This is a genomic window from Bacillus sp. JCM 19034, from assembly GCF_001310635.1.
Classification (GTDB): Bacteria; Bacillota; Bacilli; order Bacillales; family Bacillaceae_D; genus Halalkalibacter.
The window spans coordinates 1-57,671 of sequence record NZ_BAXR01000013.1 but is presented as its reverse complement, the minus strand read 5'-3'; the positions used below and the strand labels follow the sequence as shown (position 1 = coordinate 57,671).

The 57,671-nt window shown below is 36.9% G+C and carries 52 protein-coding genes, 12 pseudogenes, 1 riboswitch and 1 other annotated feature; of the genes and pseudogenes, 19 read left to right on the top strand and 45 right to left on the bottom strand.

The annotated features are described in order from the left end of the window. Positions 1–25 precede the first annotated feature (25 nt). The 10 genes and pseudogenes from JCM19034_RS15465 to JCM19034_RS15435 form a co-directional block, all read right to left on the bottom strand. Positions 26–1,201, bottom strand: coding sequence for an ROK family transcriptional regulator (locus JCM19034_RS15465; protein ID WP_062051129.1), 1,176 nt, complete (start codon positions 1,199–1,201; stop codon positions 26–28). Between the two features lie 2 nt (positions 1,202–1,203). After that, positions 1,204–1,929, bottom strand: coding sequence for an FAD-dependent oxidoreductase (locus JCM19034_RS24230; protein WP_197276421.1), 726 nt, complete (start codon positions 1,927–1,929; stop codon positions 1,204–1,206). After that, positions 1,884–2,564: an FAD-dependent oxidoreductase gene (locus tag JCM19034_RS24225; RefSeq protein WP_197276420.1), complete on the bottom strand. Its 681-nt coding sequence runs from the start codon at positions 2,562–2,564 to the stop codon at positions 1,884–1,886. The genes JCM19034_RS24230 and JCM19034_RS24225 overlap by 46 nt, the downstream gene beginning before the upstream one ends. Before the next feature lie 5 nt (positions 2,565–2,569). Next, a complete protein-coding gene (locus JCM19034_RS15455) occupies positions 2,570–3,265 on the bottom strand; it encodes a hypothetical protein (RefSeq protein ID WP_062051127.1) in 696 nt (231 codons plus the stop codon). A gap of 636 nt (positions 3,266–3,901) precedes the next feature. After that, a complete protein-coding gene (locus JCM19034_RS25220; protein ID WP_370622081.1) occupies positions 3,902–4,360 on the bottom strand; it encodes an ABC transporter permease in 459 nt (152 codons plus the stop codon). Positions 4,361–4,425: 65 nt separating this feature from the next. Beyond that, positions 4,426–5,934, bottom strand: coding sequence for an ABC transporter permease (locus JCM19034_RS25215; protein ID WP_370622080.1), 1,509 nt, complete (start codon positions 5,932–5,934; stop codon positions 4,426–4,428). After that, entirely contained in the window at positions 5,904–6,308 is a 405-nt protein-coding gene (locus JCM19034_RS25210; protein WP_370622078.1) for a hypothetical protein, read from the bottom strand. The genes JCM19034_RS25215 and JCM19034_RS25210 overlap by 31 nt, the downstream gene beginning before the upstream one ends. After that, a pseudogene (locus JCM19034_RS15445) lies at positions 6,305–6,987 on the bottom strand (ABC transporter ATP-binding protein). The gene JCM19034_RS25210 and the pseudogene JCM19034_RS15445 overlap by 4 nt, the downstream one beginning before the upstream one ends. Before the next feature lie 99 nt (positions 6,988–7,086). Then, positions 7,087–8,088 carry a sensor histidine kinase KdpD gene (locus JCM19034_RS15440; RefSeq protein WP_062051125.1) on the bottom strand — a complete coding sequence of 334 codons (1,002 nt, stop codon included), beginning with the start codon at positions 8,086–8,088 and terminating at the stop codon, positions 7,087–7,089. Between the two features lie 2 nt (positions 8,089–8,090). Beyond that, positions 8,091–8,772, bottom strand: a pseudogene (locus JCM19034_RS15435) (response regulator transcription factor). 180 nt (positions 8,773–8,952) lie between these two features. Here JCM19034_RS15435 and JCM19034_RS15430 point away from each other — a divergent pair. From JCM19034_RS15430 to JCM19034_RS15415, 4 genes are all read left to right on the top strand, one after another. Beyond that, positions 8,953–9,645, top strand: a complete 693-nt coding sequence (locus tag JCM19034_RS15430; RefSeq protein ID WP_062051123.1) for a response regulator transcription factor — start codon at positions 8,953–8,955, stop codon at positions 9,643–9,645. Positions 9,646–9,732: 87 nt separating this feature from the next. After that, positions 9,733–10,656, top strand: a complete 924-nt coding sequence (locus tag JCM19034_RS15425) for an ATP-binding cassette domain-containing protein (protein WP_062051121.1) — start codon at positions 9,733–9,735, stop codon at positions 10,654–10,656. Then, on the top strand, positions 10,649–11,455 hold the full coding sequence (locus JCM19034_RS15420; protein ID WP_062051119.1) for an ABC transporter permease: 807 nt from the start codon (positions 10,649–10,651) through the stop codon (positions 11,453–11,455). Before JCM19034_RS15425 ends, JCM19034_RS15420 begins: the two co-directional genes overlap by 8 nt. Positions 11,456–11,469: 14 nt before the next feature. Continuing rightward, positions 11,470–12,375, top strand: a complete 906-nt coding sequence (locus JCM19034_RS15415; protein ID WP_062051117.1) for a sensor histidine kinase KdpD — start codon at positions 11,470–11,472, stop codon at positions 12,373–12,375. A 186-nt stretch (positions 12,376–12,561) separates the two neighbouring features. On the opposite strand, the gene JCM19034_RS15410 is transcribed toward JCM19034_RS15415, so the two are convergent. The 6 genes from JCM19034_RS15410 to JCM19034_RS15385 all read right to left on the bottom strand — a co-directional run bounded on the left by JCM19034_RS15410 (position 12,562) and on the right by JCM19034_RS15385 (position 17,428). After that, a complete protein-coding gene (locus tag JCM19034_RS15410; RefSeq protein WP_062051115.1) occupies positions 12,562–13,035 on the bottom strand; it encodes a DinB family protein in 474 nt (157 codons plus the stop codon). A 45-nt stretch (positions 13,036–13,080) separates the two neighbouring features. After that, on the bottom strand, positions 13,081–13,566 hold the full coding sequence (locus JCM19034_RS15405) for an HPP family protein (protein WP_231686986.1): 486 nt from the start codon (positions 13,564–13,566) through the stop codon (positions 13,081–13,083). A 283-nt stretch (positions 13,567–13,849) separates the two neighbouring features. Beyond that, positions 13,850–14,395, bottom strand: coding sequence for a hypothetical protein (locus JCM19034_RS15400; protein ID WP_231686985.1), 546 nt, complete (start codon positions 14,393–14,395; stop codon positions 13,850–13,852). 451 nt (positions 14,396–14,846) lie between these two features. Further along, positions 14,847–15,428, bottom strand: coding sequence for a CGNR zinc finger domain-containing protein (locus JCM19034_RS15395; protein WP_062051113.1), 582 nt, complete (start codon positions 15,426–15,428; stop codon positions 14,847–14,849). A gap of 238 nt (positions 15,429–15,666) precedes the next feature. Continuing rightward, entirely contained in the window at positions 15,667–16,284 is a 618-nt protein-coding gene (locus JCM19034_RS15390; RefSeq protein ID WP_156324010.1) for a nitroreductase family protein, read from the bottom strand. 244 nt (positions 16,285–16,528) lie between these two features. Further along, positions 16,529–17,428: an alpha/beta fold hydrolase gene (locus JCM19034_RS15385; protein WP_062051109.1), complete on the bottom strand. Its 900-nt coding sequence runs from the start codon at positions 17,426–17,428 to the stop codon at positions 16,529–16,531. A gap of 217 nt (positions 17,429–17,645) precedes the next feature. Between JCM19034_RS15385 and JCM19034_RS15380 the strand changes: the two are divergent. Next, positions 17,646–18,094: pseudogene (locus tag JCM19034_RS15380) on the top strand (DUF1569 domain-containing protein). Between the two features lie 337 nt (positions 18,095–18,431). Here the strand turns inward: JCM19034_RS15380 and JCM19034_RS15375 are convergent. The 5 genes from JCM19034_RS15375 to JCM19034_RS15355 all read right to left on the bottom strand — a co-directional run bounded on the left by JCM19034_RS15375 (position 18,432) and on the right by JCM19034_RS15355 (position 22,162). After that, positions 18,432–20,144: a methyl-accepting chemotaxis protein gene (locus JCM19034_RS15375; RefSeq protein WP_062051107.1), complete on the bottom strand. Its 1,713-nt coding sequence runs from the start codon at positions 20,142–20,144 to the stop codon at positions 18,432–18,434. A gap of 509 nt (positions 20,145–20,653) precedes the next feature. After that, complete coding sequence (locus JCM19034_RS15370) at positions 20,654–20,950, bottom strand: hypothetical protein (RefSeq protein ID WP_062051104.1); 297 nt, start codon at positions 20,948–20,950, stop codon at positions 20,654–20,656. Between the two features lie 95 nt (positions 20,951–21,045). Beyond that, positions 21,046–21,447, bottom strand: coding sequence for a hypothetical protein (locus JCM19034_RS15365; RefSeq protein WP_062051102.1), 402 nt, complete (start codon positions 21,445–21,447; stop codon positions 21,046–21,048). Positions 21,448–21,468: 21 nt separating this feature from the next. Further along, positions 21,469–21,675: a helix-turn-helix transcriptional regulator gene (locus tag JCM19034_RS15360; protein ID WP_062051099.1), complete on the bottom strand. Its 207-nt coding sequence runs from the start codon at positions 21,673–21,675 to the stop codon at positions 21,469–21,471. Positions 21,676–21,685: 10 nt separating this feature from the next. Then, positions 21,686–22,162: a DUF2975 domain-containing protein gene (locus JCM19034_RS15355; protein WP_062051097.1), complete on the bottom strand. Its 477-nt coding sequence runs from the start codon at positions 22,160–22,162 to the stop codon at positions 21,686–21,688. Positions 22,163–22,527: 365 nt separating this feature from the next. Here JCM19034_RS15355 and JCM19034_RS15350 point away from each other — a divergent pair, with 365 nt between their 5' ends. Next, positions 22,528–22,947 carry a helix-turn-helix domain-containing protein gene (locus JCM19034_RS15350; protein ID WP_197276419.1) on the top strand — a complete coding sequence of 140 codons (420 nt, stop codon included), beginning with the start codon at positions 22,528–22,530 and terminating at the stop codon, positions 22,945–22,947. Between the two features lie 90 nt (positions 22,948–23,037). After that, a complete protein-coding gene (locus JCM19034_RS15345; protein ID WP_197276418.1) occupies positions 23,038–23,772 on the top strand; it encodes an alpha/beta fold hydrolase in 735 nt (244 codons plus the stop codon). A 409-nt stretch (positions 23,773–24,181) separates the two neighbouring features. Here the strand turns inward: JCM19034_RS15345 and JCM19034_RS15340 are convergent, their stop codons facing one another. Both JCM19034_RS15340 and JCM19034_RS15330 read right to left on the bottom strand, forming a co-directional pair. Continuing rightward, on the bottom strand, positions 24,182–24,772 hold the full coding sequence (locus tag JCM19034_RS15340) for an AAA family ATPase (RefSeq protein ID WP_062051090.1): 591 nt from the start codon (positions 24,770–24,772) through the stop codon (positions 24,182–24,184). A gap of 946 nt (positions 24,773–25,718) precedes the next feature. After that, positions 25,719–26,239: pseudogene (locus JCM19034_RS15330) on the bottom strand (GNAT family N-acetyltransferase). 578 nt (positions 26,240–26,817) lie between these two features. Between JCM19034_RS15330 and JCM19034_RS15325 the strand changes: the two are divergent. The 4 genes and pseudogenes from JCM19034_RS15325 (at position 26,818) to JCM19034_RS15310 (ending at position 29,490) form a co-directional block, all read left to right on the top strand. After that, on the top strand, positions 26,818–27,264 hold the full coding sequence (locus JCM19034_RS15325; RefSeq protein ID WP_062051086.1) for a LytTR family DNA-binding domain-containing protein: 447 nt from the start codon (positions 26,818–26,820) through the stop codon (positions 27,262–27,264). Between the two features lies 1 nt (position 27,265). Then, entirely contained in the window at positions 27,266–27,691 is a 426-nt protein-coding gene (locus JCM19034_RS15320) for a DUF3021 domain-containing protein (protein ID WP_231686984.1), read from the top strand. Continuing rightward, positions 27,691–28,628: pseudogene (locus tag JCM19034_RS15315) on the top strand (ATP-binding cassette domain-containing protein). The gene JCM19034_RS15320 and the pseudogene JCM19034_RS15315 overlap by 1 nt, the downstream one beginning before the upstream one ends. Further along, positions 28,612–29,490, top strand: a complete 879-nt coding sequence (locus JCM19034_RS15310; RefSeq protein WP_062051084.1) for an ABC transporter permease — start codon at positions 28,612–28,614, stop codon at positions 29,488–29,490. The pseudogene JCM19034_RS15315 and the gene JCM19034_RS15310 overlap by 17 nt, the downstream one beginning before the upstream one ends. A 326-nt stretch (positions 29,491–29,816) precedes the next feature. Here the strand turns inward: JCM19034_RS15310 and JCM19034_RS15300 are convergent. The 10 genes and pseudogenes from JCM19034_RS15300 to JCM19034_RS15260 form a co-directional block, all read right to left on the bottom strand. Then, positions 29,817–31,069: pseudogene (locus tag JCM19034_RS15300) on the bottom strand (MFS transporter). Between the two features lie 70 nt (positions 31,070–31,139). Continuing rightward, positions 31,140–31,391: a binding site (T-box leader), on the bottom strand. Positions 31,392–31,527: 136 nt separating this feature from the next. Continuing rightward, positions 31,528–31,716 (bottom strand): DUF4083 domain-containing protein, encoded by a 189-nt coding sequence (locus JCM19034_RS15295; RefSeq protein WP_062051078.1) that lies wholly within the window; start codon positions 31,714–31,716, stop codon positions 31,528–31,530. A 178-nt stretch (positions 31,717–31,894) separates the two neighbouring features. Beyond that, entirely contained in the window at positions 31,895–33,385 is a 1,491-nt protein-coding gene (locus tag JCM19034_RS15290; RefSeq protein ID WP_062051076.1) for a hypothetical protein, read from the bottom strand. A gap of 501 nt (positions 33,386–33,886) precedes the next feature. Further along, positions 33,887–34,348, bottom strand: coding sequence for an ASCH domain-containing protein (locus JCM19034_RS15285; protein WP_062051074.1), 462 nt, complete (start codon positions 34,346–34,348; stop codon positions 33,887–33,889). A 22-nt stretch (positions 34,349–34,370) separates the two neighbouring features. Next, positions 34,371–36,245, bottom strand: a pseudogene (gene abc-f / locus JCM19034_RS15280) (ribosomal protection-like ABC-F family protein). 260 nt (positions 36,246–36,505) lie between these two features. Then, complete coding sequence (locus JCM19034_RS24220; RefSeq protein ID WP_269431714.1) at positions 36,506–36,634, bottom strand: RAxF-45 family protein; 129 nt, start codon at positions 36,632–36,634, stop codon at positions 36,506–36,508. Between the two features lie 58 nt (positions 36,635–36,692). Then, positions 36,693–38,428: pseudogene (gene atzF / locus JCM19034_RS15275) on the bottom strand (allophanate hydrolase). Further along, positions 38,425–42,063 carry an urea carboxylase gene (uca, locus tag JCM19034_RS15270; protein WP_062051072.1) on the bottom strand — a complete coding sequence of 1,213 codons (3,639 nt, stop codon included), beginning with the start codon at positions 42,061–42,063 and terminating at the stop codon, positions 38,425–38,427. Before uca ends, atzF begins: the two are co-directional and overlap by 4 nt. Before the next feature lie 39 nt (positions 42,064–42,102). Continuing rightward, positions 42,103–42,753, bottom strand: a complete 651-nt coding sequence (locus tag JCM19034_RS15265) for an urea amidolyase associated protein UAAP2 (protein WP_062051070.1) — start codon at positions 42,751–42,753, stop codon at positions 42,103–42,105. 14 nt (positions 42,754–42,767) lie between these two features. Further along, a pseudogene (locus tag JCM19034_RS15260) lies at positions 42,768–43,477 on the bottom strand (urea amidolyase associated protein UAAP1). Positions 43,478–43,582: 105 nt separating this feature from the next. Beyond that, positions 43,583–43,684: riboswitch (guanidine-I (ykkC/yxkD leader) on the bottom strand. A gap of 274 nt (positions 43,685–43,958) precedes the next feature. Here JCM19034_RS15260 and JCM19034_RS21900 point away from each other — a divergent pair. Beyond that, on the top strand, positions 43,959–44,210 hold the full coding sequence (locus JCM19034_RS21900; RefSeq protein WP_156324009.1) for an APC family permease: 252 nt from the start codon (positions 43,959–43,961) through the stop codon (positions 44,208–44,210). Continuing rightward, positions 44,207–45,310, top strand: coding sequence for an APC family permease (locus tag JCM19034_RS15255; protein WP_156324008.1), 1,104 nt, complete (start codon positions 44,207–44,209; stop codon positions 45,308–45,310). Before JCM19034_RS21900 ends, JCM19034_RS15255 begins: the two co-directional genes overlap by 4 nt. Positions 45,311–45,593: 283 nt before the next feature. Here the strand turns inward: JCM19034_RS15255 and JCM19034_RS15250 are convergent, their stop codons facing one another. From JCM19034_RS15250 to JCM19034_RS24215, 8 genes are all read right to left on the bottom strand, one after another. Further along, on the bottom strand, positions 45,594–45,776 hold the full coding sequence (locus JCM19034_RS15250; protein WP_062051068.1) for a hypothetical protein: 183 nt from the start codon (positions 45,774–45,776) through the stop codon (positions 45,594–45,596). A 214-nt stretch (positions 45,777–45,990) separates the two neighbouring features. After that, positions 45,991–46,512 carry a GNAT family N-acetyltransferase gene (locus JCM19034_RS15240; protein WP_062051064.1) on the bottom strand — a complete coding sequence of 174 codons (522 nt, stop codon included), beginning with the start codon at positions 46,510–46,512 and terminating at the stop codon, positions 45,991–45,993. Between the two features lie 36 nt (positions 46,513–46,548). Continuing rightward, positions 46,549–47,244 (bottom strand): hypothetical protein, encoded by a 696-nt coding sequence (locus JCM19034_RS15235; protein WP_062051062.1) that lies wholly within the window; start codon positions 47,242–47,244, stop codon positions 46,549–46,551. Between the two features lie 178 nt (positions 47,245–47,422). Further along, positions 47,423–47,740: an HAD family hydrolase gene (locus tag JCM19034_RS15230; RefSeq protein ID WP_197276417.1), complete on the bottom strand. Its 318-nt coding sequence runs from the start codon at positions 47,738–47,740 to the stop codon at positions 47,423–47,425. Further along, complete coding sequence (locus JCM19034_RS21895) at positions 47,737–48,099, bottom strand: hypothetical protein (protein ID WP_062051058.1); 363 nt, start codon at positions 48,097–48,099, stop codon at positions 47,737–47,739. Before JCM19034_RS21895 ends, JCM19034_RS15230 begins: the two co-directional genes overlap by 4 nt. A gap of 140 nt (positions 48,100–48,239) precedes the next feature. Further along, complete coding sequence (locus JCM19034_RS15220; protein ID WP_062051056.1) at positions 48,240–49,349, bottom strand: hypothetical protein; 1,110 nt, start codon at positions 49,347–49,349, stop codon at positions 48,240–48,242. Between the two features lie 237 nt (positions 49,350–49,586). Then, complete coding sequence (locus JCM19034_RS15215; RefSeq protein ID WP_269431713.1) at positions 49,587–50,129, bottom strand: arabinan endo-1,5-alpha-L-arabinosidase; 543 nt, start codon at positions 50,127–50,129, stop codon at positions 49,587–49,589. Continuing rightward, complete coding sequence (locus tag JCM19034_RS24215) at positions 50,126–50,320, bottom strand: family 43 glycosylhydrolase (RefSeq protein ID WP_269431716.1); 195 nt, start codon at positions 50,318–50,320, stop codon at positions 50,126–50,128. Before JCM19034_RS24215 ends, JCM19034_RS15215 begins: the two co-directional genes overlap by 4 nt. Before the next feature lie 451 nt (positions 50,321–50,771). Here JCM19034_RS24215 and JCM19034_RS15210 point away from each other — a divergent pair, with 451 nt between their 5' ends. After that, positions 50,772–52,049 carry a glycoside hydrolase family 27 protein gene (locus JCM19034_RS15210; RefSeq protein ID WP_062051161.1) on the top strand — a complete coding sequence of 426 codons (1,278 nt, stop codon included), beginning with the start codon at positions 50,772–50,774 and terminating at the stop codon, positions 52,047–52,049. Between the two features lie 292 nt (positions 52,050–52,341). Here JCM19034_RS15210 and JCM19034_RS24210 read toward each other — a convergent pair whose 3' ends face one another. Both JCM19034_RS24210 and JCM19034_RS24205 read right to left on the bottom strand, forming a co-directional pair. Next, positions 52,342–52,887, bottom strand: coding sequence for a hypothetical protein (locus JCM19034_RS24210; protein ID WP_269431712.1), 546 nt, complete (start codon positions 52,885–52,887; stop codon positions 52,342–52,344). 20 nt (positions 52,888–52,907) lie between these two features. Continuing rightward, positions 52,908–53,354 carry a hypothetical protein gene (locus tag JCM19034_RS24205; RefSeq protein ID WP_269431711.1) on the bottom strand — a complete coding sequence of 149 codons (447 nt, stop codon included), beginning with the start codon at positions 53,352–53,354 and terminating at the stop codon, positions 52,908–52,910. A 116-nt stretch (positions 53,355–53,470) separates the two neighbouring features. Here JCM19034_RS24205 and JCM19034_RS23410 point away from each other — a divergent pair, with 116 nt between their 5' ends. Together JCM19034_RS23410 and JCM19034_RS15200 are read left to right on the top strand one after the other, a co-directional pair. Continuing rightward, a complete protein-coding gene (locus JCM19034_RS23410) occupies positions 53,471–53,599 on the top strand; it encodes a LysR family transcriptional regulator (protein WP_082394115.1) in 129 nt (42 codons plus the stop codon). Next, positions 53,584–54,321 carry a LysR substrate-binding domain-containing protein gene (locus JCM19034_RS15200; RefSeq protein ID WP_062051054.1) on the top strand — a complete coding sequence of 246 codons (738 nt, stop codon included), beginning with the start codon at positions 53,584–53,586 and terminating at the stop codon, positions 54,319–54,321. The genes JCM19034_RS23410 and JCM19034_RS15200 overlap by 16 nt, the downstream gene beginning before the upstream one ends. A 435-nt stretch (positions 54,322–54,756) precedes the next feature. Here JCM19034_RS15200 and JCM19034_RS15195 read toward each other — a convergent pair. After that, positions 54,757–55,561: pseudogene (locus JCM19034_RS15195) on the bottom strand (phytanoyl-CoA dioxygenase family protein). A gap of 211 nt (positions 55,562–55,772) precedes the next feature. On the opposite strand from JCM19034_RS15195, the gene JCM19034_RS15190 reads away from it, so the two are divergent. The 3 genes and pseudogenes from JCM19034_RS15190 to JCM19034_RS15185 all read left to right on the top strand — a co-directional run bounded on the left by JCM19034_RS15190 (position 55,773) and on the right by JCM19034_RS15185 (position 56,948). Continuing rightward, on the top strand, positions 55,773–56,540 hold the full coding sequence (locus JCM19034_RS15190) for an AraC family ligand binding domain-containing protein (protein ID WP_370622068.1): 768 nt from the start codon (positions 55,773–55,775) through the stop codon (positions 56,538–56,540). Then, a pseudogene (locus JCM19034_RS23405) lies at positions 56,516–56,596 on the top strand (hypothetical protein); the annotation flags it as partial. The gene JCM19034_RS15190 and the pseudogene JCM19034_RS23405, both read left to right, overlap by 25 nt. A 124-nt stretch (positions 56,597–56,720) precedes the next feature. Then, positions 56,721–56,948 carry a hypothetical protein gene (locus JCM19034_RS15185; RefSeq protein WP_062051052.1) on the top strand — a complete coding sequence of 76 codons (228 nt, stop codon included), beginning with the start codon at positions 56,721–56,723 and terminating at the stop codon, positions 56,946–56,948. Positions 56,949–57,278: 330 nt separating this feature from the next. Here JCM19034_RS15185 and JCM19034_RS25205 read toward each other — a convergent pair. After that, positions 57,279–57,450 (bottom strand): annotated as a pseudogene (locus JCM19034_RS25205) (IS200/IS605 family transposase); the annotation flags it as partial. Between the last annotated feature and the right edge of the window lie 221 nt (positions 57,451–57,671).

Here is a 57,671-nt window from a genome sequence, read left to right as displayed (position 1 = left end):
ATCTCCCCCTTTCAATGTTTTTGTCCTAATGAATTAACTTCCCAATTGCTTGTTCCTTAGCTATCGCAAGACAACCATAAAGACACACATGCTCCACTTCTTCAGAAACCTTCAATTCAATTGGAAAAGGATAATTACGATACACTTCATTCTTTATTTTTGGAAATAAATAATTTGATAATGTCATTAACTCACCCCCAATTACGACTAACTGGGGATTAAAGATGGCAGAAACGTTGGAAATTAATACCCCAATATGCCTAGATATGTTGTCCATACAAACGTGAATAGCTGGATCCCCTATTGAGAGTAGTTCTAGAACATACTCCAGAAGCTTTTCATCATCCTCTATTTGAATAGAGGTAGAGCTATTCGTTCTAGCTCCCAAGATTTCTTTTCTTAAGGATTCTAAAGAAAGAATGGTTTCATAGTATTGAAGACTGTGATCTTTCAGTGAAGAAGACATTAGTGCCACTTCTCCTGCTCCACCAAAAGAACCCTTGTATAGTTCTCCACGTATGATCAGTCCTGAACCAAGCCCTCTGCCAATGCTAATAAAAACCATATTATCTGTTTGTTCATATTTCTTTAAACTTTGGTATTCAGCCAATGTAGCCAAGTTAATATCATTTTCTAGTACAACTGGCACTTTTAATCGCTCCTGCAGTACGTGGGAGGGGTCTACATCCTGCCAATTAATTTGGTCTGGTTCTAATCGGATATGTCTATGATTCATTAAGATACCTGGGGATGCAATGGCAATAGCTAGGATTGACGATAGCTCTACTCCCTCTGCTATTAAAACGTTGTGAATATGCTCTTCAATCATTGAAATCAAATCATAGCCTACAACATTTTTTGTCCTTTCCCCTTTTGTAATTCTCTCTGGTTTACCAGATAGATCACTAAGTGCACTTACTATTCTTCCTTTGCTAAGGTCTATCCCTAAAATGTACCCATATTTAAAATTAAATTGGAGCATAATAGGCTTTCTTCCGGAAGAAGATTTCCCGAGCCCTCGTTCATGGAGAATACCTGTACGAAGTAATGGTTCAACATTACTAGAAATACTTGGAGCACTAATGTTTAAACTTTTAGCAAGATCTGCACGTGAAATTTGTTTATTCTTCAAAATTTCTTGTAATATTAAATTCTGATTGTGAATCCTTACAAAGCTTTGATCTCCACCCTTTTTTAACATTGTTAACTCCCCTTAATTTCGTTTTCCGATAAATAGCATCCTTGATTTCTTAAATTATGTTGCAAGTGGTTAATGGAAATATTTCGGGGTAGCGTTTCTTCCTTTGCAGCAATTGCAGCTGCTGTACCTGCCGCCTGGCCTATAAGCATAGCAGTTGGAGTAACCCTTGCCGATGCTAACGCCTCGTGTGTTGCCGATAAACATCTCCCCGCAACTAATAAATTCGGTACTTTTTTATTCAGAATAGAACGATAAGGGATATCATAAATGGTTCCCGGTTTCATTTTAATGACATTAATTTCATTTCCGTCAGGGGCATGTATATCAATTGGATAAGATCCTAAAGCAATCACATCTTCAAATTTTGCTCCTGAGACCACATCTTCCCCTGTTAGGACATATTCCCCAATGATTCTTCTAGACTCTCTAACACCAATTTGTGTACCGCAATTGATTAGAATCGCTTCTTCGAAACCAGGGACATCATTTTGGAGGAATTCCACCACCTCCATCACCTGTTTTCTCGCAATAACTTCCGCTTTACTTAATGCCTGACCATCTGTGGCATCATAACGAATAACTCTTGTCATATTAACGGAAACTTCTCCTTCTGTTGGAAGCTCAAATAGTAATACCCTGTCCCGGTCAACATTAAAGCGACCATCAGCTTTTGCCCTTTTAATTAAGCTAAAAAAGCCGGATACAGCACTATCGGGAACGTCTCCCAATCTTCCGCTAAAACGAATCCTCTGGATCGTTTCATGTAGTCTCTGATTTTATCTATATTCACCTTACCCATGCGAAACATCATGCTCATCGGCTGTGCCAAGCCGTCTTTTAATCTACCTTTTTCAAATGGAACCCCTGACATGGCTACTACATCTCCATCACCTGTACAATCAATATAGGTCTTTGACTTAACTTTAAATTGTCCTGACTTATTATATAATTGAAGCGCTTTCACTCCTTCTTTATCCAAATCAACTCCAGTCACTACGGTGTGCAGTTGCAAATACACTCCGCTTTCTTCTACCATTTCTTGAAAAATGTATTTTAGCTTTTCTACATCTACAGGAGTAATCGTTGGGACAAAGCCGATCATATCTCGCACATGACCTGGTGTTCCCCCTATTTCCTTTAAACGTTGAATCACTTCCTCCCCGATCCCTTTAACAATTTGTTTATTACCGGCATGAAACGTTTGCAGGGGTCCTACTAATGCATTGGTAGCCATCCCTCCAAGGAACCCATATTTTTCTACTAGAAGAGTTTTAGCACCCATTCGTGCCGAAGCAATGGCTGCTGTAATTCCAGAAGGTCCACCTCCTGCAACTACTACGTCAAATTGTTCCTTTAAAGCCACTTAAATCACCTCCTTAATCGTTCTATTTCTTCCTTATAGGCTTTCGTTGCTTCATAAAGTTGATCGGCGGTTTTCCCTGTAACAACAGCACCTATCATAAAACCATGAACACCGATTTTATATAAAGTTGTTAAATCTTGAAGAGTGATTTTCTTTTGTGTTGGGATAACAATTGGACCGTTTACTTTAGATAATAAATATTGGTAATGGAGTATATCCTGGATGCTTAAAGATGTACCATAGTCATCTGGGTTCATTATAGAGGTTTCAACTATTTGTATATTCGCTGCATTGAAAGAGTGAAGTTCGTAGTCTGTATATTTGTTAGATATTGCAATCATTTTATCTAAGGAGTGATCTTCTAGGAGCCAGGCAGGAGCCGTATGTGAATAGATTGAGACGAAATCAAAACCGATCTTTTTTAAGCTTACAATATCCGGTTGCTTTACTTTATCAAGGCTATCTCCAGGAACAACTCCTGTAATTCCTGAAAAATATCCATTCATTTCTTGGAAAAATCCTTCATTATCATCAAAACTGCCAAACGAATTCCCACTAGCTCGATGTTCCACATTCATATGAACCTTTATTACATCTGCACCACCCTCAGCAGCTGCCTTCACGTGATCCATAGAATTAGCTGGAAGACTGACAATTAAGTTCATCTTTTGACTATTTAATAAATTTACTAGATTTCCCAAGTACCTCACCTCTCTTTATGATTTTTTATTCAAACCATTAATTAGTAAACTATCTTAATATTCTGATTAACACTAAGTTAACCACTTAGAACGCATTTGTTCAAGATTATTATAGGAACAAGTAAAATATTTACCAAAAACCAGAGAGAAACTTCTATTTTGCCCCTTCTTGACACATCACTTGTATTACATTTCTATAAACGTGCTTGTCCAATTTAATTAATAAACTTTATTAATTTTATTTAGTTATATATAGATATTATTAACAGTAACTGGTGTGTTAATCGAATTTGATGCTAGAGATCTATAAAAATGGACGATGTAACAAAAGGAGCAAACAGCGTATTATTCTTCTGCAGATCTTTTATCTCATCAATTCCGCGAAATACCATAAAAAAAAGAGCAAGGTATCTTGTACCTTTGCTCTAATGAAAACGCCATCTGCCTAAATATTCTCTTGCTTCAAAGTTTCAATAATATTATCCTTCCTTACTTTCGATATTGAGTACAGCATTGCGGAGCTGACGATAATAAATACAGCAATAATCACATATAGAATGCTCATCCACGGAAGTTCGAAAGGATAATTAAAAGTAGTCGTCATAGATCGATGCATGAGATACATAATTCCTACACTTAACGGCAGGCATACAGCAACGATTTCACGCCATAATAAACACTTTCATAATTAATCATTCTCGTAAATGATTTTGGTGTCATTCCAACCGACTTCAGCATAGCAAACTCTCTTTTTCGTAAAGAAATGCTTGTTGAGATCGTGTTAAAGATGTTGGCAATGGAGATGACGGTAATTAATACGATAAATCCATACACAAACACAGACATGAGCATCACTAATTGTTCGCTTTGTTGGCGAGACTGGTATAGGTTATAAATATACATATTATTTTCATCTAATGCCTCAAGCTCTTCTTGTGTTTTCAAAGGGTCTGAGCTCCCCAAGTAAATATAATTACCTGGTTGTACTCTATCATCTAAACCTAGTAGCTCACTGAATACATTTTCGGAAACAAAAATCGTAAGATCACCTAATATGCTATTTGTTGTCACTCCCATAGGAACATGATCTGTCATTGCTTCAATCGTAATCGCTGTTACATAATCCTTCTTCTCCTGTTCCCAATCATCGTAATATAAATCTACGCTCTCCCTTCTGATGCCTGAATGGATTGCACTTCTACAATTTTCTTTTCTCCTACATCCTCATATTGCACTTTTCCAAGGACGATAGCTGAAAATCGGTCCTGATCAAACAGTACTGAAGCTTGAACCCCTACTTTCTCTGCATAGCGATCTAAGCTCTCATCATCTAAAGCGTGCACATGTACATAATACGGATATCGTCCTTGCTCTAACATATCTGGATAACTTTTCGCTAGTTCCTTTAACGGTTCTGCCATTTTAGATTCGTCAACCATGGCATATAACGAAACTCTCTTTATGATTGAGTGATCTGTAACACTTTCTAGACTCGTAATAGAACTTACGAGCTGCTCATCTAACTCTCGATTTAATGAGAGTTCGATATCATAATTTAGATTTACTTGAGACATATGAATTGATTTTTGTAATGCATCCGTAAAAAAGGAAACCGCTAAAAATAACATAATACTGACAACTAACGAAAATACAGTAATTTGATACTTGCGTTTGTTTCGTTTAACATTTTTTATACCGATTTCTGCTTCTATTCCAAATAGCTTCCTAACAAGCTTAGACGTTTTGACGGCTTTACCAGTTAGCTTAATATCCGTTGTTTGTCTAATCGCATCAATGGCTGATATTTTTGACGCTTTTCTCGCTGGTAAATAGGTCGAGATAAAAATCGTCAACGCTGATACGAAGACCGCAAGTAGAATCGACAATGGTGTGACGACTGTTGTTAGCTCTACAGAGGAATTTAATGCATCATGAAGCAATTGATTTATAAACCAAAAAGTAACATTAATCCCTACTAAACCAGCTATGATACCTATTGGAATACTGATGGCACCAATAATAGCTCCTTCAAAAAAGACTGAATTTCTCTTTTGTCTCTTTGTCGCTCCAACACTTGAAAGCATCCCTAAATGTCTTGCTCTCTCAGATACGGAGATTGCAAAAGCATTGTAAATTAATGCGACAGAGCCTACGATAATTACAGACATAATGATTGCCGCCAGTGAATACATCGTAGCTCGTAAGTTGTCATGATTTGATAATCCATAATAACGAAGTAGCTCATTATTATAACTAATAAATTCATCATCTAATCCAATTCGACTTGCTGTTTGTTCTGAATCGCTGTATAGTGACCGATTCACTTTATCTAAAATCACAGATGCACTTACAGGGTTCGTCCCAGAAATCAATGTCTCATCCGTATACGTAATCGCTGTATATCCAGGTGCCCATGTTGGCTCCCACCTAGGACGTTCAATAATTCCCACCACTTCATACGTTTCTTTTGCAGTTTGTTCGATCGTTTCTTGTATCTCATCTCCTTCAACTCGTAGTGCATACTGTTGTGTGATTGGACCGTCTGCTTCCCCATTAGAAAACACTCTCTGACCAACGGCTAGTGATAAGTGATCACCTATTTCATAATCTACTTTGGCTTTCGTAATGATTTCCTCAGTTATGACGATCTCATTCGGATTATTGGGCAACCTGCCTCTTTTAACGTTATCGGGAAATTCTCAAATCCTCCATCATTATATTCTCTAATAAAAATATAAGGCTTATTTTGATTTTGACTTCCTTCTAAATAGGCATATCCGCGGTCTCCCGAGAGAATAAATTCCTTTGTCCTATCATCATTCTTAATTGCTTCAGCCTGCTCCTTACTTACATAATGATAGCTAACATGCCATTCTCCTTGATCCGCTATCGTTTGACGCTGCATCAGATCAAGAAAGGAAAGAGTGAGGGTTGCAACGGCTGTAATCATCGCAACGGAAATGACTGTACCAATAATAGTTACTAGCGCTCTTTTTTTATTTTCCTTTAGGTGCCTGATTGTGAGCTTTTGAATGATGTTCACGGACGAATCACCTCGTCCTTGGCGATTTTTCCATCTTCAATTGCAATAACTCTGTCGGCTTGAAGGGCAATTTGCTCATCGTGAGTAATCACAATCAATGTCTGGTTAAAGGTTTTGTTAAACATTTTTAACAAGTCCATAATTTCAGTACTATTAGTACTATCAAGGTTCCCTGTCGGCTCATCAGCTAGTATAATAGCTGGGTTACTAATCAGTGCACGCCCAATTGATACTCGTTGCTGCTGCCCTCCTGAGAGCTGATTCGGTAGATGTGTTAACCGTTGTTCCAAATTGAGAACCCTCACAATATCGTTGAATTGTTTTTGATCAACCTTATGCTCATCTAAAAGAAGAGGTAATGTGATGTTTTCCTCTACTGTTAAGATTGGGATCAGATTATAAAATTGATAAATTAAACCGATTTGACGTCTGCGGAAAATGGCAAGCTGTGTTTCATTCAATTCGTAAATATCTGTGTTATCAACAAATACTTTTCCTTTTGATGGTCGATCAACTCCACCTAATAAATGAAGTAATGTCGATTTACCAGAACCCGAGGGCCGATGATTGCGACAAACTCGCCTTTTTTTACACTAAATGAAACATCATCTAGAGCTTTTACAGTGGTGTCACCTTTCCCATAAATTTTAGACAGATTTTCTATTTTTAAGATTTCCATGTGAGAACCTCCAAGTTTTTCTTTGATAGTCTTACTATATCTGCCTAAAATGACTATCCAGTGACTAAAATTATGACAGTTTAGTCATATTCGCTTTTTCTAGACGACCTGCTTATAAAACTTGATTTTAAATTCTGTTCCTTTTCCTACAACGCTTGTGACATCTATAGTACCTTGCTGGCTTGTAATAATTTTCTCTGCTAATGCAAGACCAATACCCACGCTTTCTTCGCCAGCATTTTTCCCCTTATAGAACCGTTTGAAAATATAGGGAAGTTCTTCTTTCGCAATGCCTTTCCCATTGTCAGCAAAAACGATTTCTGTAAATAACGGATTTTCTGAATAGGTAATCGTTAGCTCTCCTCCTTCAGGCGTATGCTCGACGCAGTTTTTTACGATATTAATAAGTGCTTCAGACGTCCAGTTTAAATCGCCAACAAAGCGAACATCTTCCTCTCCCACAATCGTTAGAGACTGTTGCTTAATGTCCATTGGGATCAAAAGCGGCTCTAGAGATTTCTCAATAAGATCTTTGACAACAATCGGATGGCGTTTAAATTGAATCGTTCCTGCATCGATTTTAGAAAGCTTTAATAACGAGGAGACTAACCATTCAATCCGCTCCAATTGCACACTTATATTTCTAGTGAACTCCTTACGCTTCTGTTCCGACAGACCTGAAGTTTGCAACAAGTCAGCCATAACCGTCATTGAGGTGACAGGTGTTTTTAGCTGATGAGAAATATCAGAGATCGCCTCCGTCAACATCAGTTTATCATGGTTGAGACTAGTGCTATGCTCTGATAACATAAGCGTTACTTTGTATATATCATTTTTTAATATACTGAGCTCTCCTTCTTCGTTATCACGAACATCTAGAGTGAAATCACCTCCGCTTATTTTCCGTAAATATCCCGACAGTTTTTGTAGTTCTTTATATCGCCATCTTGTAAAAAGAAGTGTGATCGCAATGAGAACGATCGATAGAATAACAACGACTATGATAGCCAATTGAGGTAGCATCAAGGCGAAACAGATAGAAAGGATGCTAAAGGCTCCCATTGCGATGAGGAGTGCTTTTATTTCACGGTTGCGTAACATTGCTACTCACCTACCTTATACCCTAGCCCACGGACGGTTTTAATAATCGTAGGTTTTTGCGGATTGTCCTCCAACTTCTCACGTAGCCGTTTAATGTAAACGGTTAAGGTATTATCGTTTACGAAGTCCCCTGCCACATCCCAAATTCGTTCCAATAGCTGCGTTCTCGTCAACACTTGGCCGATATGAGCTGCGAAGATTAGAAGAAGTCGATACTCCAACGCCGTAACGAGCACTTCCTTTCCATGTTTATACACTTTTCCTTCTAATGTATTGATTTGAATCTGTTCAATATCAATGGTCGTTTTCGGTTGAGGTTGTTTTTTATAGCGCCGTAACACCGTACGAATTCTTGACAATAGTTCCCTCACCCGAAATGGCTTCGTTATATAATCATCTGCACCCATATCTAGACCCATGACAACATTCACTTCATCATCTATCGCTGTCAAAAAATGACAGGAATATCACTAGTGTCCTTTACTAATTTGCATAACTCATACCCACTACCACCCGGCAGTGATAGATCAAACAAACATAAATCAATCATATGTAACTGATCATGAATGATTTTAGTTGCACAAGTGGCCTCATAACAAAGGATCGTCTCAAATTGATCCTGTTTAATGAATATTCCAGTCCTGAAGCAATTGTTCGGTCATCTTCTACAAGTAGAATTTTCACTGTCTCCTCACCTCATCAAAGTAAATACAAACACTATACAATTTATAAGTTGCTAAGTAAACTGATGTTTTCACTAATTGAACATGGTTTATGTGATTAGAAATTGCTGCTTCTCCTTTGGACTTTTCTACCATTTACATTTACTATTAAGTTAATAATACCCTAAATGAAGGTGAAAATATGAGCGAAGAGGCAAATATTTTAATCGTAGAAGATGATGAAGATATTAATCAACTATTATGTAATATTATTCGTAAGCTTAATTGTTTCGCACAACCAGCTTATTCAGGTACAGAAGCCATGCTATATATCGAAAAACAAAACTGGGATCTAGTACTCTTAGACTTAATGCTCCCAGGAAAATCTGGAGAAGACGTACTCACCGAGATCGTTCAAAAAAGTGCTGTACCGATTATCATTATTTCTGCAAAGGGTGAGCAACAATCCAAAATCGATTGCTTGCAGTTTGGAGCAGACGATTACATTACGAAACCTTTTGATGTCAACGAAGTATCTGCACGTATTCATGTTCAGTTAAGACGAAAGCAACGAACTCAAGGGATCTTACAAAAAAAAGAATTAACGTATAAAGATATCATCATCGATCTTAATAGAAGAACGGTACTTGTCAACGGATCACCGTTGAAATTAACGGCTAGAGAATACGCGATTTTAGTTCTTCTTCTCTCCAGCCCTGAGAAGATTTACTCGAAAGCAAACCTTTATGAGAGTGTTTGGAAAGAAGCTTATTATGGGGATGAAAATATCGTCAATGTTCACATGAGTCATTTAAGATCGAAGCTTGCCCAAGCCAACCCTAACGAAGTATACATAGAAACGGTTTGGGGGATGGGATATCGCCTCAAAAATTAAGGTTTTCTTAAGAATACACTTAAGATTTTATTCACAACTCGCCTTTACGATTAGTACCAGGGACAATTTAAGGAGGCGAATGATGGCATGCATACACCCGTTTTGCAAATGAATCACATTTCAAAAACTTTCAAAAAAAATCTTGCTCTCGATAATGTTACCCTCACCATCGATCAAGGTGATATTTACGGCTTTATCGGACAAAATGGAGCAGGAAAAACAACACTACTTCGTATCATTGCGGGATTAAGTTTTCCATCAAAAGGGACGTTCACGTTATTTGGTTCTGCTGATGAACGCAAAAAAGTTAAGGCTCGTAAACGAATGGGGGCGATCATCGAAACCCCTGCCCTTTACGATCATATGTCTGCTACTGACAACCTAGAGGTGCTGCGTTTACAAAAAGGGATTCCAGGCAAAGCATCTATTGTAAAAATTCTGAAGCTAGTAGGTTTAGAACATACAGGAACTAAAAAAGTTGAGAACTTTTCATTAGGTATGAAACAACGACTAGCAATCGCAGGAGCGATGCTCGGTGATCCTGAATTTCTTATATTAGATGAACCCACCAATGGCTTAGATCCGACAGGCATACAGGATATCCGCAACTTGTTGTTGAAATTGAACAAAGAGTATGGATTGACCATTTTAATTTCCAGTCATATTTTAAGCGAACTTTCCATGCTGGCAACCCGTTTTGGCATTATCCATCAAGGGCAACTGATCGAACAATTAAGCCTTAACGAATTACATGAAAAATGCAAGAAACATATTAGAATAAAAGTCAATAATCCAAAACTAGCATCAACCGTTCTAGAAACAAAATTAAAGACGACAAAATTTGAAGTTCACAGTGAAGGGATACTAAAGCTGTATCAATTTACCGAAGAACCCCAACTCGTCTCCACAGTTTTGGTGAAAGCCGGATTGGTGATTGAGGAGTTCACACCAGCTGGTGATGATTTAGAAACGTACTATACACGGTTAATTGGGGGTGTCAACCGTGTATAATTTAATCAAAGCAGAATTCGTCAAACTAAGAAAAAATCGGACATTTCAAATCCTAATTGGATTATCTATTGTAGTAGCAATCAGTTTAGTAACGCTATTTATCCTCGCTACTCATAACGTGCTGTATGTTGAAATTTATGACGGTTTTTCCATTATGCAAGCAACTCCGGACCAGCATTTTCATATGTCAGGAATGGAATCCTTTTACTCGACATTATGGAATAATCCAGTGCTCTTGCTTGTGATCATAAGCGTGTTAGCTGGTTTCTTCATCTCAAATGACTATCGTTCTGGTGCCTTCAAAAATGCCATTGTATGTGGAAACGAACGATTATATATTTATACAGCTAAATGGATCACCTTTACTAGTGGGATCATTATCATCTTAACCGTTTATTCACTACTAATTACGGTCGGTATGTCTCTTCTCTTCAGCTTTTGGGCTGGTAGTGAAGGAATATTGGATATGATCAGAACGTTTTGGCTCTATCTTGTGCATGTGATAGGCTATTGTTCTATTATTGCCTTGCTTGCCTTCCTAGTTGAGGAAAGCGGAAAAACGATCACGTTATCCATTGTCGTCGTCGGTGGCTTATGGATAGTCCTTGTTTTTTCAGCTAGAAACAATCCGTTTATGGCTGATTTATATCAATTGACGTTCTTTTATCAATTGGTTGCAGTTGCGGAACTACCACAAACTACGTGGGAAATCACAAAAGGGATATTAGGTAGCTTAATAACAATAGTGGCTTCATCAACCGTGGGTGTCACTCTATTTGAAAGAAAAGAATTAAAGTAAAGGAATGAGCGTAGATGTATAGCTGGATCATTATTACTATTTTAATAGCAACAGTCCTATTCACTTTCATACGTCTACGCTCGTTAAAAACACAAATAAAAGCAATGACTGCTCAACTTATTGCTTATAACAACAACGAAACAAATAAGAAACTTAGCATGTCATTGATCGACTCCGAACTAGAGGCATTAGCGGAAGAAACGAACAACGTGATTGATACACTCAAAACGATCAAAGCAAACAAACAACGAACAGAAAACGAACTAAAAACAGCAATTTCCACAATGTCCCATGACTTACGCACTCCATTGACGAGCATCATTGGCTATTTACAGCTGGCACAAGCTGATGAAATCGAGCAAAAGGAACGACAAGCCCATTTATCGGTTGCCTTAAAACGGGCAAAAACATTAGAATCATTGCTTCACAGTTTCTTTGAACTGTCCGTCATCGAATCAGCGGATTATCAATTGAACCAAGAGCGAATCAATGTTAGAAACGTAATGATTGAGACACTTTTTGGTTTTTATGACCGCATCGATCACAAACAGATTGAACCAACCGTTCAAATGCCTGATCATGATGTTTGGATTTGTGCAGATCGACTGGCGATTACTAGAATTTTAGAGAACCTAATCTCTAATGCGATGACGTATGCCGAAGATAACATTACGATTGAGCTAATAGACGAGGATGAGAAGATGTTGTTCATCATTAAAAATGATGCTCCGAATTTGAAGGAACAAGAGGTGGAGCTGCTATTTGATCGGTTTTATATGGCGGACCAGGCACGTTCTACTCATCACGCTGGTTTGGGCTTGTCTATCGTAAAAAGCTTAATGGAAAAAATGAATGGCGAGGTTAAAGCCTATAAAGAAAAGGAAACGCTTGTCATTAGTTGTGAATGGCGAAGGAATTAACTGATCTCTTATTTTATAAAGGTCTTTCGTTGCTTCGTATCATATCAAAGCTCTTTTAGTTCAACCATTAGCTCAGCTCTCTTAGCAATGAATTTTTCATGGTCATGAAGTATGGTTCCATATTCAAAAAGAATAAGAACTGCCGAACGACAATTCCTACTCAATTCAACCAAATTAGAACGAGCTTTATTTATTTTGAATCATTCTATTAATTGATTTAATTGCATCAAAATGCATTCCTTCATGATATAGACAAAAGCTAATTAATTCTTTCACTGTTGATAGCGTGAGACCTGTAGATGTCGTGTAGGGCTGTATTTCATCATCTAACCGACCTTCTAAATACTGCTCAGTTCTGTTTAATTGATTGCTTAGTAATTGAATTAATTCATCGATCGTGGGCAACTCTTGATTTCCCCATTCAGTCGGCATTGTACCAGTACCAAACAATGTCACAAATTCATTGTGTAAATGAGCTTCTCCTCCCGCAAGTTCGAAACAGAACTTTTCGTTTACCACATACACATGTCCTAAATTCCATTTAACATTATTATTAAAACCTTTTGGTATGAATCGTGATTCTGCTTCTTTCATACCTGCAACTTGACTGAGTGTATTTTCACGAACAAATTGCAATTGCTTGAAAAGATAATGTTCCATTACATTCCCTCCTAATTATTCCCAAAATGTTGGATAAAACTGTTACTACAATGCAAAAATCACGATCATAATGGAGCCGAATTGAACAGGAGATAATAAATAATTCCAACTATATGCCCATAGTATAACAACAAGTGGATCTGCCCCAGCCGACGGATGAGTTGTTTTCGTTAACATCATCAGTGCAATCGCTAAACCAACTGCTAATGCAATGGTCCATGGTTCATTTCCAAATAGATGATACATAAATAAACCTATAAATGTTGAAATGAAATGACCACCGATTACATTTCGTGGTTGTGATAATGGTGAGTTCCAAATCCCAAACACTAACACACAGCTTGCACCAAATGGAGCCATTAACCATGAAGAAGAAGTCATATTAGTTAAGTAAAGTAACGCAACAATTGTTAGAAATCCACCAGCTAAGCCTGTTAGAGAGTCCCCTACATTGACTTGTAATAGACTTCTTCCTGTTCCTTTCATTTTCAAAAAGTACCTTTCACGATTGATTGCCGGTTCAGTCCCCATTGTAATCCCCTCCCACTTCATTCTACACAAACAAAACTAACCTGTCAAAGTTAAATTTAACAGTTAGTTAAAACAACAAGAACCAACTATAGATCTAACACGTTTAGTTTTGGAAGGAAAAAAGCGAATTCACAAGTTAAATAACAGTGTATTAAGCATTCCAATTCCAAACGAATTAACACTATAGTGGTATACAAAAACGCACAGATTTTAACATCTGTGCGTTTTTATTGATATTTTCAACCCTTGTTAAGCTAACTCCCTCGTTAGCAAAGTATTATCATTAAGATTTTTTCTTATAATCTAAATAATTCAAAAAGAATAATATGAATAAAATAATAGCCATAGAAAGCGGTATCAGCCATAGTTGATCACCATTTAAAAATATACCTAAAGCTAAAATCACCACAGATATTACTGGTGCCATTATATAATAAGGCTTGGCGTTATAAAACCACCCGTAAGGAAAAAAGTGAGCACCTGTAATAATTGCAAAAAACATAACTGCGTCTGTTGGACTTTTTATCATTCCCCAGATGAGTATTGGAAAATAGATAATCTGAGCTAGGTTCAAAAAAAGTCCAAGTTCACCTAATGGGATGTTCTTAAACGTCCATTCTGCTTTTATTAAAGAAGACATAGCGATTGATAATGGGAACATTAAACCTGTTGAGCAAAGCATAAATATGTTTTTTTGTTGTATTTCTATTGGTTGTAAGAAAATTATTGTGATTATTGACCAAATTACAATAGCCGATAATAAAAACCCCATCCCGTTTTTTCCTTTTACAGACAATTCATTTCTAGTTTTATTCAATTCCAATAGCATATTTCCCTCCATCCTCTAGTAGAATTTTACTACCAAGTTAGTTTTAAAAAAACACAAGCGTCTTTTCTTATAAGCGACGTGTGGAGCCGTTACAATGGTTTTATTTTTTTGAAAGTGGGGTTCACGCGAAGCCGTCGCTCTCCTTTGAATTTGCCCACAGCTTCCTCGATTCTTCCCACACCTGCTCCTGCGAATTTTTATGCATTCTTATCTTTGAACAAAGAACTTAATAATTCTCATTTTAGCATTAAATGCCAAAAAATCTATAAAAAATTTGAAAAAAATAAACAAAGCCTCATTCGCTTGGCTTATCTTTTATAAGATGTCGTTCAGCGAGAATTATCTTTCCGTTGTTGGTGTTGCAATAATGGGCATTTAGCTTCTTTTGTTTTGTCTGAAAAACAAAAAATTGTAATAGTGTGCAAATAGTGATAGTTAATTCTTTCTTTAGTCATCTTTTAATTTTCGATGATGAAACCTTGCCACTTTTTTTGCGATTTCCACATATTTTCATAGAACACCATTTACGTCTCCCACTTACATCTATAAATAAAAGGACACACTCTGGATTTCGGCATCTCTTCAAATAAGTCAGTTTATTTGCTTCAATTAAAGTTAAGACATCAAGAGCAATCAACGATATAAGTACATCCTCAATCTCTCCAATAGGATTAGGAATTAATTTATGATCAATCAATTTATACGTAATCGGTGCTTTTTCAATGTTCTTTTCTAAAAAATGAATAAAGTCTTTTGAAATGAGCTGAGTTTCTACGATAGCTTCAAATTCTGTTCTGATAACCTTCCGCAATTCTAGAATACTTGATGCTACTTCGTTTACACGATTCTGAACAGATTTAAACAAATGCTCATTCCAAAAGGCATGATCCTTCTTCACCACATTTAGCCAATCAAGGACATCTTCGTTATTCGTTAATAAATCATATCGTTGTCCCCATCTTACTACCTCTGTATTTACTAGATCCAATGAAATATTTCCTGATAACAATGGATATTTATTTGTATCTTGCATACTAACATCTCTCATTCCTTATATTTATTAATTACTCGAGACTCCCATCCCTAAATGTGATCTCACTCTTATATGCTTTCTTGTTCCGGTCTGTAAGTACTATCTTATTAATTTTAACTATGACTAGCCCTGTTGTGCTAAGGAGGGCTTGCAGTTATAACTATAATAAATTACTTTGTATGTAATTGTAACCAATTAAGAGGAAGAAAACGATAATAACGTTTCCTTCCTTAACGACTTAATGAAAACGAACGATCGTATCCACTTCATGACGGAAATGTGGATACCCTTTCTCATCTGCATGACCAAAAGGAACCATTCCGGCGAATCGCACATGATCAGGCAATCCTAACAGACTTCTTACTTTATCTTGGTCAAAGCCAAGCATCGGTACACTTGAGTAACCAAGTCCTTCTAAGGTAACAAGGAGAAAACCTAAAGCAATATTCGTTTGAGTTAACCCCCATTGTCCCCGTTCTTCCACTGATTGTTCTTGGAACGTCGACGTTAAATTGTTGATTTCATCCTTGCGACGTTCTTCACTCAGGTCGGGGTGGACAGTATCAGATATATTATCAAGCACGTCTTCCATATCACTTGTAACGAGGATTACCGCAGGGGCAGAAGACACTTGTTGTTGCCCGTAAGCCGCATCCTTAAGCTTTTCTTTTAAATCCTTGTCAATAATAACATGGAATCTCCACGGTTGAAGGTTCCATGCACTAGGTGCTAGACGTACCAGTTTAAAAATACGTTCGATATCTTCCTTTGAAATTGTTTCTTGAACAAACTTACGAATACTGTGACGTGATTTAATTGCATCTTTGACTGAAAGAACATCTGTAGTTGTTGACAACGTTATCTTCCCTCCTTTATTTAGTCTGTTTTAGAATTTCCTTAATTGTTGAAAGCATCCGACATACTTATTACTATTATTTGTCTTTAATCACAAGGTTTAATAACCGTCGTTGTGGGCATGTTAAAATAAATGAAGTTGAGGGAAGATGACAAGATACAATGTATAGCTAGGACGATGTGTTGAATTTATTTACAGCAAAGGTACCGGCAAGTTGAATCTTTCGGAGTTCGTAATGAATTCGTCACTGATTCAATCTCTTCATATAATTTACTATTTTTTCTGAAAAAGCATCTGCTTCTTCCCAACTAGGATTATGACCAGAATTTTCAAATTGGTATAGCTCTCCTTTTGGGACTTTTTCAAGATAGGTATTTATTTGTTTCTCACACGTTACGAGGTCATAAGCTCCCGTTAAAAGTAGTGTTGGGACATTTATATGTGGTAGCTTAGTTAATAAAGATTCATAAATGAGTCCTTCTTGTTTTAACTTATCTAAGTGAATAAATGATTGTTCTTGTAAATCTTGTATTTCTTTTGGAATTACAAGTTGTGGATAAATACTTTCGTATTCTCGAAAATATAAATGATCCTTATTTGAACCCAATTTTTGACTTAACTCCAAAAACATATCAACCTTTATATTAGTAGAATAACTGCCATTAGCATACCGTAATGATTTGATTGCATTATTATCATCACCAAGTGTTACAAACACTTTTGCAGCACCATGTAACAACGAGCGAAAGGATAAATCTAAATCAAATGAGGGACTCTCAAAGATCAATGCTTCTACGGATAAAGGATATGCTTGCGTATAAAGGATTGCTAAATACCCTCCAAATGAATGACCCCAAACAACCCATTTCTCTATCCCTAGTTTTTGTCGTAGCACTTCTATATCTTCAATAATATCTTGTAAACGAAAGGTTTCATCATTAACTAAAGGCTCTGACCGCAGAACACCTCTTTGGTCGAACGATACCCACCGAACTGACTTAGACAATCGCTCCTTCTGGTAAAATGAATGTGAATAGCAACCCTCACCTGGTCCTCCGTGAAGGAATAATAGCACTGGAGCGTTTTCATTTCCTGCTGTTTCGACATATAGCTTTTTACCACGAATTGTGATCAACCCATTCATCCTATTACTCCTTTAGCATATTCGTTGAACTAATTTACCTTCCTTAGCTGTACTTCCTTCTTGATTCATAAGTTTAATAGGATCTATACAATTTAAAATTTCTTCTACTACTTAATAAGTTTATCTATTACTAGAAAATTAGCAATTGAAAAGAAATCAAAAAATAATGAGCTGGTATAATTAAAAAAATCTAAATCAGAAAGGGGGATTTACGTTCATGAAGAATATTTTTAATTATTTGCATACAATGGAAATTTTAAACCGTATCGACAAACTAAGCCCCATTCAAAACCACAATGGGGAAAAATGGATGTCTCCCAAATGCTAGCTCATTGCTCATCGTTCCAAGACATTGCAATGGGAAATTCTTTTCCCTCAAGAGGTTGGTTAGGGATATTAATAGGACAGTTTGTGAAACCAATTTTTTATAATGACAAGCCATATTCCCCCAATATGTCCACGATTCCGACCATTTTAATTACAGAGAAAAAAGAATTTGAAACAGAAAGAGAAAAGCTGAAACAAAAAATTATAACATTTCAAAATAATGGGCCAAAGAATTGTACAACTCATCCACACCCTTTTTTCGGCAAACTTACTTCCGAGCAATGGGGAAAAGGAATTTACAAGCATCTTGACCATCATTTAAAACAGTTTAGGGTTTAGTCATTTTAAAATGCCAACCAATACACTCAATTCTTTTCTTTTTTTGTATATATAATTTAATTCAACTTAAAACTGAGCGATCCTGCCTGTAGTGACATATGGATCTTTATTATCTCTACACATTTAACTTTCATTTCCTTTTGATCAATAAAGAAAAAGTATCTCTTGTTGAAGAATGCACTCTGATGATTGCTTTCACAAATCAACATCAAAAAAGAGCTCCCCTTCAAAAAGGAAGCTCTGATTCAACGTTATTTCAATTTCTAGACTTCCTTATTCCCCCTGTAGGAATTTAAAACTCTATTCAATCAATTATCATCCACTATTTCCCATTTCCTTATAGTTTAAACTTCTGCACTAGCTCATTCAATATTTCTGCTAGCTTTGATAACTCCTCAGAGCTTTTTGCTACTTCCTCCATTGAACTACTTGTTTGTTCGGTAGAAGCTGCCGTTTGTTCAATTCCTGCGACGGCTTCCTCTGAAACTTCACTGATTCCTTCAATCGCCTCTTTCATCTTTTCGCTTTGTTCTGTCATATTAGTTAAGTTATTAGTGATCGTTTCAATGTTTTGAACCATTTGTTTAATGGATTGGTTAATTTCTGTGAACGTTTCTCCAGTTGTTTTAATTTGACTAGTGCCCTTTTCTACTTCTTGATATCCACCTTGTAAGGAAGTTGCCACTGCAGTTGATTCAAGTTGAATATTGGAGACAATGGTTGTAATATCTGAGACTGATTCACTTACTTGTTCTGCTAGCTTTCTAACTTCATCAGCTACAACCGCAAATCCTTTTCCATGCTCTCCTGCACGAGCTGCTTCAATCGCTGCATTTAATGCCAAGAGGTTTGTTTGTCCTGCAATATCATTGATTACGGCAACAAGCTTAGAAATTTCCTGTGTTTGTGAATCTAACCCTTTTACCTTTTGTACAGCATCCTTCACAATTTGATCAATCACGTTCATTTGTTGGACAGACTGCTCCATTAATTGACCACCATTTTTGGTAACAGCAAGTACTTCAGTGGAAGACTTAGATACGACCTCTCCATTTATATTCGCTTCCTCAATTTTTGCTAGGAAAGATTCCATGGTCGAAGTTAAATTCACGGCACTGTTTGCCTGTGTTTCTGCACCTGAAGTTAATTCCTGCATCGTACTTGCCACTTGCTCTGTACCAGTATTCACTTCATTTGCTGCTTGATTTAGTTCTTCACTACGACTGTTCACAGTCTCAGAAACCTTTGACGTTTGACTAATAATTGTACGCAGATTGGTAATCATCGTATTCGTTGCTTGACCTAGTTGGCTTACTTCATCGTTACCATCATATTCAATCATATTCACATTAAGATTTCCATCCGCAACCTGACGACTTATATCAATGACTCTATTTAAGTGTCTAGAAACCATTCGACTTATTAAGAAAACAAGGATCCCACCAATAATAATCGATAATACTATTGCACTTATTAGTACAGTCGTTGCCACTTCTTTACTACGCATTGCATCTGAGATTGCCTCCGCTTGCTGTTCGTTCAAAGCCGGAATCAATTTCATAGTTTCTTGATTACTATGCTCTAGTAGTGCATAGCCTTCTTCTAAATAGAGCATAGTTGCTTCCGTATCTCCAGCATTTACAGCTTCTTCAATTTTATTAAGTAAACTGTTTATTTCTAGATCTGCCTTCTTTATTTCATCAAGGTTAGCAAATTCCTCTTCTGTTGCCACTCCTACCATACTCTCTCTTAACATTTCTTCTAGCATAATAAAATATGTGCTTCTATCCTCAAACTCCTCAAGGAATTCTGCTTTTCCTTCATAACTAAAACGTGCAAATCTAATAAACTTTTCGCTCGACAACGAACCTAATTCTGCGATTTGTAAAGCTCTTGTTCCTCGTCGTTCGACCCTTTCAATTTCTTCCCCTATGATTTGAATTTGTTTTGTAACAATAAAGGCTGAAAGTGCAAATAATATAAAGAGAAATATAAATACAATTCCGTACTTCCAGCCGATTTTTACATTTCTTAAGCTCAACTTAGCCATCTGACATTCTCCCTTAGTTTTTTCTTTTATTCTGTCGAAAAATGTCTACTTTTGAAATAGGTATAACATCCTTATTTAAATGTAATTAGAGGAAGAATAGTATTATAGTAGGAGACTAGCATACTTTCTTGTTGACCGTGTTTGTCCGTATTAGTGATCACCTCTGAAACCATCACTACTGACACCCAATATTTTTGCAACTTCTCGTAATCCATAATGTATTATATAGAGAACTTTTTGATCATCTTCTTTTTATGTCCATGATGCTTTCACCATGCTTTTTGGAATACTAACACATGGTGCAGCCTTGAAATAAAGTTTTATTAAATTAACTCTAACAAACTTGACAAAAGAGCAAATAGAAGAAGCGTGTTTTGAAAAAAAAGAGTGATCAAAACACGCCCGATTGTTGAATATTCTTTTTTTGAATAGTATCGTAGGACTGTGCAACTAGCAGATCTTTTATTTTTCTTATCTTATTCAACAATTGCGCCCGATTGACTAATAACCTAATTTGAATACAGCCAAGGAATGGCAGGTGGAATATCAGATTCAGGTAACAAGTATATCGCATAAAACCATAGGCACAGTAAGAAAGCAAATGAAATTACAAACATTGTCCGTTTTGACCAAATCCTAAGTATTAAAGCTATTATACCTAAAATTAAACTACCAATAGTCAAGGCTAGTTCGATATATGCAACCACATATATACCAAACTTTTGCAATACAATTGCTCTCATTTGAAGTAGGTAAAATGATACGTAGATAAGCTGTAATAGCAAACCTATATTAACTATCCTCATAACTTCACCTCTATCCTAAATAGTTTTTTCCTGATTCAGGCACAGGGCTTTTTCAATAATTGTGTCACATTGTCATTTTTCCAAAATAAATATAGTCACATTTCTCCTATGCCATAGGCAAGAACACTGAATAAAAAACTAATGATTGTTAAGCCTCCAACGGGAATAGAAAAAAATTTGTTGTTTTTGAATTCAACGATAGCTGTGATTGCACTCCCTACACACAACACCAACCATATAGGTACAAACAATGAATTCGCAATATTCACAGGTAGTAAAGTGTATCCTCCAGTCAAGAAATACACCCATTGAAAAATCAATAGTCCTACTACTACATAAGAAACCTTATAGGGACGTTTTCCCTTATCATTTTTTCTAATGGCTATAATCGCCGGTGCAATAAACATTGCAACTGCAATGACACCTACAATCACTAGAAATACTATTGAAACTGTAATGATTAACACTTTCCTTTCATAAACAGGTACTGAATCCACTTCGCTTCCGATCTTGATTGTCTAATCCTTTCGATATTCAAGAATATCCCCCGGCTGACAATCCAATGCCTTGCAAATGGATTCTAAAGTAGATAATCGAATCGCTTTTGCCTTGCCATTTTTTAAAATAGATATGTTAGCCATTGTAATTCCAACCTTCTCAGATAATTCTGTCACACTCATTTTTCTTTTTGCCAATATCACATCAATATTGATTATAATTGCCACTGTTTTCACCTCAGACCGTTAAATCATTTTCTGATTTTATATCTAAAGCACTTTTCAACAACTTCTGAAGAACCATAGTGAAAACTGCTATAACAACAGAACTAAAAATTATAGTAAATACGATAATAACTATTCCAGGATGTAAAGCATTTTGTGACAATAAGATGATACCCCCAATTACATATAAGACACTAATTGTAATTGCACAGTATTTTATGTATCTTAATGAAGTTACAGACAATTCCGAGAAGGCATTGTTTTCATCAATGTAGGTTAAAAGCTTCAAAGCCTTATACAAAGCAAAGTAAAACGGTATCCCTGTTACATACAAACCGATTAACACGGGAAATCGTAAATACGCAAATTCTGGAAACACTTCTGCAGTATCGTTTGCTAACCTAGGCAACCAAAATATAAGTAAAGTTAGTACAATAATCCCAATAAAATAAATAGCTATTCTTAAAAAAAGTATTGTTCCCCGTTGCATTAAAAGCACCTCACTTATCTATCATTATTATGATAATAACATATATATTTATCGTTTCACAATAAATTTTTATCAAAATACAAAGAATCATTGCGAAAAAAGAACCCTTTATTTTAAGTGATTAAATTCACTAATTCATGAATACTTAGAAAACTTTCTCACGACCGACTCTAACTCATCATACGATTTTGCTCATTCATTTTCTTACGATTAGATGCATGAGTAGGTCCTTTTTATTATTTGCCCAAGAAATTGAATTAGGTAACTATAGTTACTGCATATGTTATCTATAATTGGTAGATTTATGATGAAACTGTTGTAAAATAAGTGAAGGTGAGGTGAGAAATTTGATCGGAATGAATTTAATGAACTGGCGTAAAAAGCATCATTTAAGTCAAGAGCAAGTGGCGGATAGAATTAATGTCTCACGCCAAAGTGTTGCTAAGTGGGAAAATGACGAGGCTTCTCCTGGCATTTATCATTGTCTGTCTTTAGCAAATTTATATGGCATCAGTCTTGATGAATTAGTGAGTAGTGTAGATAAAGAACCATTGGATATAGATACCACCACTTGTGGCACTCATATTTTTGGTCATGTAAAAGTAGGGGACCGCGGTCAAATTGTGATACCTAAAGAGGCACGAGATTTATTTGAAATTGCAGCGGGTGATCGCTTAATCGTGGTTGGTCAGGAAGGTAAAGGATTAGCTTTGACTAAATATGACAAAATATTACCGATAATCGAGAGCTTCTATAAGTCGAATTCACCTGATGATGACTTATGAAAAAGAGAATTATTTTGTTTCTTGTCACTACTTTAGTCGATCAGACAGATAACGAGACGATGAACAATGGAAATGATGGGAGAAGACGAGATGGAATATGAGATTCATGGGGACAGTGACAAAGAAATGATTATTTTCATTCATGGAATCGGAGCGAGTTCTTGGATGTGGTGGCAGCAAATCGCTGTCTTTAATGATTACCAAATCTGCTTAGTGGATTTACCAGGACACGGCAAAAATGCAGATATTCCTTGGATTGATTTAACTACCACAACACAAATGATTGCAGAAGACGTTATAGACAATCAAAGAGCACATATAGTCGGTATTTCCCTAGGGGGGCATGTTGCTCTGGAAATCGCTAAACATTATCCGCAAAAAGTCAAAAGTACTTTTATCAGCGGAATTACCGTAAAGCCTATGCCTTTTAAGTTTCTTTTGCCCATCCAATCACGCTTCATTCAACGGTCGCTCGGTAACACAAACTATCTCTATCGCTTAGCTAAAGAAAACTATCAAATACCTGAAAATAAAACGGAAGAATTCATTCGAAACTATCAATTATTGACAAGAGGGAATTATGAAGCAATTGGTTACGAAATTATGGATTTTCGTTTGGATGAATCTTATGCTGTAATTAAGCGTCCGATTTTATTCGTAGCAGGTGATCAAGAATCGAGTGGTATTTTACAGTCTCTAAAGATTGCTCCCAAAATTATACAAGGGGCTGAAACAGCTAAGATTCCTGATGCTCAACATATTTGGCCCGTTCAAATGCCCCAAGAATTTAATCACGTATTAAAAGAATGGGTTAGAAAAAATTAAATTAGCATACGATTGCTTACTAATATCGAGACAGTTGTTAGCAAGCAGATTGGTAAAGCATTATTTGAGATTAATGTACAAATGGAAGATTTACAAAGTGCACTTTTCAAAGAATGCCTTTAGGCTTAATGTTTAATGTTGAAATTTCTGTTTACGATATTTATATAATCCAAATATACTTTCTTTCAATAATAAATAATATACCTACTATTAAGTAAATCATTACTTTGCCTGTATCATTCCACGCTAGCATTGAGTTGCTTAGAAATGATTAGGCACGTACTAAAAAGCGAACATTAAATAAAAGTAGTTTATCCGTTTTCGATTCACCTTCTACGCAACAAATTGATCTGTTGTCTTTCTTAATTTCTTATTCAACATAGGCTCCCTTTAGTTGAAGAACACACACTTAAATTCTAATTTGTTTGAATTGAGTTTTTACTCGGTCTAGTCGTTTTTTGAATTTGTTTCTGTTGTCGGGTAATAGATTTATATCTGACAAAGATGCAATTCTTTCAACCACGCTTTCAATCGTCATATTGTTAGTATCAATACGTTGGTGAAATATATCATCTTGCAGTCCTTGCAGACATCTATCAATTTGACTTGCAGCCCAAGAGTTTCTTCGTTCTCCACGTTTTCGTAATCTCTTTTCTAATGTCTCTTTTGACGCCCACAGAACAAAATGCTTAACAGTGATATTGTCATCTCTCAATTTGCCTACAATCTCTTTAAAATAATTACGATTTACAATAGTCATTGGAACAATAATTACTCCACCATATTCAGAATTTATATGCTTCAACATTGCGTAATTTATTTCACGCCAAATTGGATAATCTTGAAAATCGGCTTTCTTAATTTCTTTAGGAATATTTTTTCGTATAAAATAACCAACGTTTTCTGGGTCATATATATAAGATTGGGGAATTCTTCTATGTAATTCGTAAGAAGTTTGTGTCTTCCCCGAACCAAACGCTCCGTTAACCCATATAATCACTTTGAGCTCCTCCTCTTAACTTAGTTTTTGTTATCCACTCTTTTGCTCCTTTAGTTTAACATTCATTCCCTTTTTATTTGTATAGAAAAAGCACGCCTGCCACATAACCCTATTATATTTCTTAAACATTATAAACCTTCCTAAAGACAATCTGTAAAGTTACTTTCCCATTTTAAATCAAATAACTTCTTCTTTAACTATTCTGCTTCTATACATCAAAGAAAAGGTCAATCTCTCCTTAGTGGAATAATTATTTCATTAGAAAGCATCCCTGTTGAATACCACTATAAAGAACAAATCCAAAGTAATAGCTAGTAAATATGGTTGTAAACAATGCCTCATCTATTAACACAGATAAATCAAGTTTAGTATATCCTGTAATTCAGATAAGGTATGAAGACATAATGTATACTCTTAAAGACAACAAGAATTGAAGAAACAATTAATAATGTAATACTACCTATTAGAAAGAAAGCTATTATGAAATAAACCTTTTTTTTGAAATGGCATTTATAAAATAATATCTTTTAATCTCTTTTCCTTCCAATATATGAAATTAACAGTGCAATCAGAGCAACAAAAGGGATGAAGGGAGTCCAACCAATGAAGTAAAATATTGGAGCTAAGAAGGCCATCACACCGAAGAGGATCAATAGTTGGGAGTTTTTCAGTAATCCATAAATAAAAAAAAATAAACCTATTAGTATCACGATCACAAAAGAAATAGTTAGCAATTTCATTATCACCCTCCTCAAGGAAATAATTTATTTGATATTAAAATTACCTACTACATAAGATTTTAACGCTATTCGTTAGTTGAAGAAGAATATTCATTTCTATTTAACACAAGGATGATAATTCCTTCCGTAACTACGATTTATTAGTAGCTTCTAATTGAATGTAATCAAAAACCTCCTATTTGAAATCACACCTATAGATACTCACATTATAGAGATTTATAGTAAAGAACGGTAGAATGTAGTTCTCCATTTGCCGATTTCGCATAATAAGGGATTTTACCAGCATGAATATAACCTATTGAAGAATATAGAAGATTAGAAGGGTCTCCTTCTCTTGTATCGAGAACTAATAAAGACCTGCCTCCTGCTTAGCTTGTTCCTCAACCTCGTTCATTAATGCTCGACCAATACCATTACGTCGATAATGCGGGTGTGTCATTAGCTTTGCAATCTCAGCTCTATGAACACCATTCTGTTTAGAACATAGCTGTAATTGTACGCTTCCAACTACCCGGTTGTTTATTTTGGCAACAAATAGATGCACTTCTGGACTTAAGACGTTCCTCCAATATTTTATAGCATCTGAAAATGGCAGTGGTGGTAAAAAGCCAATCGATGCGTCATCTTCTATTACCTGTATCAGAAGATCAGATAGGTCATCAATGTATTCTTCTATACTTTTGACTTGTTCAATTTCCACATTATAACCCAACAAAATCACCTCAATTTAATAGTAAGCCATGTATTAGATTTGTGAACGAAGTCGGCAAAATCGTTACCATTTGTAATGCATGAGGCCAGCAATTTGCTCAACTGTCATTTAGAAGCTAAATCTTTTGCCCTTTCCTCTCTGACAAACGACAATCTTTATAAGGCTCTAGCTTTCCCACTTTTGTTTTGGCCTTTAAAAGCCAGAACGTTCTCTATGATAATATCAATCCCTGATAACGTTTAATAACCTAGAGTTGAACCGTTGTCGTTTAGAATATACTTAAATATGATCCCCTATCTATTAATAAATCAGTTAACCCCATGGGCATGATTAAAGGATTTCTCCCTTTTCATTTTATCAATATAGTGCATAGATTATTTATAAATTTTATACTTGCTTGGTATTTCATGTCAATCGCTATCAATTTTACGACCAAACGATTATTCCTGTATCATGTCCATGCCATCAAGGTGTAAATATTTCATCTCATTTTAATTCAAAATCCTCTTATATTTAATTTTTCACCACTTATAAGACGTTAAGGTAATTTATAATATTCATGTGTTAAAGTTTGATTGGGAGAGGTGGGACCGATGAAGATTCATTTACAAATCGATGATAAATTCGAGGAAACTGAAGTTCATATATGTGCTAGTGAGTACAACGAACAAATTGAACGTTTAATGAAGCAGTTACAGGTAACACAAATGAATGCCATTGATGGTTATTTGCAGCAGGATATTCATCTGGTGAAAATTCAAGACATCTACTACATTTTTGCAGAAGGTACGAAAGTGTATTTATACACAGCCGAACATGAATTTGAATCGAAGCGTAAATTGTATGAGCTTGAGACTATACTTGCACAAGATTTTGTTCGTGTTAGTAAATCAACACTTGTTAATATTGATAAAATTACTTCTATTCAATTGGGACGTCTAGGTTCGACTGAAGTGATATTAGATGATGAATCATCTGTACATGTCAGTCGCAAATATTTAAAAGAATTAAAAAGCCGCTTAGGCATTGGGAGGAATTAAGATGATGAACATCCTTAGATCTGCCATTATTGGGCTGCTAATTGGGCTAAGTTCTTCATATACGATAATGACATTTACCGTTTTAGCGATCCCAAATGCTACGCTAACAGGGGAAGAGCTTTTTAAACAGTGGTTGATAGCAGCTATTCTAGGTATCGTTATCGGGTTGATTTCAATTATTTTTAATGTTGAGCGTTTAAATTTTGCTCTAAGGTTATTTATACATATATCAGCAATTACATTCGTTGTGTTTGTCGCGGGCTATTTTGGTGAATGGTATGACATGTCTCATGTAACTACTGTTGTAAGTCTATTCCTTTCTATTTTTATTATCTATTTGATCAGTTGGATCATTTTCATGCTCCTTTTAAAGAAAGATTTAAAAAAAATAAACCATGAAATTCAAAAAAGGAGGAATAATGTCTAATGTCTCATCTCGCTATTGAGGTTCAAAACTTAACGAAATCTTATGGAACGGTTGAAGCATTAAAGGGAATCTCCTTACGCGTTAATAAAGGAGAAATGTTTGCACTTTTAGGCACTAATGGTGCAGGGAAGTCAACGACAATCGAGATTTTATGTACATTACTTAAAAAATCAAGCGGAATGGTTAAGATGACAGACTTTACGTTAGATCAAAAAGAACATAATGACCTAATACGTAAATCGATAGGTGTTGTTTTCCAACAAAGTTTGCTTGATCCAAAACTTACGGTCTATGAAAACATTATCCATCGTGGACGTATCTATCATTTAAGTAAGGGTGATCTAGCCGAGAATTATCAATTCGTCTCTAGTTATTTACAGTTAGAAGATATACAACATAAAAAGTATGGTGCATTATCGGGTGGGCAAAGCGTCGAGCAGACATAGCACGTGCCTTAATTCATAAACCTGAAATTCTCTTTTTGGATGAGCCAACAACAGGTCTTGATCCTCAAATTCGTAAATTTGTTTGGGAAACGATAAAGAAAATGCAGAAGGAATCCAATATGACAGTCATTTTAACGACTCACTATATGGAAGAAGCAGCTGTTGCTGATCAAGTTGTTGTTTTACAGAATGGAAAGATTATCGAAAAGGGAACTCCTGATGAATTAAAAGCAAAATACGCTTACATCCAATTAAAATTAGAATTTAGCAATGAGGTGATAGGAGAACAGTGGCTTCACGAAATGGGGATATCTTTTTCTAAGAAAATAAACATTTATACGATTAAAGTCGAGAGAACGATACAGGCACTGTCTATTCTAAAAAGTGCTGAACCTTTTTTAGCATCTTTTGAAGTCATTAAAGATACGTTAGATGATGTGTTTATTCGTATCATTGAAAAAGGAGGCGGTAATCTTGACCTCACTAGTTAGCTTAGTTAAGCGGAATCTGAAAGTCTTTTTCCGAGATCGGACTCTTGTCTTCTTCTCTCTTTTATCCATACTCATTGTTGTCATATTATACGCTTTATTTTTACAAAAAATGCAAGTTGATTCGATTGGGAAAGTTACAGGAGTAACTCCAGAGATAGAAATCATGGTAAATGAGTGGCTTGTGGCTGGACTACTGTCAATGGTTGCTGTAACAGCGACGCTTGGAGCTTTTAGTGTTATGGTTCAAGATATACAAACAAAAGTAACGGCAGACTTCTTAACCGCACCGATTTCACGACCTTCCCTATTATTAAGCTATGTGTTTAGTGCATTTATTGTTGGTATCATTTTCACGTTCATTGCCTTGCTAGGTAGTCAATTATATTTAGTAGCGACAGGTGGAAATTGGTTCAGTTTTCATGTGTTATATAAAATGATTGGCATTCTATTATTATCTGTATTTCTCGCTAGCATGTTCAATTTATTCATTATTCAATTTGTGAAATCGCAAGGAGCGTTTTCAACACTTAGTACGATTGTTGGTACACTAATTGGTTTTTTATGTGGCGTGTATGTTCCTCTAGGACTTTTACCCACATTTGCTCAAAACCTTATCATGTATTTCCCAATTAGTCATACAACGGTTCTTTTACGTGATGTGATCATGAATGATTCCATACAAACCGTATTTAAAGATGCTCCTATTGATTTTGTAGAAAACTATAAATTAGACTTTGGTGTCATTTACGAGATGAATGGTGTGTTGATTAGTAGTACAGTCAATATTTTAATTATTCTTGTGACAGCTATTGTCCTTTGTTTCGTTTCAATTCTGATTTTTAAAAGGCGAGGGGCATTTTAGAAGCTATCGTATATGACCACAGGTTTGAGTGAAGGGTGGTAAGCTTCCTTTTCTATTCGAGGAAAAGAAAGGTAGGAAACGAAGGCCTTGCGGCAATGGCAGTGAATGTAAGAGCTAATAGAAACATGTACATACTATAATGTATAAACCAAGCAACCCCGTTCTAAATTTAGGACGGGGCTAAAATATACTGTATGTAAAAATTTAACAATACGTCGATTAATAATCTATGGTTTTATTTAACTAAGGCTCCAATGTCTTAAGCACAACATTTAGTTCTATATTTATCTGCCAATTTTCTCTCTATTTTTGCCATCTTACTATGGTTATGAAATGACTTCTTTCACTTCTGCCACAGTAGCTCTGTAGTATTTACTCTTTGACGGTTGAATACTAAATAACAATATTGCAATCGTTAGTAAGAACATAGAAATTGCACCAAAGACAACAACAAACTTAATGGATATTAATTGAGAGGCTACAGCAAATATAAAAGTTATCACTATGATTAATAAAGCTTCTACAAAATTGTAAATACTTCCTACCCGCCCCATGACTTCAACTGGAATGTTATTTTGATAAAATGTGTAAAAACCAGTGTTTGCGAAGGCAAGTGAAAATGCTAGTATAAATACCCCCACGGATGCACTCAAGAAAGTATTAGAGAATGCAAAAATAATGTATCCTACTGATACCATGACTGATCCTATCCCAATGAGTAAAGAAACCGCGAATTTTTTGTGAATAGGACATTCATCAAAGAACCTACGAGAATTCCTGCACCTGCAATGCTCACAAGAAAGCCATATTCGCCATCTGATAAAGAAATAACTTCTTTTGAGAAAGCTACTTCTAGTGAGTCAATAGCCGTTTGCATGACAATGAAAGCAATAAATAGAAAATAAACAGTCATGACATACAAAAACTGACGGCTAAATTGTAATACCTCTTTCCAATCTTGCTTTAATAAGCTAAGTGATAATCTCTGATTTGATGATTTGCTAACTCGATGCTTTTCTACATTCGGCATAAATAAGGTGACTAAAGCTGAAAAGTAGAAAGCAATCGCATTAATAAAAATAGCGTAAATAGGTGTACCAATCATAAATAGCACCCCTGTAATCGCTGGACCAAGTATGAATGCACCAGAATCAAGTAAACTTCTTAAAGAATTAAACCGTTTCCTTTGTTCGGTGGGAATTAACCTAGTAATATAACTAACCGAAGTTGGACCATATAAAGATGAAGCCATATTAATAACAAAGACGAGTAAATAAATGATCCACAATGTATTAGTGAAAAATGCTAAACAAGTAATAAGAGTTCCCTGGATAATATCTAAAGTAACCATGAGAAGCTTTTTATTTATCCGGTCAATGACACTCCCTCCCCATAAATTAGTAAATAACGTAGCCAAAGGCTTAATAATATAAAGAACTGCTACTGCAAGGGGAGAACCTGTCATATTAAAAACGATTAGATTTAAAGCAAGAAAATATACCCATGCCCCAATATTTGAAATTCCTATACCAAATAATAAAATTGATGGATACTTCCATTGATCAGCTAATTTTCTGATATTCATTAATAAACCTCCTCTACATTGTTCATTTTAACCAACAAAAAAATCCCATCCCCAAGACTTTCGTCTTGGGGACGAGATTATCGTCGTGTTGCCACCCCAGTTTATTAATATGTCACCATATTAATCTTATCAGGTACGACACTAAAGTGCTTATACCCTAGCTCTATAACAGGAGCTCCTGTTACACTATCCCCTTGTTAGGTTCCAATGTAATGCTCAGAGACTTGGTTCAATAAACATTTTCTTACTCCTTTTCAGCCAACTGGAGTTCTCTGTAAAGAATTTATTTATCTACTCTTCTCTTCATTGCCTTTAATATTGTTTATTATAATATCATCGTTAACAAGTATTGTAAATCAAATTATTTACTATTCTGTCTCGTTCGGAGAACACGTGCTACCCGTTACTTTAATTGTATAGTTTCACATATAATTGAAAATTTCAGGACGCAATTATCTTTTATCCTTTTCCAATATTTCTATTATCTTATCTAATTTCCGGCCAATTTCTTTAAGCTGATTATTTTTTTCAGCTGAATTCAAAAGTAACCTTCTAATAAAAAGTGTGAACGATACTATAAATAAAACCATTAGTCCAAACGCTACGATTTGATAAATTACTGAACCCCATGAAACATCCATTCTACATTACCTCACTTTCAATAATCAGCATACTACTTTTGCATTCTATTGGTTATGAATGGGGGAAGTTTCTGTTATTCTCTTGCTTCGTTAAATTAAGTATAATCCTTTAATTTCTCAGTACTTATAAAAGAAAAGGTGAATTTGAGCGTACCCAAATGAACCTTTTTCCTACATTTCACTTCTTTTTTCCTTCACGATAAGGAACGTCAACAACGTCTATCCAGTTTCTTAATTCCTCTTCCGTTTGTTTCCGCATAGCTTTATTAATAATTAATGACGTATCTACGTCGTGGTCAGCGTGCTTAATTGTGATTTGTCCACTTTCTTTATCCCATATAACCTCATTAATTAGTTTGGCATAGACCTTGAATTTACCAAGCAGTAAACCATCATCCTGCAACGTAATTTTTCTTACTGAAAGCCTCAGATAAGGAAGACAAATGCTGAATACCCCTAATATAATTGTCACAATAAGCGTCACTTTCGTTTCTGTGTTCCCCCAACCATTTGTAAACCCAAAAAAAAGCGTAAGAATTAAACTAGCAAATGTAAAATAAAAAGCCATTAACGCGTAATTTAACACCGTTCCATTAACAGAAAACAATTCTTTACTTTCCTGCTGGCTCGCCTGTTTTTTACTTGATTTCGTATCTGGGCTCGGCATTTGCTCACTCAAATTTGGCTGATCAAATTCGATTTCTTTTAATCTCTCTTGATTGATACGCTCCACCTTCGCTGATTTCTGTAATTGAAGTCTCTTCACAAATTGATTGTACATCGGGCGGTAAAGAAAAAGAACGATTGCGGGAAACAAGAGAACTTCAAACGTAAATTCAATGACAAAGATAATCAGAATTAATGGCATTACAATCCAATAAAAGAATAGTAGTAACAGCTTTAACGGTTTATATGAAATCCATTCAAACTTAGTAAGAGCAACATCTAGCTCATCTCCTGGATTAATCCGTCCTAGCTTATAGCTCCATTCGATTAATTCATCAATCGTATTGAATTGGGCCTCTTCAGAAGGAGCCAAACAAGTAAACAGTTGGTTTAAAACCCATGCTTCTTCTAGCAATGCAGAAAACAATTTTTGTTCAGCTTGTGTCGCCTCTTGGAAAAGACTCTTTTTTTCTACAAACTGTGGAGACATCCGACGTAAATAACTGCTTCTCTCTTCGTATAGCGTCCAAAATGCCTGCCACTTTTCTTGAAACGGTTCATGATCACACTCTTCTAAAATCGGCTTCCCACGTAGGGACACTGCGTAATCAGACAATTGTTCCAATGCGAGCACCATTCTTGTTATGTTTGAATGTCCAACGAGTACCTCATCGATTTCATTTTGGATGTTCTCTATCTCCATTCCTTTTTGTGCTTCTAGTGGAGCCTTTAGCTTTTGCATTAAAGGCATCACCTGCAATCTAGCCAAAATCTCATAAACCTCTTTCCCTGCTTCGTGATTAATACTCGTAAGCTGTTGATCTAACAGATCAAAACGAGAAAAAAAGGGCGAGTGTGGCAGGAGATATTGGCCAACCATAACAAACCTTTGTCCCCGAATCTCAACCTCCTGTGATTGAAATATAGGATATACCGGAAGCGACTTCGATTTATACGCTTTTTTATACTTTTTTCTTGCAGGTTGTTTTATATATGTATCCATCGTTACACCACCTCAATAATTCTTTGACTTTCTTTATGCCTTCTAAAAATCCCTATCCTAACACCAAGCTTTTCACCTTCCTTTGAACTACTGATTACTTGTATATATACGTACGAATTAACGCGAACGTCTCATTTTTCGAACTAAATAGGACAGCTCCATTTCTATTGAAGCCCCCTTGAAAGCTCTTTGTTGAAAACAGGACTATAAAATGAACAAAATTCGATTGTCCCTCCGTTTTTATCGTTTGAAAAAAAGAGAGGAATCATCCCCCTCTTTTCAAAAAGATTTATCTCGTTGTTACATATAATCTTATTAATACTTTCTTATTACTGGTTGTTTTATAAAAGCTTCCCGTTAACATCACCTAAAATAGATCATTGTACCATGACTTTTGTCCACATTTGTTAATTTATACAAAATTATACCATATATTGCAGCTATAGAAGTCCATTATGTTTTTGCTATGGCAACAATTATCAGAATAGCAAAAACCCACTACTATTCTTTTGCATACACCAATTTGAATCTTTCACAAACAACTGGAATTTTGTAGTCAAACTCTTGATCGATCGCTTCAAACTCCTTTTTGAAAAAGGCTTCGTGTACATCACGCCAATAACGTAATGAACGGTCACCTTCCCCCTCCAAATAGGCGTGTTCTTCTGTAACTTGATCAAAAGGTATAACTTCGACTGAGGTTGTTTCTGCAATTGCGACAGCTTTTCCATCGCCATCAAGAATGATATTGAGTAAGCCTACTTTTGGCAATTCTTCCTTTTCCAATTCATATAACGTGTAATTTGATGAGGTCGCTGTTTTTGTTCCTTCTATTACTAACTTTGCAAGCTCATCAGCCATTTCCTTTGAATCTCCAAATGCCCAAGCAACATACTCTTTTGCAGCATGAGGGTTTACTTTTTTGTAGCTCTCCCATATTTGCGTAACCGATTTATTTTCCATGTCTACCAATCCTACTTTCCATTTAATTATCTAACTGATCACAAATTTCTTCCCATTTCTGTTCTAAATCTTGTTTATCTTTATACAACTGTTGTATTAATTCCAAATCTGCTACTTCCATTAACCTTTTGTCTAACTGTATAATTCGTTCCTCTAATGAAGCTAAGTCCTTTTCCAAGCTTGCATTGTCTACACTCTTTTTTGTTATCCCTCCCTTTTGTTTGCGGGTTGTCCCCTTCTTATTTACTATATTTACTCGAATGGAGTTTTCTCTTTGTTGAGCCATTTTTCCCTTCGCCCACGTATAGTCTCCACAAAAGCAATGTGCCTTCTTATCTTCTATCCAATAAATCTTATCAAATAGCTTGTTAAGAAAATAGCGATCATGTGAGACTGTTAATAAGCTTCCTTGAAAATTTTCGAGAGCTTCTTCCAACACTTCTCTTGATTCAATATCTAAATGGTTCGTCGGTTCATCTAAAATAAGCAAATTAAGATCTTGATACATTAATTGGGCTAATCGTAGCCTCATTTTCTCGCCCCCACTTAGCTGAGAGACCTTTTGAAAAACGTCGTATCCATAAAACATAAACCTCGCTAAAATCCGTCTTGCTTCTCCTTCTGACACATGAACCTCATCTCTAAACGTTTCAATCACCGTTTCCTCTTTAATTGTAGAGAAAGCGTTTTGAGATAAGTATCCGATTTTGACATTGCTACCTACCCGCACCTCTCCTTTATCTGGATTTAGTTCTTGAAGTATTAATTTTAGCAAAGTTGTTTTGCCTGTCCCGTTTTCTCCTATTACGGCAGCTCGATCTTGATAGGATAGATGTATATTTACTTCCTCAAATAACACCTTATCACCGAAACGTTTTGCAACATTTGTAAGCATGATCACGTCATTTCCACTCCTGTTTGTGGAATCTATCTCTAGGTTCATCTTCTTTCGATTCAAGATCGGTCGTTGTAACTTTTCCATTCTTTCTAATGCTCTTTCCATGTTTCTTGCACGTCTATGCAAATCTGCATTTGGAGGATTGGCTCTATTCGCCCAATCTCTTAATCGTTTGATCGCCTCTTTCATCTTTTTTATTTTCTTTTGCTGTTCCTCATAAGCTTGAAATTCTAGTAAAAGCCTCTCCTCTTTTTCTTTTACAAACCGTGTAAAATTAGTATGGTATACCGTTACTTCTCCGTCTTCTAAATCGATGACCTTGTTGATGACCTCATCAAGAAAATAGCGATCATGTGAAATGACTAGAATGGTCCCCGAATATTCTCGTAAAAAAGTACCAAGCCATTCAACTGCCGGTAAATCTAAATGGTTAGTCGGCTCATCCAATAATAACAGGTCAGGCTGTTTTAATAGCATCAGCCCTAATCCAACCTTCGTTCTCTCTCCGCCACTCAATTGGGAAAAGCAGATCAAGTAAGTTCTGAACATTTAAGCCTCGGGCGATGTTTTCAATATTTGCTTCTATTTCATACCCTCCATACATCGTAAATTGGTCTTGAATATTGCCATACTCATTCAATAGCTTTTGAAGTATATCCGAATTTGGCTCAACTTCCATTTCAGTCTCTAACTGTTTCATCCTTTCTTCCATCTGTAGTAGAGGAGTAACGGCTGATCGAAATACGTCCTTTGGCGTTGTATGGTCATCGTAATCTCGGGTCTGTGTTAAGTAACCTATGCTAGCCCCTTTCTTCCAGTGTATTTCTCCTATATCAGGTGTTTCTTCACCAGCTAACATTTTCATTAACGTTGTTTCCCACTACCATTTCGACCAACTAGACCAACTCGTTCTTTTTCTTTTATTTCAAAAGAAATATCTTCAAAAATGGAGTTACCTCCGTACATTTTGGCTATTTTATTTACACTACATATAATCATAATGAATCCTCCTTATAGAGCGTGTTCAAAAACTCTAAAAAATGTGGCAATGGCGCCTTCGCTACTCATCTTGTGGGTAGAAACCCACTCTCCGCAAGACTTTTTAAAGATGTAGCGACTACACTTATAAATACAAAAAAAAGCCATGGGAAGACATATCTCCACATGGTCTGTAATAAAACACAAAAAAGGAGAGCATGAAAATAGCTCTCCTTTCAACCGTCCTTTTTAACGTGGGTAAAGAGATGTTTTTCACCGTTTTAGTTTGCTATTGAGTTGCTAAAAAAGGGCATACGTATCCCGTTAACAACTACAGCAGCAAATTTGGCACGGTTTAAATAAAGGAATTCAACCCAAAATCCGTGCTCTAAAACAGCTTGATTCAACATCTTACCCACCTCCGATTCATTAAAGTTAGTTACATAATATCAGATATAGGTATTTTATTCAAATTGTATCGTGATAACGACGCCATCCCCCGAGCTTTGTAATATCCTCAGCTCCTTCGGCGGCGTAAGCCTCACATACAAAGCCAGGAACCTCACTACCGTCAGCTAGCTCGACCTTACCAATTGCAAGTGGGGATGGAATCATCGTTACAAATTTACCAAACTCAGAAAGCGGCATTTCCCAAATTTCAAGCTCGATTGCTCCACCGCTACCATCCTGCTTTTTAATCATTCCAGGCTTTGCAGGCTCTAATGATAGTTTAATAAATTGGTAAACAGGAGCTGATTTATCCTCACGAACAAAACGAGCACGGCATTCTTTCATTTGCTTCTCTAAAAGAAACCCTTTCATATGTAATCCACAAACAGCAATAAGCGTTGTTTCCTCTGAATCACGACTTAATTGGATGAGATTCGCTGCTCCACAAATCAAGTCTTCATCAGCTGCTAAACCGAATATCGTAATGCCAAATGGTAGATTCGAATCAGCTTCGCCAGCAGGAATTGCCACTGCACACATATCTAATAAATTACAATGATTCGTGTAACGCCCCATCTCACTGTTCGTTTCAATTGGATTTTCGCGTACTTGTTCACGTGTCCATGTGCCACCTGCTGTCGGGAGAATGAGTACACCATTTTCAAGTAGCTTCTTCGCTTGAAGTTTATAAGCTTGAAGCTGATGCTGTGCTTTGTAAACCGCTGCTGCATGATGGTGCGTTGCAGAACCAGATCGAAGCACCTCTTCTGTTACTGGAAACGTCACACCTGGATGTTCATCAACAAATTCCCCCAGAGCTGCCCAGCGTTCTGCGACCATCGGACCATCATATAATAGCGAAGCGGCGTCTAATAAGAACGAGGTATCCACATAATCCACCTTTACACCAAGATGCTCGATTTGTTTCACTGTTCGTTCCCATGCCTCTTGGTATTTATCAGCAAAAGGTCCATAAAATTGAGGCAATTTGTTAGGTAGCATAATCCGATTAGGAACCGTTGCTTTTGGTACCGGAAATTCCTTGGACCATGGATCCTGCTCATCAATGCCGCGAGCAACGCGATCAACGATCATCGCTTCCTCAAAATAATGAGAAAAAACAGTTACACAATCCAAACTTGCACAAGCCGGCACAACTCCCTTTGTTGACCAAGCACCAATACTTGGCTTATATCCAACAAGATTATTTAACAACGCTGGAATTCGACCGGAGCCTGCTGTATCGGTTCCTAAGCTAAATACAGCTTGACCACGTGCAACTGCAACCGCTGAGCCAGAACTTGACCCTCCACTAATCAGTTCAGGACGTAGGGCATTATGAGTTTCCCCATATGGCTTCTTGTACCGACTAATCCTGTTGCAAATTGATCAAGATTTGTTTTTCCAATGGGAATTGCACCAGCAGCAAGTAATCGTGAGACAACGGACGCATCTTCACGAGGTTCATACATATATTCTTGACAGCCCGCTGTTGTCGGAACGCCTGCTAAATCAATATTATCTTTGATCGCAAATGGTATTCCCCAAAGCGGTGAACTCTCAATTTCAAGAGAGTTCAACCTTTCTAAGTAAGGAGCTATCCATTTTAGGGAAGGAGGTGTAATCCAAATATTCATTTCCTCGTCCGCATTTGCTCGCTCAATGATCTTTAGCACAACCTCTTTTGGTGTAAGCTCCTTTTTTATATACTGATCTCTTAACCATTCAAGCGTTAAATGCTCTGGTATGTTCATGATGTTGACACCGCCTCTTTTTTCTCTTCTCGTATACCAACAATGAGTTGACCTGCATGAACTTCATCACCAGGCTTAACATAAATACTGTCGATATAGCCGTCACATGTTGCGGTTTGCGGGAACTCCATTTTCATACTTTCTTCTATTAATAAGGTCTCGCCTTTTTTCACGAATTGACTAGGTTCAACTACTACTTTCCAAATACTCCCTGGCATAGAGCAACGAACAGCAATAACTCCTTCAGGAAGCTCATCTTCTTCACTATCAGTAACCGTATCTTGCTCAGAGATGTACTCCGCAAGTCCTTTTGACTTCCAGCTTTCTCGCTCGGCTCTGAATGCATCCTGCTGTTTCTTACGGAACACTTCAATGTCTTCTTCAATCGACTTTAAATAAGCTAAGTACTCGCCAAGCTTAAATGTCGTTTCGGTAATATCGACATCAAAGCGACCGCGCGGGAAATCTTCACGAAGCTTAAGGAGCTCCTTATCTCCAACCGGATAGAACTGAATCTGATCAAAGAACCGAAGCAGCCACGGCTTTCCATCTTCAAAGTTTTTATTTGAATGCAGCTTATTCCACATTTGAATCGTTCGACCAACAAATTGATAACCCCCAGGGCCTTCCATCCCGTAGACACACATATAAGCTCCACCAATTCCAACCGCATTTTCCGGAGTCCACGTGCGTGCTGGGTTGTATTTTGTTGTCACGAGCCGATGACGCGGATCAATTGGAGTCGCAACTGGTGCCCCTAAATAGACATCGCCTAAGCCCATCACTAAATAATTCGCATTAAATACAACATCCTTTACTTCATCTAGATCGTTCAAACCGTTAATGCGACGTATAAATTCCAAGTTGCTCGGACACCATGGTGCATCGGGACGAACATTTTTTTGATAACGATCCGTTGCAAGCTGTGTCGCTGGATCGTCCCACGATAATGGAAGCTTTACAATACGAGATGGGACATCTATTTCTTCAAGTGGTGGCAATTGGCTATCAAGCTCCATAATTATCGCGGCGGTCTCTTGTACAGTTGTCTTCGTTGGATCAATATGAACTTGTAATGAACGAATTCCTGGTGTTAAATCCACATACGGAATGTCACTTTTCTCTTTAATCGCCTCCATTAATACGTGTGCTTGGAAGCGAAGCAACAAATCAAGCTCCATTTCGCCATATTCGACAAGGAGATATTCATCGCCAGAGCAACGAATCGTAATAGGGAATCGTCTATTCTTAACCTCTCGTGCTAGGATCGGGTCATTTGCATTGACCTTTCTAACTGCTGGTCGCACACTTTCTACGCGAGCATCGATCCTTTCTCCTTCCCCGATCGCTCTTAATTGCTTTTCCTGTTCTTGGCGTAGTTCATTTGCATCTTCTAGTGTTAACAGTTCAAAACGGATCTTATCACCTGGGTGTAGTTGACCGAGCTTCCAAAATTCAGCCGATGCTGTCGTAACCGGACAAACGAACCCCCCTAAGCTCGGACCGTCTGGACCAAGTAAAATCGGCATATCTCCTGTTAAATCAAGTGTTCCAACCGCATATGCATTATCATGAATATTCGATGGGTGTAAGCCGGCATCCCCACCATCCTCACGTGACCAGTTAGGTGCAGGTCCTATTAAACGGACACCTGTACGTGAACTGTTAAAATGGACTTCCCAGCTTGTTTCGGTTAATTGTGTTAAATAATCTGGTTGGAGAAATTCTTCGGTACAATGTGGCCCAGGGATAACTCCGATCGTCCAAGTGTTTGTCATTTCAGGTCTAGAAGCAATGTCTAGCTCTTTTTTCTCAAACGGTTCCCCAGCGCGGTTAATGTTCAATACATCTCCAGTACGAAGAGCACGACCACCATGTCCTCCAAAGCCACCTAATGTAAATGTAGATGCACTATTAAGGGTAAGCGGAATATCAAATCCCCCAGAAACCAATAAATAACTACGCATCCCTGTATTTGCTTCACCGAATTTAAGTACTTGACCTTTTCTCGCTAAAATCGGCTGATATAGCGGGACGATTTCTTCATCTAATACCGCCTGCATGTCTGCACCTGTTAAACAGAACCAAATATCATTTCTAAATTTGTAAGAGCCCCCACGCAATGTTAACTCAAGACCTGATGCATGATCATCGTTTCCGAGTAGCTTATTTCCAACTCGGAATGAAAGTGGGTCCATTGGTCCGCATGGTGGTACGCCAACATCCCAATGACCCGTACGCCCAGGAAAGTCTTGAACTGTCGTTTGAACGCCACCGTCTATAACCTCGATAGCATCCTCCACTGGCTCAAAGTTTTTCAACATTTGCGTATAAACAAGCCCCTTCCTACACGCCTCATCTTCTAACAATGCCTGCACATATTGGAGGTTTGTCGTCACTCCGTAAAACCGTGTTTCCTCTAATGCCTGATGCAGCTTGTTTATCGCCTCTTCACGGCTCTCACCGTGAACGATGATTTTTGCCAGCATCGGATCATAAAGCGATGTGACCGTTACCCCGTCGCGTAACCATGTTTCCACACGTGCTTTGTCCGATAACACAACGCGATCCAATTGACCTGCACTTGGACGGAAGTTTTGCAAACAATCCTCTGCATAAATACGTGCTTGAATACTATGTCCGACTGGCTTTCGTACAAGTGATGCTAAATCTGTCAATTCATTTGCTGCTTCTTTCACCATCCATTCAACAAGGTCAACCCCTATCACCTCTTCCGTAACACCATGCTCTACTTGTAGTCTCGTGTTTACTTCAAGGAAGTAGAACTCCTCTGTTTTTGGGTCATATAAATACTCAACTGTTCCGGCACTACGATAGCCAACCTCTTTAGCTAAACGCTTTGATGCAGCAAACATCTTTTGACGGACCTCATCTGATAGATGAGGGGCTGGACTTTCCTCAATGACCTTTTGGTTACGGCGCTGAATCGAACAGTCACGCTCTCCTAATGTGACAACCTCTCCTAAAGCAGTACCGAATATTTGCACTTCCACATGGCGTGCTCTTGCAATATATTTTTCTAAAAATAGTCCGCTATTATTAAAGTTCACTTCAGCAAGGTGACGGACACCTTCGTACGCTTGTTTAAGTGCATCTGCGTCTTCGCAAATGCGCATACCAATCCCGCCGCCACCTGCTGTACTTTTAAGTATAACTGGATAACCAATCGCTTTGGCTTCTTGCAATGCTTCGTCTACTTCCGTCAGCAAGCTCGTCCCTGGTAATAATGGAACTCCAGCTTTTATAGCAAGTTCTCGAGCCGAATGCTTCAGCCCAAACATCTCCATTTGCTCTCCCGTCGGTCCGATAAAAGCTATCCCCTTTTCTTGGCAGGCATGTGCAAAATCAGCATTCTCACTTAAAAACCCGTAACCTGGATGAATCGCTTCAGCTCCCGTTTGTACAGCTGTTTCCAAAATGAGATCGGCATTAAGATAACTTTCTTTTGCTGGGCCCTCACCGATTAGGACCGCTTCATCTGCATGGTAGACATGAAGACTGTCCTGATCCGCTTTCGTATAAACAGCAACTGATTTGATTCCCATATTTCTTAATGTTCGCTCAATTCGAACAGCAATGGCACCGCGATTTGCAATTAACACTTTCTTAAACATAGGATAACCTCCAATGATGGTTTGATATGAATTTGACGATTACTTTTCCCATATAAGAACACGAACTGGCGTTGGATTATAAGCATTACAAGGGTTATTTAACTGTGGACAATTACTAATCAACGTCGTTGTGCGACATTCTGCTTTCATTTCCACGTAACGATTCGGACCAGATACTCCGTCAGCAAATGTAAGTCCACCCTCTGGTGTAACAGGAACATTCATAAAAAAGTTAATATTAGGTGCTAAATCACGCTTTTCATATGCTCCATCGTATTTAGCCATTTGCAGCATAAACGTATCACGGCAATTGTGCATAGGGAACGTGTCATGGGCGTAACGTACAGTATTACTTTGAGCCGAACACGCCCCACCTAATGTATCATGTCGCCCACATGTGTCAGCGACAATCGTCATTAATGGTTTACCAGATTCTGCTCTGAGAACTGAGCCTGTTGATAAATAAATATTTTGTTGCTGAGAAATCGTTGCAACTGCACTATAGTGGTCATCCGGATTGTCCGCATCAAAGAATAACGTGTCAGCCGCTTGATTCCCCTCTAAATCTTCTATTCTCAATACTTGCCCTGTTTCTAACTCATGCATCCAGCCATCGCCCGCTTGGATAACTTTGCTATAAATCGCTTCTTCTGCTCTACGTTCACTCTCAACTCGATTAAAAACAGCCATACTTTATTCCTCCTTTATTTCACTAGTGTTTCGTATTCCCATGTATTTTCAAATGCACGACGATTTTCAGGCCGGAAATTCAAACAATAATCATCCTCTTTCACTTCATTTGCTTTAGATACCTCAATAGAAACTGGAACAGACGGATACGTCGTTTTTGGATCAAGCGGGTTCGGAGTATTGGAGAGAACAACTAACAAATCCATCTCCGTTCTAAGCGTCACCGTTGCACCTTTTTGACAATGGTCCACCACAAAATTCATATCGCCCGCTTCATCGCAGAACACTTTGGAAAAGAGATTTACATTAGGCACCAAATCTCGTTTTCCTAATCCATTTCTGACTAACTCGATTAAAAATTCTCATGACCACTACGATGCCAATCATTACGCAGCTCTTGATACGTTGTTTTTCCGTATTTTTGGTCCGTCAACTCTCTCGTTGTATAACCAGAAATGGAATCATGCCAACCAAGTGTATCCGCTACGATACTAGCAATCGCACGTCCATTATCACTCATGAGAACATGACCTGTAGTTAAATGCGACGTATGCTGTGCTTTCAACGTATCTGGCATATTATAACGCTCCGTTAAATCCTTCGGGTTATAAAACAAAACCGATAAATTTGCCCCTTTCTCAAGTGCAGTAAAGCAAATGTGTTTACCTTTACTAATGACACCAGACCACTTTCCTCCCGCAGGAATCGTTTTTTTCCAACTCATATTCGTTGCCTCCCTTTCTGTATTTGAAAGCCACAAAACGGCTTTTCCCCAAATAACCAAACCCCTCAAGTTTTTAAAATAAAAAAGGATAAAAGCCTAGGAGATATCTCCCAGGCTTTTATCCTTCCGTGTAATACAGAATATCTGTACCGCTCTCTCTCGGACCAGACTTGATCACACATCAACGGAACCCTAGAAAGCTTATTTGTCCTCAACAGCTAGTGAGAACCTTTATTAACTTAACCGAAGTATAAAAAACAATAAAACGAACAACAAGGAGTTTGTCAGAAAACTTGACAAAGATTTCTAAAGGCACAATCTAGCTAATTTTTAAGCTTTAAAAAGTATGTCAGTTTATATCACACACTAGTTGAATCTTTTATCTGTTCCACTAAAAATTAGCAACATATTCATTTCATCATTTCGCAGATAAACAAATTTCTATATCAGAATAATTTAGACACTTTAAGGAGCTGTTAAAATGAAAAGAAAACAACCTCATTTAAAAAGAACGTTGTCTTTGTTTCAAGTGGTTATGCTAGGTTTAGCATGGAATACCCCAATGATCTATTTTTCCGTTTTTGGTGTAGCCTACGAGGGCTCTAGTAGCTATTTAACTCCCGCTTACGCAATAGCGGTTATCGCTGTTCTATTTACTGGAGCAAGTTATGCAGTGATGGCAAGGAAAATACCGATCTCAGGCTCGGCTTATACATTTGTCAAAAAACGATGAATTCCAAACTTGGCTTTATCGTCGGTTGGGTATTACTCTTTAATTATCTATTTGCCCCGATTATTGCTTGTATTACATTTGGCATTTTCCTAAATACCCAATTCCCACAAGTCCCTTCATATGTGTGGATTATCGGATTAACGATCCTTTTAGCGTTAATAAGTATTGTCGGCGTTAATTCTTCAGCCAACATTAGTAGCTTCTTTGTTTTATTACAAATTATCTTTATTATATCTTTCTGTGGATTTATGATTAATGGCTTAATCAACGGAACCGGAAGCGGAACCCTTTTATCAATGGATCCTTTCATCAATAGTGACATGTCTCTTTCGATCGTTTTGGCTGGTGCATCGGTTGTCATTTTCTCCTTTTTAGGGTTTGATACGATGACGACTTTATCAGAAGAAACCGTCAACCCAAAGAAGACGATCCCACGTGCCATCTTTATTATGATTGCAATCGTTGGTGTTCTACATGTAACCACATCTTATTTTATTCAATTAATTGTTCCTAACTTTACATATCAAAACCCAGACTCGGCTGCTCTAGAATTAGTCAGTATTGTCGGAGGAAGTTTGTTAAGCTCTGTTTTCATGATCGTTCTCATTGCGGCGATTTTCACGCAAGGTCTGGCATCAGTCACAGCTGTATCTCGACTGTTGTATGTCATGGGTCGTGATTCGACGTTACCTAAGAAATTTTTTGGCTATCTCCATCCAAAATTTAAAACACCAGTGCTAAATATCCTCTTTTCATCTGTCATCACGTTATCAGCGATTTTCATCTCAATTGATGCGGCACTGCGTTTTGTCAACTTTGGAGCACTAACAGCTTTCTTCTTCGTGAATTTATGTGTCATTACGATGTATGTTAAGAATAAGCAGCAACGTAATCGTTCTGTTAAAGGAATCATTGTTAACCTCATTTCACCACTTATAGGTGCAGCCTTTATTGCCTGGCTTCTCTTTTTATTAGATCTTCCTACGTTAATAGGTGGGTTCATCTGGATCGCACTCGGCTTGATCTACCTTGGCTTCTTGACGAACGGAGCAGTCAACCTCTGCCAGAATCAGATGACAAACAAAGAGGCGTTGTTTTAGAAAAGGAAGCTATCTAAGTTTTACTCATCAAAAAGTTATACTTGAATAACAATTTCCTGCATCTAAGCTTTAACGCTTAATGACAGGGTTCTTGCTCTACAGCAAATTTAATAATGGGAAATGATAATAGAATGAATGGTGTGGCAAATGATAAATTTGCCACGCCATTATTTATGAGGCGAAAGCAAACGAGAATAAACGGGAACAGTTACGACTCTACTCTTCTCATTCTAATAATCAAAGGTGACATCCTAATTTTAGGTTATATAAATCCACAGGCAATTTACCTTATCAATAGATATTGTTTAACCCAAAATAGAATCGCAGCAGCTGCCAACAGGAAAAACCAATACATTGCAGTGCCGAAAAATACTCCTCCTAACATCCAAATCAAGATACTAATCCACTTAACATTTAGTTCGCCAGTAGATAAATTAGGCAATACGTATTCCATAATAACTACCATGAATAAGCCCCATTGAAAACCACCAAAATACGCTGATCTTTCAATTGTCGAATCTTATCTACGTATTCAGTAGCACAGTCTGTTGTATCGAGATCATTTTTTCTTATTTTCACAGTAACCATAGTGGCATATATCATATTAACATTGAATATTGCTACTCTTGTTAAATGAAAAAAAGACCGTCTTTTAACGATCTTAATTCTCGTATTTCTCATTAAAAAGACTTTAATAAATATAGGTGTAAATCATCATCATTCGCACACTGAGCGTATTGCTCCAGCTGTTTTCCCTTATACCAAACACCTGAACCATCAGGGATAAACCCTCGCTTAACGTACATTTTTTGAGCAGCACCATACCCGTTATGCAAACCAACAGCTAGAGACACTTTGTCACTATATTCTTTTGCTATTCTTTCTACAACATCCATTAACTTGTTTCCAATTCCATTTTTCTGAAATTTCATTAGGACGTTTAAATCAATGATTTCAGGTATATTTTTAAATGCAAATGGCCCTGTTGAAGTACATGGTAAAAGAGTTACGTAGCCTGCAGCTTGATTGTTTACTTCAGCAACAATTACAATCTGTTCATTGTTTTCTTGTCGTATAAAGTAACCCTCATACAACTCTTTAGGTTTATGCCAATTTTGTTCTGCAAATCCGACTACGAGCTTTTCTATGTCACTTTGTATCATTGAACGAATAATTACACTATCACTCCTATCAAATATCATTGCTAAACCTCCCTTGATACATCAAAGATGATTTCTTTAATTTGTATTTTCTAGTATACTCTGAATTTTATCTGTATAAATTTCATCTAAATGTTCGGTAGTATATTGAAAATTTTCCATACTCGAAACTTTAGGAATGCCCATATTTACAAATTCACGGTCAAGCTCTTCTATGATAAAGAATACATGTTCATCATTCATAACTCCCCCAAGTTCATTTAAATGAACTTTTTTACCATCGGCTAACTCAATAATATAAAAGAATTCACCCTTTGAATGTGTAAACGGTAGGTAGAATTTATCACCATATACTCCTGTGCTAATCTTTACTACATCTTTGTAACTAAATTCACGTCCTTGTGGATATAGAAATGAATAATCAATAATTTTGTTGCTCGTTATGACAGTAACTGCAGAAACAATGATGTAAAACAAGACAATATTGCTTGCAATAAATGCAAAGATATAGTTTCTATTCATTTTTATGAATCTGTCTTTTGCTTCAGATCCTTTGTTCTGAGATTCTTTCTTATATAAAATATAGAAAAACCCAATTAATAGGTATAGTTCATAAATAAAAATCAATCTTGATGTTGGGTAGTTAAATGTCCACATTACATAGTCGTTAGGGACAAATACCATTTCTTGAATGGTTATAATCAAAAGATAAATCCCCATCGTTAAAATAACAATAGCAATTAGTGAAAGAATGATTGATATCGGCTTTTTCAAAGAAAAAACAACTCCTAACATAGATACATGGTCTTATCCACGAGCATAGTTAACTATTAAGTTACTTGTGCGAATAATAGTAATCTATTTAATTAGTAAAATATACCCCACTAATGAAAAAAAGACACTTTTATTTTGGGTGCCTATTCACATTCTGATTAGCTTAGCCGCACATGCTTCAAAGAATATCTAATAAATCTTGTAGATAACTAATTTGAGTTAATCCCTTACGTTCGCTAGTTTCACTATTTGTCGGGTTATAGTAGTAGAAGTGGATGCCTGCCCCGTTTGCTGCGGGGTAGTCATTTATGATCGAATCTCCTATATAAATCGTTTTTTCTTTGCTTAAGTCTAATTTTTCTAGGCAAATTTCCACCGCTTTTGGATTTGGCTTGGCAACACCTATTTCTTCAGATATGAAAACTTCTTCAAAATAATGCTCTATCTTAGCTGCCTTCAACCGCCCTCTTTGAGACTCACTGTACCCATTCGTCAAACAAAACAGGCGATGTTTTTTGATAAAGACTCTAATACTTCTCTTGCACCTGGTTCCAATTGTGAAGAACGACAAAAGAATTCCCAATAGCTTTTCGTTATAAGTGATGCATCAAACGATTCACTATAATCCTTTAATAAGTCGGAAATGGAACGTTGTATAACTTCGAAAGGAGATTTCTCTCCTATTTGCCCCCAATGATAACTGCTCATTTTCTCGTATGTATGTAGAAGCTCTTGTTGCCTGTTATCCTCTCGGGTTTTTAGAATTTCATGTTCGATGAGTGCCTCTAAGATTGATTCCCGTTCACACATTTTAATATTTAATAACGTATTGTCTAAATCGAAACCAATGTTCATGCTTCCCCTCACTCTCTGTTTTTCACTTAAACTAGTTCGTACTTATCCATTTTAACATTTAATTCCTTAATTCGTTGTAGCATAGAAAGAGCATCCCTTATTGAAGGAATGCCCCTGTTAGTGCTAGCTATCGTTTCGCTTTAGTTTAATTCAAAAAAGTTCAGCTTTCCTTTTTCCACAATGTAAATCCCTTTTGCATCATGATTATAGAAAACATCCTTTTTTGCTTCATTAAATTCACTTTCATGAACAAGGACTGGCTCGACTGGTGTGTTCGCTAAATCAATGTAATATGTAAACATTTTATAAGCCTCTTCTTCATTTTGTTCATATTGTGTGAAGACAAAGCTTCCGTTATCAGCAATTATTATATCGTTTCTAAAGTCTATTTGTTTCGTTTGATCGGATAAATCAATTCCATGCTTATCAAGTTCGAGATCAATTACCTTTGGTTCAGGTGTATAAACGGCATAGATTTGTTCAATGATTTCTGCTTCAGAATCAGCTTCGAAAAAATATTCATAGTATCCGTAGTAAGAAGAATCCTGTCCACTAAGGTTATTCACATTAGCCCAATTTTCTACCATAGGTACATACGTTTCATCGCCCGAATAAACAGGTTCTTGTTTCAATTTACTTAACACTTCTTGGTCTTCTGGATATTCTTTTGAGTACATTTCCTTCGTCGTCACATTTAAAGCCATGGCCACATCATATCCATACAAATAGTGGTTCATCACTAAGAAGTATTCATCCTCTACCTTTTCAATTAAAGGCAAATATAAGTACACCCCAAATACATCGTACTTATCCGTACTTTCTACATAATCAATTGTTCTGTTTTCAACATCGAATATGGCAATGGCGTAATCTTCTTTAGCAGCGTCTCGTCGCCAAACAGCATATTTACCATCGAATGAAACAGTAGGATCTGAAAAAATATCGGCACTAATTGCCTTCGATACGTGAACAATTTCGGTATCATCAATGACAATGATCATATCTTTTGTAACAAATAACTTCACTCTGCCATCTTCTGAAAAATGAGCATCTCTAACTAAACCGTCAAAAGGAAGTTCAATTGACGAGCCTTCCATTATAATATGTTCGCCAATTAGCTGCTCCAGGTCACTTACCTCTGTATTCGATTCTGCTGTTACGTCTTCCTCTGTTATCACTTTTTCACTCGTTCCTTCTGAATTTGAACAAGCAGATAAAAATAACGTTAATGAGAAAAGACAAAGTATCATTTTTTCAACATTTCACACCACTCTTTCTGCTTAAGTTAATAAAAGTAAGAATAATATGTTCTACGATTGTCTTATATGAAACGTTTCACCGTAAATAAGTATCGAACACTTTCAAACATGGTAGAGAATAAAACATAAGTAAAGTGTACGGTAAAAGATTAACTCCAGAAGACATGAAAAAGCAGTAATACAATATAACGCCTCAAGAGTCAATCTCCCAAGGCGTTTTAAATCTTCCTATAAGTGTGGCCATCCATTTTCATCCCAATACAGTGGCCTTATTTGTAAGGTTGGCTTTCCTTCATTCTCCGCATCATACGCATGATTCACAAGAATACTAGATTCCCCTGAAAAATAAACAGCACAGTGGCCAGGTCCGATCCAACGCTCATCACCAGCGTCTACTAATGTCCCTCCACCTTCCATCATCGACGTTTCATCTTTATCTACATACGGTCCAGTAATCTCCTTTGAACGACCAACGACGATATTATATGTACTATCTACCCCGCGACAGCAAAAATCAAACGATACGAATTGATAGTAGTAACCGTCTCGATGGACAATGAATGGAGCTTCAATCGTATTCGGTTCTAGTCTTCTAGTCGAAATCGTAATCAGTTCAGCGTCAACAGCTGGCTTCATTGTTTTTGGATCTAATTGAATAAGCTGCATCCCTCCCCAAAAAGATCCAAAGTTTAACCAAGGCTGCCCCTGTTCATCAACAATTAAATTCGCATCAATCGCATTGTAATTATCGTCTGATGTTGAGTGAATCACATACCCTTGATCCTTCCATTCGAAGTCTGGTTGGCAGAATCTAATGTTGTATTTGTAACCAACCCAATGGCTGAAGTATTTTCCCCGAACGTCGAAACCGAATAATAGAGATAGTACACTCCATTATAAAACGATATATCCGGTGCCCAAATACTCTCCTCTGTTTTTCCGGTACATACTCTTTGCTCCATTCTGGCAACGATGAAAAGATCGGTTTTTCCTGCTTCCAATGGATGCCGTCCTCAGAGGATTTTACCCCAATTCCCCTACCTGTATGAAAGACATACCATTTGTCACCTTCTTTACTAATAACGGGATCATGTGCCCACAAAGCACCTTTCAAATCCCAACTCTTCTTATAGAAATCAATTCCTTTAAAGCATTCAGAGTTAAACATGATATTTCTCCTTCCTATTCCGTGGTCAACTCAAACTCATCGATTTCTTAAATCTCGGATGAATAAATAAAGCCCTTTCAAAACAATGATCACATATCAAATACAACGCTTACAAAACAATTCAATTAATCTATTTATTAATATATTTCTATATATATTTTATTATATAATAAAGGTATAGATTCTCAAATAGCAAGTATTTATTTCTTTTCACCAAAAAAATGGAGGTTTTGCGCATGAAATTAATGAAACATCAATCTTTTGCACCTACACCCCCTATGGGTTGGAATAGTTGGGATTGCTATGGTGCAAGTGTGACAGAGGAAGAAGTTAAAGGGAACGCAGATTATATTCAAGAGCATTTAAAACGATTTGGCTGGGAATATGTTGTAGTCGATATTCAGTGGTATGAGCCAACAGCAGATTCCTCTCGTTATCACGCCTTTGCTCCGTTAGAAATGGATGAATATTCAAGGTTGCTACCGGCCGTCAATCGCTTTCCATCTGCAATAAACGGTGCTGGATTTAAACCGCTTGGAGACTATATTCATAGTCTTGGATTAAAGTTTGGTATTCATATTATGAGAGGAATTCCTAGACAAGCAGTTCATGCGAATACAGCCATTTTAGGCTCAGATCAACGAGCAAGGGATATTGCTCATCCTAATTCGATCTGTCCATGGAATACAGATATGTATGGAATTGATCCATCTCAAGAAGGTGCACAAGCCTATTACAATTCGTTGTTTGAATTATACGCACAATGGGGAGTCGATTTTATTAAAGTCGATGATATTGCTGCATCGAGATTATATGATACTCATTTGAAGGAAATTGAATTAATCCACAATGCTATTAATCATTGCGGGCGCGATATCGTTTTAAGCCTCTCACCTGGACCTGCACCAATTGAATACGCCCAATCGTTTAAAGAAAACGCTAACATGTGGAGAATGACGGATGACTTTTGGGATCAATGGGATTTATTATATAACATGTTTGAACGATGTGAAGTGTGGGAAAAGCATGTTGCTCCAGGAAGTTGGCCAGACTGTGACATGCTACCTTTAGGTCATTTAGGTTTACGATCTGTTGATGGTCCTGGCGGAGACAGATGGACACGTTTTACAAAGGACGAACAAAAAACAATGATGACTCTTTGGAGTATTTTCAAATCGCCGCTCATGTTCGGTGGAGAGCTCCGTGACAACGATGAATGGACCTTATCTTTGTTAACGAACGAAGATGTTCTTAATGTTAATCAACATAGTCACAGCAACCGATTGCTTTATCGCTTAAACGACCACGTCGTCTGGACGGCAAAAGGGAAGCAAGATGAGACATATGTCGCATTATTTAATATAAGTGAAAGCGAAGCAACGCTCAACGTTTCATTAGAACAACTTGGTTTATTCGAACCAAAGCAAGGAAAAGAGCTTTGGAAGCAACAAGACCTAGGTAGCATTGATGAAATTGAAACTGTTCTTCCACCACATGGTTCATCGCTTATACGACTAAGCTAAAAAGCGGTCTTGGATAGAATAGTATTCTTTAAGAAACAAACAACGAGGCTCGGACAAACCCCTTCTCAGAAATGAAAAAGCCGGTGAAATTAATACTTTACGTAAATTTCACCGGCTTTGACAATAAATTATAGACATCTTCTGATAAATCGCATCAGTTAATCCTTGTTTAAGAATTATAACAGGAAAAGAAGGATGCCTTATTCGAGTATCTAATAAGTTTCTTCATCTCTTATTACAGCAATAGGATCAAACACACGATGATCAAACTTAAATAATGGTTGATTATCTTTCACTTTATTTGCCAATCAGGGTTGGCCAAAGCACTAGTCCCTAGTGCAACAAAGTCAGTCTCTCCATTACCAATCATTTTCTCTGCAGTATCTGGCTCTCCTAACTGCCCATTGGCAACTACAGGAATTTTTCCATACTTTTTGGCAAGGTATGCAAGTGTATGACTATCTTCTCCAAACGCTGGTTTATCTGCTTGAAACTCCGTTGTGTGTATATAATCTGGGCTAGCTGAGGCTAGATTCTCAAAGATGATTTTTGCTTCATCCTCTTCTCCTTTCCATTTATGATAGAAATCATTTACTTTACCTTGAGAAACGCGGATACCTACAACAAAATTGTTGCCCACTTTATTTCGAATTGCTTTTAACACTAAAACACTTAGCCGAACACGATTTTCAGGTGTCCCTCCAAATTCATCTTCGCGAAGATTTGTATAGTCCGTATGAAATTGATCTAATAAATACCCATTGGCCCCATGAACTTCAATTCCATCAAAGCCAATATTTTTAGCTCTTAATGCAGCATTAGCAAAGCTCTCAATCACTGTCTCTATTTCTTTTTTACTTATTTCTCTTGGAATCGAATATTCTCCACTTCCCCCATGATCTTTAAGTTTTTCCCCTTTGGTTTAATAGCAGACGGTGCTAATGAATAGTCCTTATAGCGATTGTACTGAACTAGTGCTCCTGCATGTTGAATTTGTAAAAAGATTTTCCCACCTTCTTTGTGAACAGCATCTACCACTGGTTTCCAAGCAGCAGCTTGCTCTTCCGTTGCAATTCCGGGTTGATTTTCATACGCTTGCCCATGTGTCAAATCAGGATAAGTACCTTCAGTAATTATTAAAGAAAAGCCACCTCTTGCAAAGCGTGAATAATATAGGGCCATTCTTTCATTAGCTAATCCGTTCGGTTCAGCACTTGTTCTAGTCATTGGAGATACTACCGTTCTATTTGACAACTCCAATGAACCAATCTTAGATTCGGAAAATAAATTGGGGTACTTTGACATAATTAATCACTCCTGTTTTTTATTTGCTTGCAATTTAAAGTTTACATAGGATTAGATATTTAATAAAATGATTAAAAATGATGTATCGATCAATAATAATGATGAGGAGTTTCATTATGGAGTTAACTGATTTAAAAGTTTTTCTAACAGTAGCTGATGAGGGAAATGTTTCTAAAGCGGCAGACAAACTAGGATATGTACAGTCTAATGTCACCAATCGTATAAAAAATTGGAGTCTGATTTAGGTGTTACTCTATTTAATAGACACCCAAAAGGAGTTAGCTTAACTGAAAGAGGATTCATTTTTTATGAGCATGCAGCCTCCATAAATAAACGGGCTGAAGAAGCGGTTGCAGCTGTTCAAGATGCGGAGAACTTTGAAGGGAAGTTGGCAATTGGAGTTGTTGAGACTCTTGCCTCAAATAAATTTATGAATATACTTTCTGATTTCAAAAAACAGCATCCTAATGTATCGATTTCGTTAATTACTGGGACATCACCAAAATTATTAGAGATGATTCAGAAATACAAGCTTGATGCGGCATTTATCACAGGCCAAACAAAATCCAATTTGATCGAAGTCGAATATACGATTCAAGATGTCGTTAGTCTAATTACTAAAAGAGGAGTTAAACCTGAACAGACACCAAAGACTTGGGCAGTATTTCCTGAAGGGTGTCCATTTAGAAAGGTTCTAGTTGAATGGTTAGATAGTACCGGCGATAAACCAACTAACGTTATAGAAGTAAACACCTTAGATACTTTATTAAATTGTGTGAAATCAGGGTTGGCTTCAGCAGTTCTTCCTTTATCAGTGATTTCTGAAACCCAAGCAAAAGAATACAACTCAACCCCCCTTCCAAAAGAGTATCTTCTTATGCAAACGCATCTTGTTAGACGTAAAGACTTGAATACTAATAGGGTTTTAACTTCTTTTATAGAGCAAATAAATAAGAATGAATTATAAATAGAAAACACATTAGTCACTTCTAATGTGTTTTCTTACATCAACCTGTATTGGATAGGTGTCACTCATTGGTGGAGAAAGTTAGCGTTTTTTAGACACTTTGATTTTATTTAACATTTAGATTTATACTGAATTCATCTAGTTCAGATTCCTCTATTCAAGCCATAACCAACATAACTCAAATTTTCATAACCCTTGAACAAATAATATATTTGTTACCATTGTTTTACGTTACAATTCCCAGTCAAAATAACAACCGTATACTTATATTTCTTGGAAGGTTTTTAAGTATGACTGCGAGCATGCTGTCTCTTTCCCTTCCAATAGCAAATCATGAATACCAACATAGCGTGTCTCAGTAATCTACCCTTCCATTTCCACCTTGCTTCTTCCCCCACCACGACATTATCCGTCTAAAAGCCTTAGTATAAAAATTTAATGGACATACGGTGAATCATATTCAACTCCACACGGACCTCCATCGGGATTCGTCTTCATATCCACTGGGGTTCCATCTGCACGGAATAACGGACGATAATGTGAGGCAATATGAGTAGCTGAACTGTTTGCGTAGTGACAGATGAACGATCGTCGAAAACGATCTTTCGTCTTATTGCGGTACGATCCGTGAATTAGATTCCCATTAAAGAAGAGCACATCGCCCTTTTCCATCACGATCGGAACAGGTTTCTTTTCCTTCGGTGGCTTTACGTAATGGGTCGTAAATGATTCCTTTGCATCAGACAATTCAGGACAAACAATGTCATAGTCACTCGTCTTTGGTACAACTAGTAATCCTCCATTATCTTCATCAGCCGAATCGATTGCCGTCCATGCAGCGATGCAATTGCCCGGCTCAACCTTCAAGTAAAAATTATCTTGGTGAAGTGCCTGCTCGTGCACCTGGTGGCTTATAATAGAACATACTCTGTGCTGCCAACGCCTCTTCCTCATACAAATCAGCAAGAACCTTCATAACCGGTTGATGTAGCATATAGCGTTTGGCAGTTTCATTAAATCGGTGCGGATGCATAACTCTTGGATAACGCTTTAACGGATCCTCTGTGTCTCTCTGAAGATCTGGCTCAAAATGCCCAGGAATTACTTGATTGCTAATATCATCAAAGGTACTCGTAATCTCCATTAGTTGCTCCTCTGTAAACAGACCTTTCACAATGACATAACCTTCTTCTTCAAATTGTTGCTTTTGTTCCTTTGTTAACACTTGATATTCAGCCACAGTTTTTCCCTCCTTTAATTCTGCTCTTGTTATTTCCTATGCTTCTTCATTATATAGTTCCAATACTTGTTTAAAGAAGGATCGATCTTGCTAAAAATACATACAATCCTGCTATAATCAACTTGTTCACTTGCTTTTATTAAGCTAAACTATTAGGAAGAAAAGCTCTCACGCCATTATTTAATAAGAACAATAGAAAAGGTTGTGTATTATGGAGATTAATCGGCCATCCGACTATGACGGACACTCACACGGGGTTGTGATCGCTGGTCATTTCGACGAACGCGACATTTATTCCACCGTACGACCAAATGGGATGAATGACTGGCTAATCACGTACACATTAGCTGGAGAGGGTTTTTTCGAGATAGAAGGCCAAGAACATCGTACAAGAACCGGTGAGATCACACTATTGAAACCCGGAACACCTCATCGATACGGTACACCTAAAGGAGAACGCTGGAATTTTGTATGGGCACATTTTAAGGAAGGATTCATGGACACAGGTCTACTACCACTTGATGCACTGACGATCCAACATATTGAGCAACAAGCAGTGAGAGAACGCATCTATTATGCGTTCCGCCGAATTTTATCAGACTCAAGGGAGCAAGGGAGTTATTGGCATGAATTGTGCGTAAGTGCCTTAAGAGAGATTCTTATGTTACTTGCCAAGCAGCATACTAGTGAATTTGATCCTCGCATAGAAGAAACCCTTTACTTACTGGCTGAGCGAATGAACGAGACAATTCGAGTCGAAGAGCTAGCCCAAAACATTGGACTATCTCCATCAAGACTTGCCCATTTGTTTAAGGAAAATACTGGCGAGTCCATTATCGAAGCACTGAACCGAATGCGAATTAAACAGGCTACCCTGCTCCTTGCACATACAAATCGGAATGCTTCTGAGGCAGCACATGAAGTAGCTTTCAAAATTACAACCATTTCACCCGCCAATTTCGTAAATATACAGGCTTAACACCAAGTGAGTTTGCAAAAAATATCCGTTCAAAAGATAGACAAAAGCATAAATAAAAAACTTAATTTGAAAAGCTATGCAATGCAAGGAGAATCTGGATAATGGTACTATTAGTACTGGTATAATCTAACGGATTGGATTAAAATATTATATCTATGTAAATAATTAGGAGGGGTAAATTTGAATAATTATGGTGAACTTTTGTATGCTGGTAAGACTGACAACAACAAAACAGGTATTGCATTTATTCTCATTGGTATCATTTCCTTAATCGGTGCAAACTTTATCTATGCAAAAATGACGTTAATTGTAATTGGAGGCGTGTTTACACTTATCGGATTATACCTGCTACTATTTAAACGGAGTGATAAATTTTCAATCTATGAAAACACGATTGTTTTGACTTAAAAGGTCAGAAGCTCTCAATTCCAAAAGAACAAATTAGCCATATCGAATATCAGAAATTAAAAGTTAGAGGAAGTTCAGTTGTGAATTATTATCCTGTACTTATATTAAACGACCAAAAACAAGTGTTAATTAATAAATCATTTAATTCCATTGTCAATCAAGATTTCAAAAAGGTTATCGAATCTTACCTATAAATAGCACGATTCTAATCAAAACCACCAGTATGAACTGGTGGTTTACTCTGTGGCTGAAAGTATCTCTGGCCTCGGCCTAAAAGGCTCATTGAGGGAGGCCCGCCTGCACCACATTCACTCATTCTAAAGAATTTCTTTATTTCTTCTTATTTTTCTCACCGTAAATCGGTAATGATCTTCGTATAATGATAACTGGTAACCTATGTAGTCTTCTTTCAACTATATTTTTAATGTAATCTTATATGTTTCTTATTTCTGCCCTCTGTATTAACATAGAAACCCCAACACCAGAATTTCCGGTTCCCGTATAGTAATCGTTTTAATGTACGTAAAAAGTTGCGAAAAATTTAAAAGGCAGGGAGGAAATGAATAATAGAAATGGTGGTGACTGTTAATTTTATGATTAATATCATGAGGTAGAATACATTATAGAGGGCATAGGTTTTAAAGATAATGTACGTACTAAAGAATTGGTTAAAACATCGTATAGGGCTTACAAGGTTTAAGTCTATTATCTGAATAAAAATTG

What these genes read in the sequence shown, in the direction of transcription:
- JCM19034_RS15465 (WP_062051129.1), bottom strand. Translation starts at nt 1,201, where the DNA reads ATGTTAAAAAAGGGTGGAGATCAAAGCTTTGTAAGGATTCACAATCAG.
- JCM19034_RS25220 (WP_370622081.1), bottom strand. Translation starts at nt 4,360, where the DNA reads ATGACAGATCATGTTCCTATGGGAGTGACAACAAATAGCATATTAGGT.
- JCM19034_RS15440 (WP_062051125.1), bottom strand. Translation starts at nt 8,088, where the DNA reads ATGTTACGCAACCGTGAAATAAAAGCACTCCTCATCGCAATGGGAGCC.
- JCM19034_RS15430 (WP_062051123.1), top strand. Translation starts at nt 8,953, where the DNA reads ATGAGCGAAGAGGCAAATATTTTAATCGTAGAAGATGATGAAGATATT.
- JCM19034_RS15425 (WP_062051121.1), top strand. Translation starts at nt 9,733, where the DNA reads ATGCATACACCCGTTTTGCAAATGAATCACATTTCAAAAACTTTCAAA.
- JCM19034_RS15415 (WP_062051117.1), top strand. Translation starts at nt 11,470, where the DNA reads ATGTATAGCTGGATCATTATTACTATTTTAATAGCAACAGTCCTATTC.
- JCM19034_RS15410 (WP_062051115.1), bottom strand. Translation starts at nt 13,035, where the DNA reads ATGGAACATTATCTTTTCAAGCAATTGCAATTTGTTCGTGAAAATACA.
- JCM19034_RS15405 (WP_231686986.1), bottom strand. Translation starts at nt 13,566, where the DNA reads ATGGGGACTGAACCGGCAATCAATCGTGAAAGGTACTTTTTGAAAATG.
- JCM19034_RS15400 (WP_231686985.1), bottom strand. Translation starts at nt 14,395, where the DNA reads ATGCTATTGGAATTGAATAAAACTAGAAATGAATTGTCTGTAAAAGGA.
- JCM19034_RS15395 (WP_062051113.1), bottom strand. Translation starts at nt 15,428, where the DNA reads ATGCAAGATACAAATAAATATCCATTGTTATCAGGAAATATTTCATTG.
- JCM19034_RS15385 (WP_062051109.1), bottom strand. Translation starts at nt 17,428, where the DNA reads ATGAATGGGTTGATCACAATTCGTGGTAAAAAGCTATATGTCGAAACA.
- JCM19034_RS15375 (WP_062051107.1), bottom strand. Translation starts at nt 20,144, where the DNA reads ATGGCTAAGTTGAGCTTAAGAAATGTAAAAATCGGCTGGAAGTACGGA.
- JCM19034_RS15370 (WP_062051104.1), bottom strand. Translation starts at nt 20,950, where the DNA reads ATGAGGATAGTTAATATAGGTTTGCTATTACAGCTTATCTACGTATCA.
- JCM19034_RS15355 (WP_062051097.1), bottom strand. Translation starts at nt 22,162, where the DNA reads ATGCAACGGGGAACAATACTTTTTTTAAGAATAGCTATTTATTTTATT.
- JCM19034_RS15350 (WP_197276419.1), top strand. Translation starts at nt 22,528, where the DNA reads ATGAACTGGCGTAAAAAGCATCATTTAAGTCAAGAGCAAGTGGCGGAT.
- JCM19034_RS15345 (WP_197276418.1), top strand. Translation starts at nt 23,038, where the DNA reads ATGGAATATGAGATTCATGGGGACAGTGACAAAGAAATGATTATTTTC.
- JCM19034_RS15325 (WP_062051086.1), top strand. Translation starts at nt 26,818, where the DNA reads ATGAAGATTCATTTACAAATCGATGATAAATTCGAGGAAACTGAAGTT.
- JCM19034_RS15320 (WP_231686984.1), top strand. Translation starts at nt 27,266, where the DNA reads ATGATGAACATCCTTAGATCTGCCATTATTGGGCTGCTAATTGGGCTA.
- JCM19034_RS15295 (WP_062051078.1), bottom strand. Translation starts at nt 31,716, where the DNA reads ATGGATGTTTCATGGGGTTCAGTAATTTATCAAATCGTAGCGTTTGGA.
- JCM19034_RS15290 (WP_062051076.1), bottom strand. Translation starts at nt 33,385, where the DNA reads ATGGATACATATATAAAACAACCTGCAAGAAAAAAGTATAAAAAAGCG.
- JCM19034_RS15285 (WP_062051074.1), bottom strand. Translation starts at nt 34,348, where the DNA reads ATGGAAAATAAATCGGTTACGCAAATATGGGAGAGCTACAAAAAAGTA.
- JCM19034_RS24220 (WP_269431714.1), bottom strand. Translation starts at nt 36,634, where the DNA reads ATGTTGAATCAAGCTGTTTTAGAGCACGGATTTTGGGTTGAATTCCTT.
- uca (WP_062051072.1), bottom strand. Translation starts at nt 42,063, where the DNA reads ATGTTTAAGAAAGTGTTAATTGCAAATCGCGGTGCCATTGCTGTTCGA.
- JCM19034_RS15265 (WP_062051070.1), bottom strand. Translation starts at nt 42,753, where the DNA reads ATGGCTGTTTTTAATCGAGTTGAGAGTGAACGTAGAGCAGAAGAAGCG.
- JCM19034_RS21900 (WP_156324009.1), top strand. Translation starts at nt 43,959, where the DNA reads ATGAAAAGAAAACAACCTCATTTAAAAAGAACGTTGTCTTTGTTTCAA.
- JCM19034_RS15255 (WP_156324008.1), top strand. Translation starts at nt 44,207, where the DNA reads ATGAATTCCAAACTTGGCTTTATCGTCGGTTGGGTATTACTCTTTAAT.
- JCM19034_RS15250 (WP_062051068.1), bottom strand. Translation starts at nt 45,776, where the DNA reads ATGGTAGTTATTATGGAATACGTATTGCCTAATTTATCTACTGGCGAA.
- JCM19034_RS15240 (WP_062051064.1), bottom strand. Translation starts at nt 46,512, where the DNA reads ATGATATTTGATAGGAGTGATAGTGTAATTATTCGTTCAATGATACAA.
- JCM19034_RS21895 (WP_062051058.1), bottom strand. Translation starts at nt 48,099, where the DNA reads ATGAACATTGGTTTCGATTTAGACAATACGTTATTAAATATTAAAATG.
- JCM19034_RS15220 (WP_062051056.1), bottom strand. Translation starts at nt 49,349, where the DNA reads ATGATACTTTGTCTTTTCTCATTAACGTTATTTTTATCTGCTTGTTCA.
- JCM19034_RS24215 (WP_269431716.1), bottom strand. Translation starts at nt 50,320, where the DNA reads ATGGAGCAAAGAGTATGTACCGGAAAAACAGAGGAGAGTATTTGGGCA.
- JCM19034_RS15210 (WP_062051161.1), top strand. Translation starts at nt 50,772, where the DNA reads ATGAAACATCAATCTTTTGCACCTACACCCCCTATGGGTTGGAATAGT.
- JCM19034_RS24205 (WP_269431711.1), bottom strand. Translation starts at nt 53,354, where the DNA reads ATGTCAAAGTACCCCAATTTATTTTCCGAATCTAAGATTGGTTCATTG.
- JCM19034_RS23410 (WP_082394115.1), top strand. Translation starts at nt 53,471, where the DNA reads ATGGAGTTAACTGATTTAAAAGTTTTTCTAACAGTAGCTGATGAGGGA.
- JCM19034_RS15190 (WP_370622068.1), top strand. Translation starts at nt 55,773, where the DNA reads ATGGAGATTAATCGGCCATCCGACTATGACGGACACTCACACGGGGTT.